Annotated in this window: 49 protein-coding genes and 2 tRNA genes (1 of these 51 running past the window's edge); 34 read left to right on the forward strand and 17 right to left on the reverse strand. The window is 36.7% G+C overall.

Annotated features, from left to right (window positions below):
* Nucleotides 1-60 precede the first annotated feature (60 nt).
* Complete coding sequence (locus ABDJ41_RS21605; RefSeq protein WP_349784718.1) at nucleotides 61-1,002, reverse strand: IS3 family transposase; 942 nt, start codon at nucleotides 1,000-1,002, stop codon at nucleotides 61-63.
* Nucleotides 999-1,358: a transposase gene (locus ABDJ41_RS21610; protein ID WP_349783609.1), complete on the reverse strand. Its 360-nt coding sequence runs from the start codon at nucleotides 1,356-1,358 to the stop codon at nucleotides 999-1,001. The genes ABDJ41_RS21605 and ABDJ41_RS21610 overlap by 4 nt, the downstream gene beginning before the upstream one ends.
* A gap of 160 nt (nucleotides 1,359-1,518) precedes the next feature.
* Between ABDJ41_RS21610 and ABDJ41_RS21615 the strand changes: the two genes are divergently transcribed.
* Nucleotides 1,519-2,751: an ATP-binding protein gene (locus ABDJ41_RS21615; RefSeq protein WP_349788228.1), complete on the forward strand. Its 1,233-nt coding sequence runs from the start codon at nucleotides 1,519-1,521 to the stop codon at nucleotides 2,749-2,751.
* A gap of 21 nt (nucleotides 2,752-2,772) precedes the next feature.
* On the opposite strand, the gene ABDJ41_RS21620 is transcribed toward ABDJ41_RS21615, so the two are convergent.
* Nucleotides 2,773-3,246 (reverse strand): Lrp/AsnC ligand binding domain-containing protein, encoded by a 474-nt coding sequence (locus ABDJ41_RS21620; RefSeq protein ID WP_349788229.1) that lies wholly within the window; start codon nucleotides 3,244-3,246, stop codon nucleotides 2,773-2,775.
* A 154-nt stretch (nucleotides 3,247-3,400) separates the two neighbouring features.
* Between ABDJ41_RS21620 and ABDJ41_RS21625 the strand changes: the two genes are divergently transcribed.
* Nucleotides 3,401-3,508: transfer RNA gene (locus tag ABDJ41_RS21625), tRNA-Asp, on the forward strand.
* 80 nt (nucleotides 3,509-3,588) lie between these two features.
* A tRNA-Asp gene (locus ABDJ41_RS21630) sits at nucleotides 3,589-3,733 on the forward strand.
* A 62-nt stretch (nucleotides 3,734-3,795) separates the two neighbouring features.
* Here the strand turns inward: ABDJ41_RS21630 and ABDJ41_RS21635 are convergent.
* The 3 genes from ABDJ41_RS21635 to ABDJ41_RS21645 form a co-directional block, all read right to left on the reverse strand.
* Nucleotides 3,796-4,023, reverse strand: coding sequence for a DUF779 domain-containing protein (locus ABDJ41_RS21635; protein WP_349788230.1), 228 nt, complete (start codon nucleotides 4,021-4,023; stop codon nucleotides 3,796-3,798).
* The gene (locus ABDJ41_RS21640) at nucleotides 4,020-4,163 is read right to left on the reverse strand and encodes a hypothetical protein (protein WP_349788231.1); all 144 of its coding nucleotides are present in this window, start codon (nucleotides 4,161-4,163) and stop codon (nucleotides 4,020-4,022) included. The genes ABDJ41_RS21635 and ABDJ41_RS21640 overlap by 4 nt, the downstream gene beginning before the upstream one ends.
* An 89-nt stretch (nucleotides 4,164-4,252) precedes the next feature.
* The gene (locus ABDJ41_RS21645) at nucleotides 4,253-5,758 is read right to left on the reverse strand and encodes an aldehyde dehydrogenase family protein (RefSeq protein ID WP_349788232.1); all 1,506 of its coding nucleotides are present in this window, start codon (nucleotides 5,756-5,758) and stop codon (nucleotides 4,253-4,255) included.
* A gap of 190 nt (nucleotides 5,759-5,948) precedes the next feature.
* Between ABDJ41_RS21645 and ABDJ41_RS21650 the strand changes: the two genes are divergently transcribed.
* On the forward strand, nucleotides 5,949-6,860 hold the full coding sequence (locus ABDJ41_RS21650) for an AraC family transcriptional regulator (protein WP_349788233.1): 912 nt from the start codon (nucleotides 5,949-5,951) through the stop codon (nucleotides 6,858-6,860).
* Here ABDJ41_RS21650 and ABDJ41_RS21655 read toward each other — a convergent pair.
* Complete coding sequence (locus ABDJ41_RS21655; RefSeq protein WP_349788234.1) at nucleotides 6,857-7,255, reverse strand: iron chaperone; 399 nt, start codon at nucleotides 7,253-7,255, stop codon at nucleotides 6,857-6,859. The two genes, ABDJ41_RS21650 and ABDJ41_RS21655, sit on opposite strands and share 4 nt — an antisense overlap.
* A gap of 152 nt (nucleotides 7,256-7,407) precedes the next feature.
* Here ABDJ41_RS21655 and ABDJ41_RS21660 point away from each other — a divergent pair, with 152 nt between their 5' ends.
* From ABDJ41_RS21660 to ABDJ41_RS21695, 8 genes are all read left to right on the forward strand, one after another.
* Nucleotides 7,408-7,857, forward strand: a complete 450-nt coding sequence (locus ABDJ41_RS21660; RefSeq protein WP_349788235.1) for a GNAT family N-acetyltransferase — start codon at nucleotides 7,408-7,410, stop codon at nucleotides 7,855-7,857.
* Between the two features lie 84 nt (nucleotides 7,858-7,941).
* The gene (locus ABDJ41_RS21665; protein ID WP_349788236.1) at nucleotides 7,942-8,385 is read left to right on the forward strand and encodes a cytochrome B; all 444 of its coding nucleotides are present in this window, start codon (nucleotides 7,942-7,944) and stop codon (nucleotides 8,383-8,385) included.
* A 272-nt stretch (nucleotides 8,386-8,657) separates the two neighbouring features.
* The gene (locus tag ABDJ41_RS21670) at nucleotides 8,658-10,064 is read left to right on the forward strand and encodes an anthranilate synthase component I family protein (RefSeq protein WP_349788237.1); all 1,407 of its coding nucleotides are present in this window, start codon (nucleotides 8,658-8,660) and stop codon (nucleotides 10,062-10,064) included.
* Between the two features lie 4 nt (nucleotides 10,065-10,068).
* A complete protein-coding gene (locus ABDJ41_RS21675) occupies nucleotides 10,069-10,653 on the forward strand; it encodes an anthranilate synthase component II (protein WP_349788238.1) in 585 nt (194 codons plus the stop codon).
* A 2-nt stretch (nucleotides 10,654-10,655) separates the two neighbouring features.
* A complete protein-coding gene (trpC, locus tag ABDJ41_RS21680) occupies nucleotides 10,656-11,447 on the forward strand; it encodes an indole-3-glycerol phosphate synthase TrpC (RefSeq protein WP_349788240.1) in 792 nt (263 codons plus the stop codon).
* A gap of 22 nt (nucleotides 11,448-11,469) precedes the next feature.
* On the forward strand, nucleotides 11,470-12,660 hold the full coding sequence (hflX, locus tag ABDJ41_RS21685; RefSeq protein ID WP_349788241.1) for a GTPase HflX: 1,191 nt from the start codon (nucleotides 11,470-11,472) through the stop codon (nucleotides 12,658-12,660).
* 19 nt (nucleotides 12,661-12,679) lie between these two features.
* Nucleotides 12,680-13,057: a 30S ribosome-binding factor RbfA gene (gene rbfA, locus ABDJ41_RS21690; protein WP_349788242.1), complete on the forward strand. Its 378-nt coding sequence runs from the start codon at nucleotides 12,680-12,682 to the stop codon at nucleotides 13,055-13,057.
* 41 nt (nucleotides 13,058-13,098) lie between these two features.
* On the forward strand, nucleotides 13,099-13,749 hold the full coding sequence (locus tag ABDJ41_RS21695) for a TonB family protein (protein ID WP_349788244.1): 651 nt from the start codon (nucleotides 13,099-13,101) through the stop codon (nucleotides 13,747-13,749).
* A gap of 3 nt (nucleotides 13,750-13,752) precedes the next feature.
* Here ABDJ41_RS21695 and ABDJ41_RS21700 read toward each other — a convergent pair whose 3' ends face one another.
* Entirely contained in the window at nucleotides 13,753-14,631 is an 879-nt protein-coding gene (locus ABDJ41_RS21700; RefSeq protein WP_349788245.1) for a diacylglycerol/lipid kinase family protein, read from the reverse strand.
* A 45-nt stretch (nucleotides 14,632-14,676) separates the two neighbouring features.
* On the opposite strand from ABDJ41_RS21700, the gene ABDJ41_RS21705 reads away from it, so the two are divergent.
* Both ABDJ41_RS21705 and aat read left to right on the forward strand, forming a co-directional pair.
* Nucleotides 14,677-15,651: an App1 family protein phosphatidate phosphatase gene (locus ABDJ41_RS21705; protein WP_349788246.1), complete on the forward strand. Its 975-nt coding sequence runs from the start codon at nucleotides 14,677-14,679 to the stop codon at nucleotides 15,649-15,651.
* A gap of 42 nt (nucleotides 15,652-15,693) precedes the next feature.
* A complete protein-coding gene (aat, locus tag ABDJ41_RS21710; RefSeq protein WP_349788247.1) occupies nucleotides 15,694-16,329 on the forward strand; it encodes a leucyl/phenylalanyl-tRNA--protein transferase in 636 nt (211 codons plus the stop codon).
* On the opposite strand, the gene ABDJ41_RS21715 is transcribed toward aat, so the two are convergent.
* Nucleotides 16,322-19,216: a DEAD/DEAH box helicase gene (locus tag ABDJ41_RS21715; protein WP_349788248.1), complete on the reverse strand. Its 2,895-nt coding sequence runs from the start codon at nucleotides 19,214-19,216 to the stop codon at nucleotides 16,322-16,324. The genes aat and ABDJ41_RS21715 overlap by 8 nt on opposite strands.
* 307 nt (nucleotides 19,217-19,523) lie before the next feature.
* Here ABDJ41_RS21715 and ABDJ41_RS21720 point away from each other — a divergent pair, with 307 nt between their 5' ends.
* From ABDJ41_RS21720 to ABDJ41_RS21760, 9 genes are all read left to right on the forward strand, one after another.
* On the forward strand, nucleotides 19,524-20,384 hold the full coding sequence (locus ABDJ41_RS21720; RefSeq protein ID WP_349788249.1) for an urea transporter: 861 nt from the start codon (nucleotides 19,524-19,526) through the stop codon (nucleotides 20,382-20,384).
* A 184-nt stretch (nucleotides 20,385-20,568) separates the two neighbouring features.
* Nucleotides 20,569-21,207, forward strand: coding sequence for a GIN domain-containing protein (locus tag ABDJ41_RS21725; protein WP_349788250.1), 639 nt, complete (start codon nucleotides 20,569-20,571; stop codon nucleotides 21,205-21,207).
* A gap of 258 nt (nucleotides 21,208-21,465) precedes the next feature.
* A complete protein-coding gene (locus ABDJ41_RS21730) occupies nucleotides 21,466-22,869 on the forward strand; it encodes a tetratricopeptide repeat protein (protein WP_349788251.1) in 1,404 nt (467 codons plus the stop codon).
* A gap of 66 nt (nucleotides 22,870-22,935) precedes the next feature.
* Nucleotides 22,936-23,703, forward strand: coding sequence for a phosphosulfolactate synthase (locus ABDJ41_RS21735; protein ID WP_349788252.1), 768 nt, complete (start codon nucleotides 22,936-22,938; stop codon nucleotides 23,701-23,703).
* A 17-nt stretch (nucleotides 23,704-23,720) separates the two neighbouring features.
* Nucleotides 23,721-24,464 carry a shikimate dehydrogenase family protein gene (locus tag ABDJ41_RS21740; protein ID WP_349788253.1) on the forward strand — a complete coding sequence of 248 codons (744 nt, stop codon included), beginning with the start codon at nucleotides 23,721-23,723 and terminating at the stop codon, nucleotides 24,462-24,464.
* Between the two features lies 1 nt (nucleotide 24,465).
* Nucleotides 24,466-25,050, forward strand: coding sequence for a gliding motility lipoprotein GldD (gene gldD / locus ABDJ41_RS21745; RefSeq protein ID WP_349788254.1), 585 nt, complete (start codon nucleotides 24,466-24,468; stop codon nucleotides 25,048-25,050).
* Nucleotides 25,051-25,072: 22 nt separating this feature from the next.
* The gene (locus ABDJ41_RS21750; protein ID WP_349788255.1) at nucleotides 25,073-25,711 is read left to right on the forward strand and encodes an MBL fold metallo-hydrolase; all 639 of its coding nucleotides are present in this window, start codon (nucleotides 25,073-25,075) and stop codon (nucleotides 25,709-25,711) included.
* A gap of 18 nt (nucleotides 25,712-25,729) precedes the next feature.
* Nucleotides 25,730-26,965: an ABC transporter permease gene (locus tag ABDJ41_RS21755; RefSeq protein WP_349788257.1), complete on the forward strand. Its 1,236-nt coding sequence runs from the start codon at nucleotides 25,730-25,732 to the stop codon at nucleotides 26,963-26,965.
* 4 nt (nucleotides 26,966-26,969) lie between these two features.
* The gene (locus tag ABDJ41_RS21760; protein ID WP_349788258.1) at nucleotides 26,970-27,347 is read left to right on the forward strand and encodes a hypothetical protein; all 378 of its coding nucleotides are present in this window, start codon (nucleotides 26,970-26,972) and stop codon (nucleotides 27,345-27,347) included.
* Here the strand turns inward: ABDJ41_RS21760 and ABDJ41_RS21765 are convergent.
* Together ABDJ41_RS21765 and mqnB are read right to left on the reverse strand one after the other, a co-directional pair.
* On the reverse strand, nucleotides 27,344-28,189 hold the full coding sequence (locus tag ABDJ41_RS21765; protein ID WP_349788259.1) for a menaquinone biosynthesis family protein: 846 nt from the start codon (nucleotides 28,187-28,189) through the stop codon (nucleotides 27,344-27,346). The two genes, ABDJ41_RS21760 and ABDJ41_RS21765, sit on opposite strands and share 4 nt — an antisense overlap.
* A 34-nt stretch (nucleotides 28,190-28,223) precedes the next feature.
* On the reverse strand, nucleotides 28,224-28,856 hold the full coding sequence (mqnB, locus tag ABDJ41_RS21770) for a futalosine hydrolase (protein WP_349788260.1): 633 nt from the start codon (nucleotides 28,854-28,856) through the stop codon (nucleotides 28,224-28,226).
* Nucleotides 28,857-28,945: 89 nt separating this feature from the next.
* Between mqnB and ABDJ41_RS21775 the strand changes: the two genes are divergently transcribed.
* From ABDJ41_RS21775 to ABDJ41_RS21790, 4 genes are read left to right on the forward strand one after another with little or no spacing between them, the layout of a single operon-like run.
* Complete coding sequence (locus ABDJ41_RS21775; RefSeq protein ID WP_349788262.1) at nucleotides 28,946-29,359, forward strand: 6-pyruvoyl trahydropterin synthase family protein; 414 nt, start codon at nucleotides 28,946-28,948, stop codon at nucleotides 29,357-29,359.
* A 9-nt stretch (nucleotides 29,360-29,368) separates the two neighbouring features.
* Nucleotides 29,369-30,001, forward strand: a complete 633-nt coding sequence (gene folE / locus ABDJ41_RS21780; protein ID WP_349788263.1) for a GTP cyclohydrolase I FolE — start codon at nucleotides 29,369-29,371, stop codon at nucleotides 29,999-30,001.
* A gap of 27 nt (nucleotides 30,002-30,028) precedes the next feature.
* The gene (gene fabD / locus ABDJ41_RS21785) at nucleotides 30,029-30,910 is read left to right on the forward strand and encodes an ACP S-malonyltransferase (protein ID WP_349788264.1); all 882 of its coding nucleotides are present in this window, start codon (nucleotides 30,029-30,031) and stop codon (nucleotides 30,908-30,910) included.
* 31 nt (nucleotides 30,911-30,941) lie between these two features.
* The gene (locus tag ABDJ41_RS21790) at nucleotides 30,942-34,664 is read left to right on the forward strand and encodes an ATP-binding protein (RefSeq protein WP_349788265.1); all 3,723 of its coding nucleotides are present in this window, start codon (nucleotides 30,942-30,944) and stop codon (nucleotides 34,662-34,664) included.
* Here ABDJ41_RS21790 and ABDJ41_RS21795 read toward each other — a convergent pair.
* The gene (locus tag ABDJ41_RS21795; protein ID WP_349788267.1) at nucleotides 34,656-35,564 is read right to left on the reverse strand and encodes a DUF8428 domain-containing protein; all 909 of its coding nucleotides are present in this window, start codon (nucleotides 35,562-35,564) and stop codon (nucleotides 34,656-34,658) included. The genes ABDJ41_RS21790 and ABDJ41_RS21795 overlap by 9 nt on opposite strands.
* Nucleotides 35,565-35,740: 176 nt before the next feature.
* On the opposite strand from ABDJ41_RS21795, the gene ABDJ41_RS21800 reads away from it, so the two are divergent.
* On the forward strand, nucleotides 35,741-37,342 hold the full coding sequence (locus ABDJ41_RS21800; RefSeq protein WP_349788268.1) for a glycoside hydrolase family 10-like protein: 1,602 nt from the start codon (nucleotides 35,741-35,743) through the stop codon (nucleotides 37,340-37,342).
* A gap of 62 nt (nucleotides 37,343-37,404) precedes the next feature.
* Here ABDJ41_RS21800 and ABDJ41_RS21805 read toward each other — a convergent pair whose 3' ends face one another.
* The 3 genes from ABDJ41_RS21805 to nagB form a co-directional block, all read right to left on the reverse strand.
* Nucleotides 37,405-40,269, reverse strand: coding sequence for a M16 family metallopeptidase (locus tag ABDJ41_RS21805; protein ID WP_349788269.1), 2,865 nt, complete (start codon nucleotides 40,267-40,269; stop codon nucleotides 37,405-37,407).
* A gap of 96 nt (nucleotides 40,270-40,365) precedes the next feature.
* Nucleotides 40,366-41,523, reverse strand: coding sequence for an acyltransferase family protein (locus ABDJ41_RS21810; RefSeq protein WP_349788270.1), 1,158 nt, complete (start codon nucleotides 41,521-41,523; stop codon nucleotides 40,366-40,368).
* Between the two features lie 72 nt (nucleotides 41,524-41,595).
* Nucleotides 41,596-43,518 (reverse strand): glucosamine-6-phosphate deaminase, encoded by a 1,923-nt coding sequence (nagB, locus tag ABDJ41_RS21815; RefSeq protein WP_349788271.1) that lies wholly within the window; start codon nucleotides 43,516-43,518, stop codon nucleotides 41,596-41,598.
* Between the two features lie 295 nt (nucleotides 43,519-43,813).
* Between nagB and ABDJ41_RS21820 the strand changes: the two genes are divergently transcribed.
* Entirely contained in the window at nucleotides 43,814-45,013 is a 1,200-nt protein-coding gene (locus tag ABDJ41_RS21820; protein ID WP_349788353.1) for an anhydro-N-acetylmuramic acid kinase, read from the forward strand.
* A 9-nt stretch (nucleotides 45,014-45,022) separates the two neighbouring features.
* Here ABDJ41_RS21820 and ABDJ41_RS21825 read toward each other — a convergent pair whose 3' ends face one another.
* Nucleotides 45,023-45,769 (reverse strand): DeoR/GlpR family DNA-binding transcription regulator, encoded by a 747-nt coding sequence (locus tag ABDJ41_RS21825; RefSeq protein WP_349788272.1) that lies wholly within the window; start codon nucleotides 45,767-45,769, stop codon nucleotides 45,023-45,025.
* A gap of 236 nt (nucleotides 45,770-46,005) precedes the next feature.
* Between ABDJ41_RS21825 and ABDJ41_RS21830 the strand changes: the two genes are divergently transcribed.
* Together ABDJ41_RS21830 and ABDJ41_RS21835 are read left to right on the forward strand one after the other, a co-directional pair.
* The gene (locus tag ABDJ41_RS21830) at nucleotides 46,006-49,425 is read left to right on the forward strand and encodes a SusC/RagA family TonB-linked outer membrane protein (RefSeq protein ID WP_349788273.1); all 3,420 of its coding nucleotides are present in this window, start codon (nucleotides 46,006-46,008) and stop codon (nucleotides 49,423-49,425) included.
* An 11-nt stretch (nucleotides 49,426-49,436) separates the two neighbouring features.
* Nucleotides 49,437-51,281: a RagB/SusD family nutrient uptake outer membrane protein gene (locus ABDJ41_RS21835; protein ID WP_349788274.1), complete on the forward strand. Its 1,845-nt coding sequence runs from the start codon at nucleotides 49,437-49,439 to the stop codon at nucleotides 51,279-51,281.
* Nucleotides 51,282-51,387: 106 nt separating this feature from the next.
* On the opposite strand, the gene ABDJ41_RS21840 is transcribed toward ABDJ41_RS21835, so the two are convergent.
* Entirely contained in the window at nucleotides 51,388-52,134 is a 747-nt protein-coding gene (locus ABDJ41_RS21840) for a DeoR/GlpR family DNA-binding transcription regulator (RefSeq protein WP_349788355.1), read from the reverse strand.
* 259 nt (nucleotides 52,135-52,393) lie between these two features.
* On the opposite strand from ABDJ41_RS21840, the gene ABDJ41_RS21845 reads away from it, so the two are divergent.
* The 3 genes in view from ABDJ41_RS21845 to ABDJ41_RS21855 are tightly spaced (at most 11 nt apart) and all read left to right on the forward strand, a layout consistent with a single transcriptional unit that may run on beyond the window.
* The gene (locus ABDJ41_RS21845) at nucleotides 52,394-55,414 is read left to right on the forward strand and encodes a SusC/RagA family TonB-linked outer membrane protein (protein ID WP_349788275.1); all 3,021 of its coding nucleotides are present in this window, start codon (nucleotides 52,394-52,396) and stop codon (nucleotides 55,412-55,414) included.
* An 11-nt stretch (nucleotides 55,415-55,425) separates the two neighbouring features.
* On the forward strand, nucleotides 55,426-56,967 hold the full coding sequence (locus ABDJ41_RS21850) for a SusD/RagB family nutrient-binding outer membrane lipoprotein (RefSeq protein WP_349788276.1): 1,542 nt from the start codon (nucleotides 55,426-55,428) through the stop codon (nucleotides 56,965-56,967).
* Nucleotides 56,967-57,671: the 5' portion of a hypothetical protein gene (locus ABDJ41_RS21855; RefSeq protein ID WP_349788277.1), read on the forward strand. It continues 69 nt past the right edge of the window; the window shows 705 of its 774 coding nt (coding positions 1-705); its start codon is at nucleotides 56,967-56,969; the stop codon falls past the right edge of the window. The genes ABDJ41_RS21850 and ABDJ41_RS21855 overlap by 1 nt, the downstream gene beginning before the upstream one ends.

Below are 57,671 nucleotides of genomic sequence, written 5' to 3' on the forward strand. Positions count from 1 at the left end.
TGTCTTATACTGATTTTACTTGTTGATTTAGGCTAACTCGAACTAGCTCCAAACTAGGAGTTACTGATTTTGTTTGTTTACTATAGATTTTATTCCTGAAATCGTTTGATGGTGGGAATTATTTTTCTGGTATTGATTGTTGTTCTGTTTTCTTTTGTTGTTGTTTTGGGCGTGCCTGTATTGGGGTGTTTTTAATTCACAACTAAAATGGGGTCTTTGGTAATTGTATAGGTAAATAGCCTTTTGTATGGCTTGTTGTGCTTGAGTGAAAGACCACTGGGTTTGCCTTAGCCCATATTCAGTTTTTAATATGCCATTGACCCTTTCTGCAATAGCATTATCATATGGACTTCCACTCTGGGTCATACTGATATTGATTTGATGATGGAGTAGAAGTTTGACATAAGCATCGCAACAGTATTGTATTCCTCTGTCAGAATGATGTATTAGAGGTCTTTTAGGATAGATTCTAGCATTATTTGCCATAATAAATGCCTTAATGCAACTATCAGCCTTGAGGTTTGGACTAAGATTATAGCCCACTATTTTACGGGAATAGGCATCGGTAACCAATGAGAGATAAGCAAATCCGTCTTTACAACGGATGTAGGTAATATCACTTACCCAAATCTCTTCAGGCATGATTGCCGGACGCCGATTCACTAAATCAGGCCAAATCTTAAAACGATGATTGGAATTAGTGGTACTTAGATATTGTCGCTTGGGTTTGACGAGCAATCCGTTTTCTCGTAATAAGCGGAAAAAACAATCTCTACCAATGCTTAAATGTTCTTTTTCAAGCTGATCTTGTAGCTTTACACGCAGTTTTATCGCTCCTATTTTAGGTTGATCATTTCTGATCAGTCTTACCTTTTCCAGAATGAAGGCTTCTTTCATTACGGCCTCATCCTGGTGATCTTTAAGGTGATACCAGGCCTGAGGAGTTCTTCCAAACAGTCTGCAGATCTCTTTTAAAGAGAATTTAGAATAAAAAGTTCTTATTTGGCAGGCCGTTTGGTACCAGACTTTTTTCTGATATCCACCCCCATTTCCCGCTCGGCATTACTGATTAAAAGCTCTAAAGCTGTGATTTTTAATTTGGCATAGGCTAATTCATTGGCTAGACTAATGCTGTCCTTAGAGGTGGTGTTTAAGGGAGGCTCAACTCCTAAAGCTAATTGATGATGCTTATACCATCGTAAAAAATGATAGACCGTCTTCTCTTCTAATCCGTGTTTCTGTGCCAGTTGAAGCACACTCAAACTGCCAATGTGATATTCACTGGCTACAGCAATTTTGAAACTTTCATCATAGATGGCAACTCGACCACCTTTTGATCCTTTTCTTGGCTTTTCCATGGTTAATTAAATTTAAGAATTAACCTAAATCTTATCAAGTGCTTTCAGGAACGGACATGACTTTAATATTATCCGATATTTTTAAATTGGTAATTTAATATTATCCGATATTTTTAAATTATTGATTTAATATTATCGGAAAATTGTGTAATTTGACATCATGAAAAGATTTGAAATGTTAAAAACTTTGCAGGGTCATCTGTCAAAACCGCAGCATAGTATTTTAATTGGGCCCAGACAAGTTGGAAAAACTACACTTGTAAAACAACTGGCGGATATTTTGAAGCAAGATGGAGAACAGTGCGCATTTTTAACTTTTGAAGACCCTCATATTCTGGAGGCAATAAATGAGCATCCAGAGAATGTTTTCAATTATACTATCCTTCCATCAGATTTACCAGTGGGTAAAAAGCTTTATTTGATCATTGATGAGGTACAGTATGCAAAGAATCCGAGTAATTTTTTAAAACTGCTTTATGATAAGTACAAAGAGCAGATTAAAGTAATTGCGACAGGAAGTAGTGCTTTTTATATCGATAAAAATTTTAAAGACAGTTTAGCAGGAAGGAAAAAGGTTTTTGAACTCTTTCCGCTTTCATTTGATGAATTTTTGTATTTCAAACAAGAAAATAATCTTGTTGAAGAATGGCATGAAATGCAAAGACGTGATAAATATGAAGGACCAGATCACACTAAGATCAATTTGTTGTTCGATGAATACCTCGTATATGGTGGTTATCCTGAGGTTGTACTTGCAGAAACAGCTGAAGAAAAGCATGTTCTTTTAAAAGAGCTAGTGAGTAGCTATATTAAAAAAGATGCTTTAGAGGCAGGAGTAAGAGAAGAGCAAAAGTTTTTTCATTTAGTAAGGTTGCTGGCTGGTCAGGTTGGGAGTTTAGTGAATAGCCATGAATTGGGAAATACTTTACAGATGACAGGCATAACTGTAGATAACTACATTTACATAATGCGAAAAAGTTTCATTGTCAATCTATTGAGTCCTTTTTATGGAAGTTTACGTAAGGAATTAACTAAAATGCCAAAAGTGTATTTTACTGATAATGGATTACGAAATGCGCTGATAAATAATTTTAGTAAGATTAATGAGCGTGCAGATAAAGGTGAGTTGCTGGAAAACTATGTTTACATCCGTCTTAGAGATCTTTATCATGATGATAATTTACATTACTGGCGTACTTCTGATGGGAATGAAGTGGACTTTATTGTTGAGCAGGGGATTAAGCAAGGTTTAGCTTATGAGGTAAAATACAATGATGCACAGTTTAAAATCAGTAAATACAAAAAATTTATAGAAGGTTATCCTCATTTTAGCTTACAGTGCATAGCAAAAGAAATCACCAGGGCCGTTGGTGCTGAAGTAATAAGGTTGTAAAAGAAGGGGCAGATTGAGCTACTACAGCTCAATCTGTCTTCTGATACTTTCTTCTAGTGATATAAGTGTTTCTGTACGCTGTATGCCTTCTACTGCCTGTATTTCCTCATTCAAAACATGTCTGAGGTGGCTTGTGTCTCTACAAATAATTTTGGCGAACATGCTATATGCTCCTGTAGTATAATGCAATTCTACAACTTCCTTAATTTTACTAAGCTGCGCTACAGCATCCTTATATTGAATTCCTTTTTCCAGGTATATACCTAAAAAGGCAGTTACATCGTATCCCGCTTTTTGTGGATCAATTATTAAATGAGAACCCTTAATAATGCCCATTTCCTGCAATTTTTTCATCCTTACATGGATCGTGCCACCAGAAACGATAAGATCTTTAGCGATTTCTGTATAAGGTTTCGTGGCATCATGCATCAATTGTTTCAGGATGTCGATATCCAGGTTATCAATTTCTAAATTTTGGCTTTCTTTTCTAAGCATGATTTTGATATTTGTTAACGATAATCAAATATAATTATAAAATTGATAAAAATAAAATTAAATGATTAAAATATTTGTAACGTATTGGGGTTGTTGTTACATTTGTATCAAGCAAAACAAAAAAAAGATAGTTCTTTAACATTTGCTTATACTCTGTAGGGTGGTGAAATTGGCAGACGCACCTCCTTGTCTCGGTGGTGGAGAATATGGAAAACCCGTAAGGGCTAACTACTCCTTGAAGGTTCGACTCCTTCCCCTACAGCAATTAAGTAGTAAGATCAGAAAAAAATCAACCTGAACCAAAAATCTTACTACTTAAACAAAGTTAGTACTTATATGTAATGTTGGGTGGTGAAATTGGCAGACACGCCTTCTTGTCTCGGTGGTGGGGATAAATGGATAAACGCAGTTTATGGGTTGACCACAAATTAATTTTTGAACTGTAGCTAACTACCCCTTGAAGGTTCGACTCCTTCCCCAACAGCCAGTTTTTTTATGAATAATAAGTTAGTTAAAAACGAGTAATCTTGGATGGGATTACTCTTTTTTTTATCCGGTGGTTACCGGTTCAAGGTCGTTAAGCTCTTCTTCGGTAAATAAGCGGGAATGAATTATAAAGCCCATATCTAGGGTAGATTCAAGTGAAAAGCTAGCGGCCCTGCCTGCCATAACATCTAAAGTAAGGTGGGTATGCTTCCAATATTCAAATTGATCAGCGGCGATGTAGAATTTACAGCCGGCAATTTCGCCAATACAAATGTCATTGCTTCCAATCAAAAAGCCACCTTTCTCAAAACAATGTGGATAGGAGCCTTCACAACAGCCCCACTTTGATGAAACATCAATTCGCCATATTCGTCCTTCAGCTGCTGAATAACTTTCATGGCATTTTCGGTAACGGATATTCTTTTGTTCATCTTATTTGTTTTTTAAATATATCAGGAATGGCAGCCCTGCAGATGCTGATCTGCAAGGCTGCCATTCCTGATTCAGGTTACTTTATATATTAAAAGAATCCTAATTTATTTTTATCATATGAGATCAGCATATTTTTAGTGCTGCGATAGTGATCAAGCATCATTTTATGATTTTCACGGCCAAAACCAGATTTTTTGTAACCTCCAAATGGAGCATGGGCAGGGTAAGCATGGTACTGGTTTACCCAAACACGCCCGGCTTGTATGGCACGTGGCACCTGATACAGTTCATGCGCATCACGTGTCCATACCCCGGCTCCTAAACCATAGAGTGTATCGTTGGCAATTTCAATCGCTTCTTCAACAGTTTTAAATGTAGTTACACAAACTACGGGACCAAATATTTCTTCCTGGAAAATACGCATCTTATTGTGGCCTTTTAAAATAGTAGGCTCAATGTAATATCCTCTTTCTAAATCGCCCTCCAACTTATTCGCTCGTCCTCCGGTTAAAATTTCTGCCCCTTCATCTTTACCAATTTTCAGGTAAGAAAGGATTTTTTCATATTGTTCATTAGAAGTTTGTGCGCCCATCATTCCGGTTTTATCTAATGGATGTGATATTTTTATGGCCTTAGTACGTTCAATTACCTTAGCAATAAATTTATCGTAAATGCTTTCCTGGATCAGCATTCGTGATGGACAGGTGCAGATCTCACCCTGATTTAAAGCGAACATTACTGCACCCTCTACAGCTTTATCAAAGAAAGCATCATCTTCGGCCACCACTGACTCAAAGAAAATATTTGGGGATTTACCACCAAGTTCCATAGTTGAGGGAATAATGTTCTCTGCAGCATACTGCATAATTAATCTACCCGAAGTAGTACTTCCTGTAAAGGCAACTTTCGAAATTCGGGTAGAAGTTGCTAATGGTTTTCCTACTTCGATACCATAACCATTAACAACATTTAATACCCCCGGAGGAAGTATATCGCCAATCAACTCCATTAATACCATAATGGAAACCGGAGTTTGTTCTGCTGGTTTTACTACCGTACAGCATCCTGCTGCAAGTGCAGGAGCAATTTTCCAGGTAGCCATTAACAATGGGAAGTTCCATGGGATGATTTGTGCAACCACACCGATAGGTTCATGCAGGGCAATGCTTACTGTATTTTCGTCATGCTCTGCAATCGAACCTTCATCTGCTCTGATTACACCAGCAAAATACCTGAAATGGTCAACGACCAAAGGTAAATCTGCTGCTAAAGTTTCTCTGACAGCCTTCCCGTTATCAACAGTTTCTACTGCTGCAAGGAACTCTAAATTATCTTCTATTTTCTGTGCTACTTTTAAAAGAATATTACTCCTATAAGTAGCTGAGCTTTTACTCCATGTTTTAAATGCTTCATGTGCAGCATCCAGAGCCAGTTCAACATCTTCTTTGCTGGACCGGGCTGCTTTCGTAAATACTTTTCCATCAATAGGAGAGATATTATCGAAATATACTCCCTTTACAGGTGGAACAAATTTACCGCCTATAAAGTTGTCGTATTGAGCTTTGAAAGCTGGTCTTTCTAATAGATTTTTCATATTGCCGTTCTTAATTTAATAAAACACTTAGTTTATCGTTTGGTCTGATACAAACCTAGTATTGAATGCTAAGGTTTAGGTAGTAGAATTGTTTCATCTAGTAGCATTATCGTTGCAGGCTTTGTAACGTGTCTATTGTAATTTATGCTTAACTTGTACGTTATATTTGTCTAATCAAGTCACGTTAATCATGCATTACATCCCAAATTCAGTAGGTCTTAGTAAAGCAGAAAGCTTACAGACATTGGTGGAGAACAGAACTTCATATACATTGGAGAGGTGTGAACTAAATGTTTTCGAGACCTATACCAGGTCATGTCTGGTGCCGCTTACTTTTAATGACTTTGTTATTACCAGTATGTTGCGTGGGAAAAAAGTAATGCACTTATATGATCAGGAAGGGTTTGATTATTTCCCGGGACAAACGGTTATTATTCCTCCTTCCGTAACAATGAAAATTGATTTTCCGGAAGCAGCTGATGATAATCCAACTCAATGTATTGCCTTAGCTATAGATCATGAGCAGATTAAAAAGACTATCAATTATCTGAATGAGTTTTTTCCTAAGGAAGGGAGAGAGAAATGGGCATTAGATTATGATAAATACCATTTTGATAACAACCAGGAGATCGCCTATTTAATTAATAAAGTGATTAGAATCTGTTCAGAGCAATCAACTGCCAAAGATGTTTTAGCTGATCTTACTTTGAAAGAACTGTTGGTGCGTATCATGCAAAGCCAGAATCTAAATGCTTTCATATCGGGTGATGGACAAAGCAATAATAATCCATTGGCTTTTGTGATTGATTATATCAAATCCAATCTTAGTGAGAAGATGAATATTAATGGCTTAAGTGATAAAGCCTGTATGAGTAAAGCTACTTTTTATAGATTGTTTAAGAGAGAATTGGGGGTAAGTCCGAATGATTTTATTTTATCGGAAAAGATTTCTAAAGCAAAACAATTATTAAGTAACCCATCTGCTAAAGTAGCTGCAATTAGTTATGAGCTGGGCTTTAGCGATGCGAATTACTTTATTCGTACTTTCAAAAAACTGGTAGGTGTTACACCCGGGAATTACCAGTTACAATTTAGGTCCTAGGCTGTAATTTTACCTTTCTTCTTCTCTTCTGCAGTTTCAAGATTTTCTTTTAATCTGAATCTAGTCATGTTTTCAATAAGTTTTACCGGTAATTTTTCATTCAATGGTAATTGAATAGCTGATTTGCTGACTTTGTAAGCGGATAATTCCTCTTTAAATACTTCGTATACTTTTGATGGGGGTATAGAAATGCTAATGTGATTTTTATATGCAGAATAAAAAATGAGCATGCCATGAAATTTGAATGCAGGAATGTTGTAGCTGATTACCTCTTCTGCTTCTGGTGCTGCTTCCTTTATTGTGTCTCTAATCACTTCCAGTAAGAACTGTACATGTTCTGGAAAGGTATTGATGTATTCATCAACAGTTGTAAACTTCTTTTTTTCTGCGGTCATATTCCTTTTTTCTAAAACCTTATAATTCAACCTTTGGATTTATAACAAATATCGTTGTAATGTGGCCCGGCAATGGGGTGTGTTGACGACAATTTTAGGGGAGGTTTACGGCAAATTTTTGTAACTTGGAATAACCAAATAAACCTTTTAATATGAAGATACTTAAGTATTCGCCTTTATTTAAGGAGAAATGTGTGAAGATTTTTGAAAGTAATATGCCTAAATTCTTTGCCGTTGATGAATTACAGCCTTTTATTGATTTTCTGGATCATGATATTGATGACAACTATTATGTCGTGGAAAATAATGATGAAATAGTTGCTTGTGGCGGTATTTTTTTAACTGATGATGGTAAAGAGGCTGGGTTGTCATGGGGAATGGTACATGCTGATCATCACAGGATGGGGATCGGTAAATTCTTTACAGAGTTCAGGATTGATCTTTTAAAAAAAACATATCCCAGTAAAGTTTATAAGGTAGATACATCTCAGCATACAGCCGGCTTTTACCTGAAAAGAGGTTTTGAGACGATTGAGGTTATTCCAAATGGTTTTGGAAAAGGAATTGATAAATATGTAATGAAAATGGGTTTGCAGAAGTAATTTATAATAATTCTAAAAAGCATTTTACCTGATCGCTTAATGTGATTCAGAAAGGAAATAGTTAAGTTTGAAAGAAAAACAGTTATGGATCAGATTTTAAAAAGTGCACATTCGGGGTGGCGTTACATAGTTTTAGTTTTGCTTATAGTTGCACTTATTCAGGCACTATCAGGATGGCTTGGTAAAAAACCTTATACAGAAGGGAATAGAAAAGTAAACCTTTTCACATTGATCTCTGCACACATTCAGCTTTTAATGGGATTAATCCTCTATTTTATGAATGGATGGTATAAGATTGACAGCTCAGTTGCTTTAGGACGCTACTGGAAAATGGAGCATATCGGTATGATGGTTCTGGCTGTTATTCTGATTACTGTAGGAAATGCGAGATCTAAGAAAGGAACAGATGCAGCGGTAAAACATCGTTCTGTTTCGCTTTATTTTGGCCTGGCATTGATTCTTATTATAGCTTCAATTTTTGCAATGGTGGGTGCTGATCCTTCTCGTTCATTTTTTGGTGTTTCATAAAAATTACAAATATAATTTTGCATTGTAAGATTTATTTATATTTTTGTGACCTATGATTAACAACATTCATACATGGCAATGGCGTAGCACTCCCCAAAAGAGTCTAGTCGTAGTCTTGTGTACCTTATAGTTTATCAACCTAAACCAAACCACATTAAAAACCCGACGTAGACCACACGTCGGGTTTTTTGTTGGTTTTTTTTCGGAACTGAGAGAATTTTAAAGAGGCAGTTGAAAAAAGAATTAAAAGATATTAAAGAAGCTAGTTAAATATGGAAACTAATTATGTAATTAAAACTACCTGCAAAAAGCGACTTGCAGATACCACAACTCCGGTGAGTATTTACCTAAGGCTTAGGGACGTATTTCCAAATACGATATTGCTGGAAAGTTCTGACTATCATAGTCGTTCAAATTCGGTAAGTTATGTTTGTGCGGAGCCTGTTGCAGGTATTGTGTTGCAGGATGGTGTATTGTCAACCTATTTCCCGGATGGACAAAAGGAGGAAAAAAGAGACTTTGTCCTGGCCGAGGAAATTGATGCTTTTAAAGCAAAATTTAAACCAGGTGTAGTAGAAGATACCAGATACATTTCCAGTGGTCTATTTGGATATTTTACCTGGAATGCAGTACAACATTTTGAAGACATTAAGTTTAGTTCTGTTACTCCAAAGGATCAGGAGATTCCAACGATGCAATATCATATTTACAGGTATATCATTGCGATTGATCACTTTAAGAATGAGATTACACTGTTTAAAAATGCTTTTAACGGAGATGACAATGATGAACTTGAAAAGATTGAGTATATCATTCAGAATAAGAATTTCCCTGAATATAGCTTTAAAATAAACGGGGAGGAAGAATCTAACATGAGTAATGAAGGGTTCATGGATATTGTCGAGAAAATGAAGAAGCACATTTTACGTGGTGACGTATTCCAAATCGTTCCTTCCAGAGCATATAATCAGGGTTTTTTAGGAGATGAATTTAATGTTTACCGTTGCCTGCGTTCAATAAATCCTTCTCCATATTTGTTTTATTTTGATTATGGTAGCTTTAAACTCTTTGGTTCTTCGCCAGAAGCCCAGATCACTATAAATGATAATATTGCTAATATTTTTCCGATTGCAGGAACCTTTAAGCGCACTGGTAACGATGAAGAAGATGCAGAGCTGGCTCGTAAATTAGAGCAGGATCCTAAAGAAAGTGCGGAACACGTGATGCTTGTTGATCTGGCGAGAAATGATCTGAGCAGACACTGTAGTGGTGTTGAAGTAAAATCATTTAAGGAAGTACAGTATTATTCTCACTTGATTCACCTGGTGTCTAAAGTAAGTGGTAATCTACAGCCAGATGTGTCAGCCTTTAAAGTTGTTGCAGATACTTATCCGGCAGGGACATTAAGTGGGGCTCCAAAATATAGAGCGATGCAGCTGATTGATGAATACGAAGGTTTAGGGCGTAACTTTTATGCCGGGGCAATAGGTTATATGGGTTTTAATGATCAGTTTAATCATGCGATCATGATCCGGACCTTTATGAGTAAAAATAATCAGTTGCATTACAGAGCGGGAGCAGGCATAGTGGCTGATTCAGTAGCTGTAAACGAACTGAATGAAGTAAATAATAAAATTGCTGCTTTACGCAAAGCAATAAAAATGGCTACAGATATTTAATAAAATGGATAAGAGCATTCAAAAGAAAGTATTGGTTATTGATAATTATGATTCCTTTACTTATAATTTAGTACATCTGGTAAATGAATTAGGTAGAGAAGTGGAGGTTTGGAGAAATGATAAGTTTGACTTGGCCGATGTTGATCAGTTTGATAAGATTATTTTATCGCCCGGTCCTGGTATACCTGAGGAAGCAGGATTGCTGCTTGAGGTAATTAAGACCTATGCTTCAACAAAAAGTATATTTGGAGTATGTTTGGGGCAACAAGCAATTGCGGAAGCTTTTGGCGGAACTTTATTAAATCTGGGGCGTCCGATGCATGGTATTGCAACACCTATTACTGTATTAGATAGATCAGAGTTGCTTTTTAAGGATTGTCCGGAAACTATAAACGTGGGAAGGTATCATTCCTGGGTTGTGTCCACAGAGGGGCTTCCTGATTGTCTTACTGTAACTGCAGCAGATGCTGATACTGAAATAATGGCCTTAAGGCATAAAGATTTTGACGTCAGGGGAGTACAGTTTCATCCGGAAAGTGTGCTTACTGAGTTTGGGAAACAAATGATGAAAAACTGGTTAGAGAATTAGATATGACTATTTTAGATAAAATTGTAATACGAAAAAAAGAAGAAGTAGCCCAGGCAAAGCGATTGGTGTCTGTTAAGGAGCTCGAAGCAGGCTTACACTTTAACCGTAACCCTTATGTTTTTAAGGATTTTTTAGTGGATGATAAAAGAACAGGCATAATTGCAGAGTTTAAGCGAAGATCCCCTTCAAAAGGGGTGATTAATGATCAGGTAACTGTAGAAGAAGTAACGCAGGCTTATGCAGCAGCGGGGGCTTCAGCGCTTTCTGTATTAACTGATATTGATTTCTTTGGCGGTCATACCAATGATCTGTTAGCAGCAAGAGCAACTAATGAAGTTCCGATTTTAAGAAAGGAATTTATCATTGATGAGTATCAGATTTTGGAAGCGAAAGCCCTGGGAGCTGACATTATTTTGCTTATTGCTGCAATTTTGACACCCGAAGAGATTAAAAATCTGTCGGCATTTGCAAAAAGCCTTGGGCTAAATGTATTGCTAGAGGTGCATAACCAGGAAGAATTGCAACGTAGTATTTGTAAAGATTTGGATGCTATAGGTGTTAATAATCGGAATCTGGCCGATTTTACGGTTAATATTCAAACTTCATTTGATTTAGTTAATCAAATTCCGGATGAGTTTCTAAAGATTTCAGAAAGTGCCATAAGTGCACCTCAGACTATTTTAGACCTTAAAGTTGCAGGCTTTAATGGGTTTCTAATTGGGGAGAATTTTATGAAAACAGTCAATCCGGGACAGGCAATGCGTGACTTTGTCGGAAAACTGATCTCGGTATAACTTTTGTATCTTTGTATTTTAGATGGGAAAACAGAAATATTTCGATACAGCAGTTAAGAAGGAGCGAGCGGTACTTGTTGGAGTGATCAGGCCGGGTGAAAAGCCTGAGGAAACCAGAGAATATCTTGATGAGCTTGCTTTTTTAGTGGATACTGCAGGAGGATTGGTAGAGCGTGAATTTACCCAGAAAATGCTTAAGCCCGATCGTGCAACTTTTGTTGGAACGGGAAAACTTGAAGAGATTCAGGCATATGTGAAGTCGGAAGAAATTGATATCGTAGTTTTCGACGATGAGCTTTCACCGTCACAGCTTAGAAATATTGAAAGAGAGTTGCAAGTAAAGGTTTTAGACCGGAGTAACCTGATTCTTGATATTTTTGCGGGCAGAGCCCAGACGGCTCAGGCAAAAACACAGGTTGAACTGGCACAGTTGCAATATTTATTGCCACGTTTAACGCGTTTATGGACCCACCTTGAACGTCAGAAGGGTGGTATTGGTATGCGTGGACCGGGTGAGACTCAGATTGAGAGCGATAGAAGGATGATTCTTGAAAAGATATCTCTTTTGAAAGACCGCTTGAAGCTGATCGATAGGCAGAATGAAACACAACGCAAAAACCGTGGACAACTGATTCGTGTAGCGTTGGTAGGATATACAAATGTTGGTAAATCTACCATCATGAATATGTTATCAAAGTCGGAAGTGTTTGCGGAAAACAAGCTATTTGCTACGCTTGATACAACCGTTCGTAAAGTAGTTATTGAAAACCTGCCGTTCTTATTGTCTGATACAGTTGGTTTTATTAGAAAGCTACCTCACCATTTGGTGGAGTGTTTTAAATCTACGTTGGACGAAGTTAGGGAAGCTGATATATTGATTCATGTGGTGGATGTTTCTCATCCCAATTTTGAGGATCAGATTAATGTCGTAAATGAAACATTAAAGGATCTGGGAGCAAGAGATAAGGAAACTATTATGGTATTCAATAAAATTGATGCCTATGTGAGCCCTGAGCCTGATCATGAGGAAGAGGAGCCATTAGTACTTACGCTTGAGGATTTTAAAAAGAGCTGGATGGGATCGGAAAATGCTCCTGCAATATTTATTTCAGCTCTGCACAAAGATAATTTAGAAGAATTTAGACAGTTATTGTACGATAAGGTTGTTGCTTTGCACACAGAGCGCTATCCTTATGATAAGTTGTTATATTAATTGAAGAAAAGGAACCATTATGGAAAGTAAACGTCAACAGAAATTTGCCGGGTTATTACAAGAAGAGTTAGCTGCGATTTTTCAGCGTGAAGGGGCGGCGTATTTGCCGAATACATTGGTTACCATTACAAAAGTTAGAGTATCTCCTGACCTTGCCGTTGCAAAGGTTTATTTAAGCTTTTTAAATACAAATAATACCAGCTTATCGGTAGCTGAAGTAAATTCACACGCCGGGGAGATCAGATATAAATTAGGCGCTAGAATCCGTCATCAAGCTCGTGTGATTCCAACGTTAACTTTCTTTGTCGATGATACAAATGAATATGTGGAGCGCATGGATAAATTGTTTGATAAGATCTCTAAAGATCGTGAAGAAAACGGGACAGAAGAGGCTTAAAGATAAATCTTTGATCTGTTAAAAATTGCGTAAATTAGTATATGATCAGGATTCTCTTTGCATTTCTCGTATGCTTCACTTTTACATTAAAGGCTCAGCCTGTAATAAAGGGTGGACTGGAGAGCTTCGCGACAAGCAATAGTGTCTATCCTCGATATTCACTAAATAATTGCATTCAGGGGACCGTAACGATCAGCTTTAAGCTAAACTCAGCAGGTGAGGTGTATTATTCAAAAATAAGTTCAGGAATGGGGACGGATCTGGATGATGAAGCTTTGCGGCTAATCAGGCTTAGCAGTGGAAAATGGGTTGTCCCTAAAAACCATGATACCGCAGTCTCACTAATTGCGCCTATAAAATTTAGTCTGGCTACTTATAGTTGTCGTGATAGAAATCCTCAGGATATTCAAAGAGCAATTGAAGCCTATAGATCCAATGAAGAGCTGGTGAATTCCATTCAGAATTTTTATAGAAACAAAGAAAAGGGGACGGCTGTAGAAGCAGAGGAACATAGATTTGTGGCACTTAAAAAAGAGTTGGGATACAATGATGAATATTATAGAGCACGCATTAAAGACGGGCTTAAAAAGCTGAAACAAAAAGATAAACAGGGAGCCTGTGAAGATTTTCTTTTTGTGAAGCATATGGGGTCCGATCTTGCTGATGAAATGCTGGAAAAATACTGTAAGTGATTATTAAACAATGATGTTAATCGCATTAGGAATAAGGTGTGCTTTTAGGGTATGTACTTTTCCTATGTATTCTCCGTCTACCTGAAAATGCGCTTTACGTTTGGTTTTAATATTCAAATTATTTGTTTGAAAGGACTGTATGTTTTTGGGGTTAAAGGGTAAATTGGTAAATCTGATTTTTAGAATTTCCATTACGGAATACTCTTTTACCAGGATAACTTCGAAAAGATCATCGTCAAGCTCACCTTCTGGATTAATTTTTACACCTGTACCATACATAGTTGCATTAGCAATAACTACCATTGCAGCCTGCGATCGGATAATGTTGTTTTTTATCTTAATTTCAACATCCATCTTGCTATGATTCCATAAGGCTTTCCATGCTGCTTTTGCATATCCAAGCATTCCACGTTCGGGAAGGTCATCGAATTTCTTAACAATGTAAGCGTTAAAGCCGATGTCGGCCAGGTGTATGCATAATTCTCCATTCACTAAAACGGCATGTATTTTTTTAGGAGTTCCATTTACAGCGACATTCAGTGCTTGTTGGGTGTCTATAGGTATGCCAAGTTCTTTTGCCATTCCATTTGCAGAGCCGGCTGGAATAATGCCAATAGGGACATCTGTTTCCAATAAACATTCGGCAACTAGCTTCAGTGTTCCGTCGCCACCTACAGCAATTACTCTGGATGCATTAGACTGTTTAATGGTTCTTTTAAGCTGATCAATTGTACAACCACTGGATAACTTATATATTTCAAAGCTATTTGGGTGCTGCTCAAAATAGGTGGATATAATTTCACTATAGTCTATTTCCCCGTTTCCGGATCCGGGATTTATAATAAATAGTAGTTTTAGTTCGGCAGTCACTTCTGTTTTCATGGGTAATAGCAAAACAACTATAGTGAAATTCTGTTTTAGTAAGTAATGAATAAATCTGTTAGTGTAAAAGTATATCATGGATATGGACATACACAAAATCTGGTAGTGTATGGACATGTATTTCGTTTCAGAGCTAAAACTAATCAGCATTACAGTAACAATTTGTTTGTTAACATGCTGCATGTTTTAAAGCTTTTTGTGCTAAAGCCATATCCTTATGTAAAGGTCAGATTACGCTTTTATGATCAGACAATATATGGACATACCGAGTATGATGGTTTTTTTAAATTGGAATGGAAGGCTGAGAAAAATGTTGCTGCTGGTTGGCACAAAGTTGTAGTTGAAGCTTTAGGGCAAAATGATATGGTTTTAGCAGCTAATAATGGTTTGGTTTATGTACCTCATATTACCCAATATGCTTTTATCTCTGATATTGATGATACTATTATGGTTTCTCATTCTGCCTCTTTTTTGCGCAGACTAAGAGAATTGTTAATTAAAAATCCAAGAACCCGTAAAACATTTTCTGAGGCCCAGCAACATTATAATTTACTGGCTTTATCTCATACAGAAGAAGAACAGCCTAATCCATTTTTCTATGTGTCTAGTAGTGAATGGAATTTGTATGATTATCTGGTGGAAACATTTAGGTTTAACAATCTTCCTGAAGGTGCTTTCTTGCTCAATCAGATTAAAAGATGGAAAGATCTGATTAAAACGGGTAAAACGGGGCATGAAGGTAAATTAATGAGAGTTATGCGGATTTTGGATGCGTTCCCTAATCAACGGTTTGTTTTTTTTGGTGATAATAGTCAACAAGACCCGGCAATTTATACCACTATTGCCAAAAAGTACCCTAAAAATATTGCTGCAATATATATCCGGAATGTTAGAAGGGAAAATGAAGCAGAAGCTCTGGTACTGCTAAATGAAGTTGAATCAGCTCAACAGGTAAAGACCTGTTTGTATGACAGCAGCGAAGCGGCTATAATCCATTCTAAAAAGATCGGATTAATCTAGGGTGATGTTATGTACGTAATGTTTTAGTATGTAATATTGTAAATGGTTTTTAAGTTAGACGATGATAGAATCGTTTTTCCGAATCCGGAATTAGCCGATCCGGATGGTTTGTTAGCGATAGGCGGTGATTTAAGAGCGGAAAGACTAATTTTAGCATACCAGAATGGTATTTTTCCCTGGTTTAGTGAAGGTGATCCAATCTGTTGGTATGCACCCATAGAACGCTGTGTAATCTTTCCTGAATGCTTAATGATTAGCAAAAGTATGGCTAAACTTATTAAAGGAAATGCTTTTAAAGTGACTTATGATTTAGTATTCAGTGAGGTAATCGAAAACTGTGCTAAAATTAGCAGAAAAGACCAGAATGGGACCTGGATAACGAGCGAAATGCAACGTGCTTATTTAAAATTACATGAACTTGGGTATGCTCATAGTGTAGAGGTTTGGCAAGATGATCAATTAGTAGGCGGCCTTTATGGCGTTCAAAATAATCAGGTATTTTGTGGAGAGAGTATGTTTAGTAAGGTTAGCAATGCTTCTAAATATGCGTTGATCTGGCTTTGTAAACACAAGAATTTTAAGATGATAGACTGCCAACTCCCCAATGATCATCTCATGAGTCTTGGAGCTGAGATGATCAGTAAGGATGAATACTTAGGACATTTAAGGGCTATTTAAGAAGCTCGCTGATATCTTCTTTACTTAAAGATTTAAAGAAGCTCTCCTCAGTTGTGATCAGCGAACTTGCCAGTTTCTTTTTGCGGTTTTGAAGAGCCAGAATTTTTTCCTCTACAGTGTCTTTAGCAATGAATTTATAAATAAATACCTTTTTATCCTGCCCTATTCTATGTGTACGGTCTATTGCTTGTTGCTCTACAGCAGGATTCCACCATGGATCTAGGATGAATACATAATCGGCCTGGGTTAAGTTTAAGCCAACTCCACCTGCTTTAATTGATATTAAAAATACCTTTAGTTCTGTATTTTGTTGAAATTCAGCAACTATTTCCCCGCGGTTTTTAGTTGTGCCGTCCAGATATGTAAAAGGGATTTTTTCCTCATTGAGATACTGTCTGAATATACTTAAGTGCTTTACAAACTGTGAAAAGATAAGAACCTTATGTCCGCCTTTTAGCACATTGTCTAAAGTATGAATAACGTTTTCGAACTTACCAGAGTCAGATTCATAGGCGTCATCAATCATTACAGGGTGATTGGCAAGTTGACGTAACGCCGTTAAGCCCTGTAAAAGCTGAACTTGCTTCTTAGCATATGTACCATCATCCATGCTGTTAAGGAGGTCATTCCGATAGGCTGATTTGGTTTTTTCATAGTAAGCGGCCTGATCTTCGCTCATATTGCAATAAAAGATTTGTTCAGTTTTAGCAGGTAATTCTGCCGCTACTTGTTCTTTTGTCCGACGCAGTACAAATGGTTTTATAATCGCTTGTAATTTTTTGGCTTTATCTTCATCTTTTCGCTTTTCAATAGCCTGTACATATTCTTCGTTAAAGAATGCCTGAGTACCCAATAAGCCTGGATTTAAGAAAGTAAGCTGAGTCCATAGATCTCCTACAGAATTTTCAACTGGTGTACCACTCAATACTAGTTTATGCCTTGATTTAAGTGCTTTAACTGCTTTGAATGATTTAGAGGATGGGTTTTTTATATTCTGACTCTCGTCCAGGATGATATAGCTGAAATAGAATTCTTTAAGCACATCTATATCAACTCTTGTTATACCATAAGTTGTAATTACGATATCATAATTTGAGAAGCGACCTACATCTTTATTTCGTGATGTTCCGGTATGGGCATGGATTTTAAGCTTTGGAGTGAATTTTTTTGCTTCATTTAACCAGTTATAGATTAATGATGTAGGCATGACTATCAGCGAAGTACTATGCGTGTTATTTTCCTGGTCTTCTTCCTTAAGCTTTTGTAACATAGCTAATGTCTGGATGGTTTTACCCAATCCCATGTCGTCGGCCAGGCATCCGCCAAAATTGTATTCTCTTAAAAAGCTAAACCAGTTGTACCCGGCTTTCTGATAACTACGAAGATCACCTTTGAAATGTACAGGCATTTTTGTGTCTGCTATATTTTCGAAGTCAGTTAGCTTTTGAAGTTTTCTACTTAAAGTGATGTTTGCAATACCATCTTCGGCAAGCTCATTAATAAGGCCTATATGATGTTTTTTGAGCTTAAGCACCTTGCCTCCATCAGAAAGGCTGAATAAACTGCCATATTGAGTAAACCATTTATCTGGTATAATTGCAATTGATCCATCGGGAAGTAAAAATTCCCTTTTTTTATGAAGAATGTGCTGTTTTAAGGAGATAAATGGAACTGGGTGACTGCCGAAATAAACAATGGCATTGATATCAAACCAATCATTATCTTCTTTAATTTCAAAATCTATTTTGTTAGTGGCAAATAGGAATTTCTTAGTGCCCCGGTGTTGTTCTATTTCAAAACCTTCTTCTTTGAGCTTTTCTAAATGTTCATTTACCCAGTTTATGACTGCATAGGATTGATCTTCTTCCTGATCTGCCGGGACTTCTAAATGATGATAAAGTGTGCTTGTTTTTTTTAAACCAAGTCCAATCAGGAAATTAAACTTTTCTTTCTCCCAAACCACATTGCGTTTAATTCGGGTAAAAATATAATTGTCCTCTTCTTTATGAACATGAACAGTTATTTTTTTCTCATTGCCCATTGCAAAGGCATGCTCGCTATAATTAAAATATAATTGGAGTTGCGATATACCAGCATCCACATAAATGACCTTAATAACGGGAGTGGGGTCGTGTTTTTCCGTTTTTATATCGAATCCTTCAGCATATACATGGTATTTTTCAATCAAGGGGGCTACAAATTTTCTAAAATATGCCTCTTCTGTAGCCTTTGGAATAGTTATGAATCTCTTGTTTAAAAAGGGCATTAATTTCTTTCCTTCAATATCTTGCTCAAAGAAGTAAAGCATCTCGTTAAGTAATAACCATGCAGGCTGATTGCTGATTATCTGTGCGTCTTTGAACATGAAGTCGATGCGTAAACCCTGATATTTTATAGTTGGAAAATATCTTGTTTCTGTTTCATTTCTTCTAAAATGAAACAAAACAGTAGAAGGTTCAGTGGCTATTTCTATCTTTCTTTCTGCTGGCCAGCCATCTTTGTCCATAAGGTATAGACGACCTTCTTCTTTTAATGATTCAAGAACTTCTGATATTTTTTTTTCAATTCTAGGACGTACATTTTCGTAAAATTTTTCATTGAAAAATTTGCTGAAGAATTCGACAGGCCTGATTGCCTTTTTATGATACTTCTTGATGATATAATCTTGTTCAGTTTCATCAAGTATTTTAATCAGCTTTAGATCTCTTTCTGTTAAGTGCTTTGCAAATTCTCCTGCTGTATGTGAAAACAAACGCTGATAGGTCAGAGAGAAATCTCCCTGTGGATTCAGTTGAACAATATGTGGTTCAATTAAATAGCCAAAATACGCGTGTTTACATATTGAGTATACAATTTTGCAGGGTTTGGAGCTATCTACGCGTAACATTGGCAAAAGGTTAAAACAATCAGAGGTTAAGCAATTAAAAATCTTTAAACATACGCCAAATTGAAGTGTGATCAAATAAATTAAGCTGTTTTTATTTTTTTAGCTTGTTTATTACAAATTGCTGATCATGAAATTAAAAGATCTATTTGTTATGATCGTTTTTACAGGTTGATGCTTTCTTGTTATTTCAATTTCTTTTTTATAATATTATAGTTTGTTAACCTCTAAAAGGCTCAATTTGCAAAGATGTTTACGCACCAGCCTTTACACAAATTTATACTCGATAAACGTTGAGTGATATAACATAATGATTTATTCTGCCCAAAATCCTTTTGGTATATTTTTGAAACAGGTTTTTAAAGGGCTTGGACAAATAATGCTTCAGGAAAATTCCGTTACCGGCTTCCTCTTTTTGTTAGGGATTTCTTACGGGTCTTTTAATATGGGGCTGGCAGCATTATTGGCATCAGCTTGTGGAACACTCACTGCGAGAAGCCTCAAATACAACAGTAGCGAAATAGACAAAGGACTATATGGTTTTAGTGCAGCACTTACGGGAGTCGCACTTGTTTTGTTTTTAAAACCCATACTTATGACTTGGATATTCATCATCATAGGTTCGATATCAGCTACGGTCATACAGCATTTTTTTATCAAAAGAAATCTCCCGTTATTTACCCTTCCTTTCGTTTTAGTAACCTGGTTACTGCTCTTTTTGTCTCACCATTTTTTACCACAGGTATTGCACCAACTCCCTGAATCTCTTGTTACGGATGATAATCTTTATTTTTTTGCAATAAAGGGATTTGGGCAGGTTATTTTTCAAGATAAATTATTGTGTGGAACCATTTTCTTAATTGCCGTATTTATCAATTCACCTGTTGCGGCATTTTACGGTCTTATGGGTGCTTTTTTAGGAGGGATTTTGGCATTTTGTTTTTCTATTCCGGTTCAGGATATTGGTGCGGGATTATTCAGTTTTAATGCCGTTTTGTGTGCTATTGTATTTGCAAATAAGCGAATTAAAGATGGTTTATGGGCTATAATTGCCGTTCTATTGTCTTTTATTGTCAGCCTGTTTATGTTTCACAACAACTTTATTCAGCTTACATTTCCTTTTGTGGCAGCGTCCTATATCGTTATAAGATTAAAAAACACGCTTGCATAAGAACAAGGGTGAAAATGCATTTGTTACAAATGATGACATTTTTCTGTTGCTGGTTCGTCGAAAAAATTGGGCAGTTGGTCGGGTATTACATTGATGTTGCCTAAAAGGAAAAAAAGAGCTGTAACGTTTTCTGGTTTTGGGCGACTTATATGTAAACAATATAAAAAACTTAAAACTAGAAAATATGAAAACTTCAGTAAAAACATTATTCGCCTCAGCACTTACAGCAATCGTTTTATCAACTTCAGCATTTACTTCAGTAGCTGCAGTTCAAAGTGATAGCTTCTCAGAGTTCTCTACTACAATTGACTTTAACAAAGTAGTAATTACAGGGAATGTAAATGTGGAACTTGTTCAATCAGAAAAACAAAGGGTTGTTATCTATGAAGCTTACAATAAGAATTTAACTACAGTAACACAAAAGGGAGATAAGTTATTTATTAACTCTAAAGAAGATGAGCCGATCCATATTACTGTTTATGTTAAAGATTTACAAAGAATCGATGCAAGTAACCGTGTGTCAGTTATAACAAGAGGTCGTTTTGCATCAAATGTATTGCAGGTATTTCTTCAGGATAAAGCAAAAGCTTATGTGAGTGGAGATATAGGAAGCTTGTATACATTGGTAAAAGATCGTTCGGAACTTAAATTAAAAGGAACGTCAAAAGATCACGTATCTGTTAAAAGTAAAGTAGCTAAATTAAATACGGTACAATTCGCTTCCTTAAAAACAACAGGTACAATTGACGGTGAGGAAAGCGTTCAAGAGTATGCCCTGACAGTTACAAAAGACTCAGTTATAGCAAAAAGCATAAACAGATAAAGTTTACATATTGCGATGAAAAAGCCGGAATACTTGTGTTCCGGCTTTTTCATGACTTGAATTTTACGTGATTTCAGATAATGTTGCATTTCTTTGTAAAATAATTCTGATCATGAACCCGGGGCATTCATAATATAATCAGTTACTTATCCAATAAGTTGTGTGAATGTTGAAAATTATTTAGCACATACCAAGCTTAATTTTGTAAACTTAGGATGTATTTAACAAACGGGGATCTGTTCATTAATTATTCGATACATGGAAGAGGAATTTTACTTTGATTTTAGTGATGATGCGCAACGATCTGTGGAGCGCTACGAAGAGATGATACGCAATCAAGATCAGTACTTTTTTGATGCCCAGGCTTTTGAAAATATTATTGATTATTATATCGAGAAGAGTGATCCTGTAAAGGCCCTTCAAGTTATAGAATACGCGGTTAATCAACACCCCTATGCTGCGGTGTTTTTGGTAAAACAAGCACAGTTGCTCTTTATAACTGATCAGACTGAACGTGCATTTTTAGCTTTACAGAAAGCAGAAATGCTGGAAGCCTCTGAAGCTGAAATATATATCTTAAGGGGGAACATCTATAATAGCCTGGAAAGGTATTCAGAGGCACTGGATAATTTTCAGAAGGCGCTCGAGTTTGCAGAGACTACTGACGAGATTTTGCTGCAGATAGCGTATGTGTACCAGAATATGCTGGATTATGAAAATGCTATCATATATATTAAGCAAAGTCTTGAGCAGAATATGGAAAACAAAGATGGCTTGTATGAGCTTGCATTTTGTTACGATATTTTAGATAAACAGGAAGAAAGCATTAAGTTTTACCAGGAGTATATAGACAATGATCCTTATTCTTATGCAGCCTGGTATAATCTGGCTAATTCTTATCATAAACTGGATCTGTTTGAAAAAGCTATTGATGCTTATGATTATGCTATCCTGATAAAAGATAATTTTGCTTCAGCTTATTATAACAAAGGCAATGCTTTGGTGCAATTGGATCGTTATATGGAGGCAATAGAAGTCTATAAACAAACTTTTGAGTATGAACCGCCAAATGCGGATACTTATTGTGCAATAGGCGAATGTTACGAAAAGCTGGAAAAGATGGACGAAGCTCGTTCTTACTATAAAAAGTCGGTAAAGATGGACTCAAAAATGGCTGATGCCTGGTTTGGAATCGGTGTTACTTTAAATTTTGAAGAACGTTACTTTGAATCTTTACATTTTTATAGAAAAGCTTTGGAGCTGGATGGAGAAAATCCAGACTTTTGGTTTGCTATGGCAGATGCTTATTATAAACTAGGGCAGATCGATGAATCTGTAGAGGCTTACCATAAAGTGCTGGAGTATAATCCTGTTGATGTGGAAGCTTGGCTTGACTTTTCAACAGTATTATATGAACAGGGAAAATTAATTGAAGCGTCAGAAACAATTGCTGAAGCAATTAAGAATAACCCAGATGCTGCTGAACTTTATTACCGTATGGTAGCTTATTTGTTTGCGCTTGGCAAGAAAAATGAAGCTCTTTTATATCTTGAAACTGCATTGGTGACTGATCCGGAAAAGCATTATATTTTGTTTGAGTATTTACCTCAATTGCAAGAGAACAGTTCAATTATTGAGGTTATTAGTAGGTATATTAAATAGTATTGTGCCTTTTTATTAGATAGTATTGATGAAAACTGTCTATTTTTTTTCACCTTTGTGACCTATATGAATTACCCATTGAATAATATACCGGAACGTCCAGTGAAACCACGTAATAAAGGAATTACTATGGTTATGGATAAAGGATTAAGTTTAAGACAAACAGAAGACTTTATAGAAGTTGCCGGAATACATACTGATATTGTAAAATTAGGCTGGTCTACATCTTTTGTGACACCAAACCTAAAACAGAAACTGCAGATCTATAGAGATGCAGGAATTCCAACTTATTTCGGAGGGACTCTTTTTGAAGCTTTTGTAATTCGTAACCAGTTCGACGATTATTGCAGGGTACTTGATGAGTATGGAATGGAGTATGCAGAAGTATCTGATGGATCTATTACCATTGAACATGAGTTGAAATGTGAATATATTCAAAAGTTGGCTAAGCAGGTGACTGTTATTTCAGAAGTGGGATCTAAAGATGCAACGAAAATATTTGCACCTTATAAATGGATTAAACTGATGAATGCTGAAATTGAAGCAGGTTCATGGAAAGTGATTGCTGAGGCTCGTGAGGGAGGTAATGTGGGGATTTACAGAGGTTCTGGAGAAGTCCGTGAAGGACTGGTAGATGAGATCTTAACTCAAATTCCAGAAGAAACAATTATCTGGGAGGCTCCTCAAAAAGAACAGCAGGTGTGGTTTATAAAGCTTTTAGGGGCCAATGTAAATATAGGTAATATTGCTCCAGCGGAAGTAATTCCTTTAGAAACTATACGTCTGGGATTAAGAGGTGATACTTTTGATCATTTTTTGAATCTGGAGAAATAATCGCATTCTTAATAATAATGAGAAAATTCGGCTTAATCGGTTATCCCTTATCACATTCTTTTTCAAAGAAATTCTTTACTGAAAAATTCAGAGATGAACAGATCGATGGATGTGAATATGAACTTTATCCAATTGAAAATATAGATCTTTTTGCAAGTCTTGTAGCTAATGATCAGGAGCTAAAAGGGATTAATATAACGATACCTTATAAAGTTCAGGTGTTACCCTTTTTAGATGAAATGGATGAAGCAGCTAAAGAAATAGGTGCAGTAAACTGTATTTCCATTCAAAAAAATGGTACAGAGCGGAAGCTTATAGGATATAATACTGACGCTTATGGATTTGAGGAGTCCCTTAAACCATTATTAGAAATGCACCATCGTAAAGCCTTGATTTTTGGTGATGGCGGTGCCGCAAAAGCAATTAAGTACGTATTAAATAAGTTGGGGATATCTTTTTTAGTGGTAACCAGAAAACCAAGTCCGGGTAGTATTTTGTATGATGCTGTTGATGAGGCGTTGCTTCTGGAATATACAGTGCTGGTGAATACTACTCCATTGGGTATGTCACCACATATAGATACTTACCCGGATATACCTTATCAATATTTAACTGAAAAACATGTTGGATATGATTTAGTGTACAATCCTGACAGAACTTACTTCTTGAAACAAATAGAAGCTAGGGGCGGAAAAGTAAAAAATGGACTGGAGATGTTGCATTTACAAGCTATACGTTCCTGGGAAATTTGGAATAGATAAAATGAAAAAGTATTTCTTTCTTTTTTTATTCGCGCACTTATTGGTGTTGTCAGCCTGTACTAACAGCAATTATACGCCTAAGCCAAGAGGATATTTTAAGATCGATTTTCCTGCTAAATCTTATCAGACTTTTAACCAGGGGTGTCAATTTTCATTTGAATATCCAAAATATGCAAATCTGGTTGCCGACAATAGTGCAGATACACAGCCCTGTTGGTATAATCTTGCATTCCCGCAGTTTAACGGACGTCTTCATTTAACCTACTACGATATATCTTCTAAAAAGGAATATGAAAATTTGATTGAAGACGCCAGGACATTTGCTTTTAAGCATACGGTGAAAGCAAATGCTATTGATCAAAAGCTGATCAATTACCCGGAAAAGAAAGTGTATGGCGTTTATTATGCAATAGAAGGAAATACCGCGTCATCAGTTCAATTCTTTTTAACAGATAGTACGAAGCATTATTTTAGAGCTGCATTATATTTTAATGAAAAGCCTCAGTATGATTCGATTCAACCAGTGGTAAACTTTATTAAGAAGGACCTTGATCGGATGATCAGTACCTTTAAATGGAAAAACTAATTTTTAAATACAAATACATTTTATGATAAGTATTAAACAGTTCACTTTTAATCCGGTAAGGGAAAACACTTATATCTTGTTTGATGAAACCGCTGAATGTGTAATTATTGATCCGGGAATGTATGATGCTGAAGAGCAGAATGCTGTTGTCAGTTTTATAAAAGAGAAAGGCTTAAAGCCTGTTCTCTTACTGAATACACATTGTCATTATGATCATGTGTTTGGAAATAAGTTTGTGTATGATCAATGGGGATTAAAACCGCAGTTTCATAAAGGAGAGTTGTATGTGTTGCAAGCAATACCGGGATATGTTCCTCAGATGGGGCTTCATTACGAGCTCTCTCCTGAGCCAGAAGTTTTTTTAGCTGAGACTGGTAAGGTTCGTTTTGGCAATAGCGAACTCGAGTTGATTTTTGCACCAGGACATTCTCCTGCGCATTTGTGCTTCTATGCTGCGGCAGATAATTTTTTAATCGGCGGTGATGTTTTATTTTACGGAAGTATAGGGCGCACAGATCTTCCTGGAGGTAGCTATTCACAATTAATCAATAGTATCAAAAATAACTTGTTTATATTGCCTGATGATTGCAAGGTTTATCCCGGTCATGGTCAGTTCACCACTATAGGGTTTGAAAAAGAGCACAATCCTTATTTGCAATAAATTATAAATCACAACGTATTGAATACACCATTTTATATAGCACGCAGGTATCTTTTTGCAAAGAAATCTACCAATGCCATAAATATCATCTCTGCAATTTCTGCAATAGGTGTATTTGTTGGTAGCGCTGCTTTAATTATAATTTTGTCGGTTTTCAATGGTTTTGAGGAAGTAGTTTTAAAAATGTTTAATACCATTACTCCAGAAATTGCTATATCTCCAATACAAGGGAAAACATTTGATCCCAATACAGCTTACTTTAATGAATTGAGAAAGAATAAGGAGGTTCATTCTTTTACGGAAGTTCTCTCCGAAAATGCCTTGCTAAGGTATAATGATAAGCAGTCTGTTGGGTTAGTTAAAGGAGTGAGCACGGATTATTTAAAGAATAAAAGACTGGATAGTATTACTATTGATGGGGAATTTAAACTCGAGAATCGAAGTCAGAACTATGTGGTGATTGGATCTGCTATTCAAACCTTTTTAATGGTGAATACTACTGATCCTTATAATCCTCTGCAGTTTTTCTCTCCCAAAAAGAAGAGTAACAGAGGTGGTTCTATTAATCCGGCTGATGATTTTACTGTTCTTTCTATACCTGTATCGGGTGTTTTTGAAGTTCAGCAAGATTTTGATAACGTCGCTGTAGTTCCTCTAAGATTTGCTCGTAAGCTTTTAGAAGAGCCGGTAAAGGTTTCTTCTATCGAGATCAATCTGAATAAAGGTGTTAATGCGGATAAATTTAAAGCTGCCATTGAAGAGCAGATAGGGAATGAATTTGAAATTAAAGACAGGATTCAGCAAAATAAAGTGCTCTATAATATTTTGGGGAGTGAGAAGTGGGCTGTGTATATCATTCTGACCTTTATTCTCATTATTGCCATTTTTAATATCATAGGGTCTCTTACAATGCTAGTAATAGATAAGCTTAAGGATATTGCTATATTAAGCAGTTTGGGCGCCGGAAAAACGCTTATTAAACGTATTTTCCTTTTCGAAGGAATGATGATTACTATGGCCGGATGTATCTCTGGCTTAACCGTAGGGCTTATCTTTTGTTTGTTACAGCAAAAGTTTGGATGGGTAAAGATGTCACAAGATAACCTTGTTATTACCAATGCTTATCCCGTTGCATTAAAATGGAAAGATTTTCTACTCGTATTTTTAACTGTAAGTATTTTCTCTTTTATGGCATCAGCTTTGTCATCTAATTTGAGCGTAAAGAAGATAAATCATTTAAATCAAGATCTCTAAAATCATGAATATATTTAAAAGTCAATTATTTCTAATAATAGCAATTCTTATTGTTGTATCTGCTTGTAATCGTAAGCCCGCGGAGGTGAAAGATGGGGGGACCAGGATAATGAAAGGGTTATATAGTTATGGGCCCGAACTTAAGTCTTTTACAGAATGCGAAGAAGGTAATGAGTATTGGGTTGCAGACAGTGCCAAGACACTTGAGCTAGCTTATAATAACCTCAATTTTGAGAAACCTTATGAACCAGTTTATATTGAAGTGGAATGTCATGCATTGAAATCTGATAGCTTGAGTATGTCAGCTGATTTTGATTCTACCCTGGTTGTGACTAAGTTGTTAAAAATTACAAAAGAGATTCCAGATGGGCCTTGTAATTAAGCAATAAGATAAATCTTTTGTTTAAGAGGGGAGATTATTCCCTTTTCCTGTGCCATTTTGAACATTACATCTATAGCTTTTCTACCTTCAATGCCTAGTTCAATGCTGTATTGATTGACATATAGGTCGATGTGTTTATACATTACTTCCTCACTCATCTCCTGAGCATGTTGTCTGATGAACTCAAGAGCTGATTTTGGATTAGCGAAAGCGTATTCTACAGACTTTTTAATGAGACGGTTTACCTTTTCTTTAGTTGCCTGGTCAAGACTTCTGTTGATAACAATACCACCTAGAGGGATTGCACATCCAGTTTCCTGCTCCCAGTAATTGCCCAGGTCTATGATTTTATGCAGACCTTTATCCGCATAAGTAAACCTGTTTTCATGGATAATTAATCCAAGATCTATCTTGTCCTCCAGTAAAGCACTTTCTATTTCCGAGAAAATCATTTCCTGCTTATTAGTCAAATGGGGGAATGCTATTCCCATCAGGAAGTTGGCTGTTGTATAACGTCCAGGTATGCCAACTTTTAAAGTCGCATCTAAACTTCCCTTACTTTTAACTAAATTTTCATTGTGGCAAATTAATAATGGACCAACACCAAAGCCTAATGCGCTTCCCGAATCTAATAGTGCATATTGGTCGCAGACATAAGCAAAAGCATGAAAGCTGAGCTTGGTAATGTCTAGTGCCCCTCTCATCGCTTTTTGATTAAGTGTTTCCACATCATCAAAGAAAACTTCGAATTCCAGACCTTCAGTATCAATTTTATGATGTATTAATGCATCAAAGATAAAAGTATCATTAGGGCAGGGAGAAAAGCCAAGACTAAGTTTCATGTTGTAAAGTTACGGACTAAGCAAAGATGCTTGGTTATGTATTTGTCAAAAATCTAATGGCCCATTCATTAAGACTTTTTATTGCGGGACCTATTTGCCAGTGCTCTTTATTTCGTGGTTCTACATAATTTGAGATGCTTCGAACCTGCAGGCAGGGCAATGATTCTTTTTCACAACAATAAAGAACAGCGGCTCCTTCCATGCTTTCAACGACCGGATTGCATTGTTCAATCACCTTAGAAATACTGATTTTTTCTCCATGTACACGATTCACAGTTATTCCATGTACTTTAGGTAGTTTATCTATTTCGTTATTTAGCAGGTTGTTTCTTGCATCAAATCTGGCTTTTCCGAAACCTAGCTGATCAATACTTAGAAAGGTATCTCCATTTTCTGCACCTAGTTCCGAAAACTCGTCAGATGTTACATTTACAACAGTTGTTAAGGGAATTTTTGTATCAAAAGAACCTGCAATGCCCAAATTTAGGATAAGCTTGTAGGCTGCAGATAAATGTTTGCCTAAGGCATACGCTGTAGCTGCCATTCCGACTCCTGTAATTAACAGGTCGAACTCTTTTGTCTTTACAAAGTCTTGTTCGGGTAACTGGAAATGTGTGGCCAGTAAAGCTATTTCTGACCTTGTGGCAGCGACTAAAAGAATTTTCATTGGCATACAAATTTCATGATAGCTAAGTTAGATAATTAACCTTTCTACTTTAACCTTTCTGCGTATATTTGTCAATAATATAAGAGACAATGATTTATATAACCAGAAAAGCATCATTTAACGCAGCACATAAATTGTCCAGGCCAGACTGGACTGAAGATAAGAACGCTGAGGTTTTTGGCAAATGTGCCAATCCAAACTGGCATGGTCACAATTACCAGCTTTATGTGACAGTTAAAGGTGAAATTAACCCTGAGACAGGTTTTTTAGTAGATTTAAAATGGCTTAAAGATATCACAAATACTTATGTAGTTGATAAAATTGATCATAGAAACCTGAATCTTGATGTTGATTTTATGCAGGGCAAGTTGGCCTCAACAGAAAACCTGGCTATTGCCATTTGGGAGCAATTGGTGGATTTGATTGCAGCTGCGGGAGCACAATTGCATAGCATAAAAATTTACGAGACCGAAAATAATTTTGTTGAATATTTCGGTCAATAACTGTTCATAATGAATTATACAAATCATTTAGATGAGGAAGAAGATAACGGATACATTAAGATAGACCGTTATAATGAGGGTAAAATAGCTGCTGTAGCAGATCATTATAAAGATATTTTAGGGCAATTAGGAGAAGACCCAAGTCGTGAAGGTTTGATAAAAACTCCAGAACGTGTCGCTAAAGCTTTACAATATCTTACACATGGCTATGACCTTAATCCGTCTGAGATATTGCGTTCAGCGATGTTTAAAGAAGATTATAGCCAAATGGTAGTGGTTAAGGATATAGAGGTTTTCTCTATGTGTGAACATCATATGCTTCCTTTTTTTGGAAAGGCACACGTTGCCTATATTCCAAATGGCCATATCGTTGGATTAAGTAAAATACCTCGTATTGTTGATGCTTTTGCTCGCAGATTACAAGTTCAGGAGCGTTTAACTAATGAGATTAGGGATTGTATCCAGGATACTTTATTGCCCGCTGGTGTAGCAGTAGTTATTGAATGTAAGCACTTGTGCATGGCAATGAGGGGTATACAAAAACAAAATTCGGTAACTACTACCTCAGCTTTTACGGGTGAGTTTGCAAAAGATAAAACCAGAGCGGAGTTTTTAAGATTAATAACAGCAAACCTGCATTAATAAGAATCAGGGTAAAATTATAAATAAATGAAAGCATATATATTTCCAGGACAAGGTGCGCAATTCTCAGGGATGGGAAAAGAGCTTTATGAAAATGAAGAAGCAAAACGGCTATTTGAGCAGGCTAATGAAATTATCGGTTTTCGCATCAGCGATATTATGTTCGCGGGTACTGATGAAGAATTGAAAGAAACAAAAGTTACACAGCCTGCTATATTTTTACACTCAGTAATTTTGGCTAAAACATTAGGAGCAAATTTTAAACCTGATATGGTTGCCGGTCACTCTTTAGGCGAATTTTCTGCATTAGTTGCTGCTTCGGCATTATCCTTTGAAGATGGATTGAGATTAGTAATAACCCGTGCTAATGCGATGCAACGTGCATGTGAACTTCAGCCATCAACAATGGCGGCAATTCTTGGACTTGCTGATGATGTGGTAGAAAATATTTGTGCTGGCATTGATGAAGTTGTTGTGGCTGCCAATTATAATTGTCCTGGACAAATTGTAATTTCTGGTACCATTGAAGGTGTTGATATTGCCTGTCAGAAACTAACAGAAGCAGGAGCAAGACGCGCATTGAAACTAAATGTAGGCGGAGCCTTCCATTCACCATTAATGGAGCCAGCAAGATTAGAATTACAAGAAGCAATAGAAAAAGTTGTAGTGTTGCCTCCAGTATGTCCAATTTATCAGAATGTAGATCCTGTACCAAATACAGATCCTGAAAAAATTAAAGCAAATCTAATTACCCAATTAACAGGTGCAGTGAAGTGGACACAGACTATAGAGCAAATGATTGCTGATGGTGCTGATGACTTTGTTGAAGTTGGCCCGGGAAATGTATTACAAGGATTAGTGAAGAAGGTTAACAGAGCTATTCAGACTAGTTCTGCAACAATTGTATAAATTGTAATAAATATTTAATGATAGAACAAGCGTGAGTATAAGAGGTAAAATAAGATTTCTTTTATTAGTACTGGGCGCTTGTTGTATCATTACAGCATTATCGTTAAAGCACTCTATAACAAAAAAGGAGCTGCTTCGTTATGATGCAATTAAGCTACAGAAAAACCTTAATGTCAAGGAGAAAGCTGTATATGATTTTCTCGCAGATAGTTTACAGGTAGAGCGAGCTAAAAATTTTGCTCAGAATGAGCAGGGAAGTGCAGATTTCATAAAAAAATATTCCAGTCAAGGCATAAATATTCTGGTTTATAAGGACGACGAGCTTAGATTCTGGAGTTCATTTAACACATTTCCTACTGATCTTGAATCGGTCGCTGAGGGAGCTTCTTTTATTGAACTCCGTAATGGATATTATGAACTCATTAAGAAAGCTTCTGGTAATCATACGTTTGTCTTTCTGATTGAAGTGAAAAGAAGGTTTGATATTCAGAATCACTATCTCGAAAATAACTTTTCCCCATTTCTTTCTACTTCAAATTCTCTTTTGCTAGCAACCTATTCAGATCTTGAAGTATATGGTATTAAAAGTATTAAGGGAGAACCTCTTTTTGAAGTTAAATTAAAGCAAGGCTATACAAAGAATATTTACAGCACAATAGAAGTCTGGCTTTGGGTCGTCGGACTTTTTAGTTTCTGTTTATTTGTTAACTCCTTTTGTGCTTGGTTGGTAAGAAGAGGGTATTTAATAGCAGGAACTTTTCTGTTGATGATCTTCTTTTTGGCTGTTAGGATTAGTGACCTGGAATATGGTTGGTTTAACAACCAGTTTAATCTTCAGATATTTAGCCCAACGATTTTTGGAGAAAGCTTTTTTCTTCCTTCCTTAGGAGATTTTTTACTCAATGTGATTTGCTTAACCTGGGTGGTATTATTTGTTTATTCTTATAAGGATAAATATCAGGTGCCAATATGGCTGACAAAAAGTAAAATTTATGGATTGGCTTTTCATCTTTTATTGCTGATTACTTTTTCGGCATTGGCTTTTTTATTTGACCAGGTGTTTTTGGGGTTGATTATCAATTCAAAAATTAATTTTAATATCACCAACATCATCAATTTAAGTTTAATTAGTTGGGTCTGCATCGTAATCTTATGCCTGGTATGGTTTAATGTTTATTTGGTGGGAAATATTATGATGGAGCAAACGCTTCAGACTAAGGTAACCAACAAAGAACGCTTAGTATTATTTCTTGCCGTTTTTTTTGTGTATTTAATATACCGTCTGGCAACTGGATTCAGTATTTTCTTTATTGCATACGCCCTGTTTATATTCATAATGGGCTGGAATATTTATATCAGAAATAACAAGTTTTCAATAGGCATATTTGCTGCTCTGTTTTTCTGTCTGGCTTTTATAACGTCTATTAAATACCTCAGATTTACTGAAGTTAAGGAAAAGAGTAAAAGACATACAATTGCCCAAAAGTTGAGTTCTGCAGATGACCCAAAAATTATCAATTCTATTCAGAACCTGGAAAAGGCAGTGTCAACAGATGCTTTTATTGCTGAATACTTTAAAAGGCCGGTGTTAAATGGAACCTTTGATTTAGAAAAACATGTTAATAGAATTCTACTTGACAGCTACTTGACTCAATATGAATATAATCTTTATGAGTACAATGGACAGGACTCTGCTATATCTAATAAAGGGGCAATTCCATTAAGCTATTACAAGAGTTTGGTAAGGTCCGGTTCTGTAAAGGTCCCTGAATCTAAATCGTTTTATAGGCTCAATTATACGTTTGGTTATCAGAATTATTTTGGAATGATTCCCATTTTTGTTGATAACCGTATACTTGGTACATTAGTTATAGATCTTAAATCCCCACAATACAATTACAATAGCCAGCTGCCGGAAATTCTGGTTGATGGGAAAGTAAAAGTTGAAGAAGATTATAGTAACTATTCCTTTGCTTTTTATAATTCAGGTAAGTTGATTAATCAATCTGGAAAGTATACTTATAAACTTTCAAATACTGAGTTTAAGGGACAGGTTGGAAAGAGTGTTATTGTTAATGATACGTTGAATTACACACACTTGGTATATATGCCAGCTAGTTCAAAAGTTATTGTAATTAGTAAAGAGAAGGTTTCCTATGTGGTAAGACTGGCTACGTTATCTTTCTTCTTCCTGGTTTTTATTATTTTTTCAGTATTGCTGTATGCTCTAATATGGCTTGTTAAGAATATAGATCAGAGTTGGGGAGGTTGGTTTAATATCAACCGTTCGCTAATGATCAATGCAAATAAAATCCTTTACAAGACAAGGATTCAATTCTCTATTGTGCTTTCTGTGGTTGCAACCTTACTCATTGTGGGGTGGACAACTTATTTTTATATAAGGGATGAGTATAGAAGACAGCAGGAAAGCTTTATTAAGGAAAAGATACGGAAAGTGCAGCTTTCTTATGAAAAGCAAGTCTTTAGTACGGGAGGAATCCCCGAAGTAACAGTTCAGAGTAATGCAGATTTTAATCAGTTTGCTAATATAAATGCCACCTTTTTAAATCTGTTTGACACAAATGGGAATTTACGATTTACATCACTTCCTAAGATATATGATTTTAATATCATTGGTAGAAAAATGGAGGCCAGTGCATATATATATCTTAAATTGCGGCAGGTATCGGAGTTTATTAATCCAAATGAACAGATCGGAGATTTTAAATACGCATCTGCTTACGCACCAATAAGAGATGCCCAAAATAAGACAATTGCTTATATTGGGTTACCATATTATGGCAATGAGGCTGATTATAATGCTAAAATTGGCTTGTTTATTAATACCCTTATCAATATCTATGCATTGGTATTTGTAGCCATAGGAATATTAGCCGTTTTCCTGGCAAATCAGATTACAAGTCCGCTTACATTTATACAAGACAGTATCCGTAAGACTAAGCTTGGGCAAATAAATAAACCTATTCAATGGTCTCGACATGATGAAATTGGCTCCCTAATTAAGGAGTACAACAAAATGATTGCTGCACTTGAAGAAAGTGCGGTTAAGCTTGCTCGTTCTGAAAGAGAGAGTGCATGGCGAGAGATGGCTAAACAGGTAGCTCATGAAATTAAAAATCCTTTAACACCGCTAAAGCTTGGGGTTCAATTGTTGGAAAAATCCTGGAAAGAGAAGGATGTTAATTTTGAAAAGAAGTTTGAAAGATTTAATAAGTCTTTTATTGAACAGATTGATAGTCTGTCAACAATAGCATCCGAGTTTTCGAACTTTGCAAAGATGCCAGATACAAAGCTTGAAAAGCTTAGGCTTTTACCTATTATAGAACAGGCCAGAAATATCTTTACAAATACGGAGGATGCTGAAATTACTATTTTTAACAATACAAATGTAGATGTATTTGTTCTGGGGGATAAAGATCAATTACTTAGAACCTTTAACAATCTACTTAAAAATGGAATTGAGGCAGGTGCTGTCAATGGCAAGTGTGTTATAAAAATCCAGATTTTTAATGATGAATCGTATGTTTTTATTGAGGTGAAAGACAATGGTAATGGTATAGATCCTCATCTGCAGGATAAGATATTTGTTCCTAATTTTACAACTAAGTCATCTGGAACGGGACTGGGGCTTGCCTTTGTTAAACAAGCTGTTGAAAATGCTGGAGGTAGTGTTGACTTTAGATCTGTATCTGCTAAAGGAACTACTTTTTACCTTAGTTTCCCTTTATCTTAAAGTTGTTGACGCTTTACCCATTGTAAAGCCATCTGCATAAAGGATGATTGAGTAGTCTCCACTTATAAAGGGATTAGGGTTTACCCAATCCATGGTATAGGTCAAGTTGTCCTCATTGTATAAAATTGTGGTCGAGGAGGTATACTGCATTTCCTGGCCGTCAGCCTCAAACATATTATCCTCATCTGCAATTAGATTGCCTGCAGGATCAAAAATGCGTAGATATATTTTATGATAGCTTTTTTCTGCGAGAGGATTTGGAACGATATTGAATTTAACACTTAACTTCTTTGCGGTGCTCGCACGTGTTACTTCAATGTTTTTTCCACTGCTTTTAACTCTATAGGCAAAGATCTGAACGTTCCCTGCTTTTAAGGACGCGCTTGTTTTAACTTTAGCAGTAAGTTCAGCATTTTTCATAGCTAGTTTGTTAGCTTTGATACTTTCTGAGTTGGCAAATTCCTGTAGATTGTCGCGTTGGGTCTTGAGTGATATGTTTTCCTTTTTTAAATGAGAAATCTGTTCATTATGCATTTTAACAAATTGCCTCAGTTCTCGAATCTCCCTTTGCGCATTATCTAAAATCCTTTTATTAATTGCCCCTTTTTCCAAAGCGAGTTTGAGCTCTGCGATTTTTCTTCTTGCAGAGGATTGTTCATTTTGAAGTTTTTCTGTCAATACCATATTCAGGTTGTTTGACTTGTCTAATTCAAATTCAATTTTTTCTACTTCAAGTTTTAGCCTGTCTTTTTCTGTATTTATAGATACAAAGCGCTCACTTTGGCGTTCATCTTTTATATACAAATAAGCATTGATGCCTAGTAAAGCTGCTATTACAAAAATCAAAAAATAGATTTTGTTACGGTCGCCTTTATTTACAATATCATTTTGGTCTGACATTCTTTAGTTTTAATACTTAGTAAAAAAGGAATAGCTTATATGCAGAGTTAGGTAAAAAAACACTCAATTTGTATGACAGATAAAAAAAAATCGTTTAATTGCTTAGATCAGTTATCTAACTGTATACTGAACACAACAAAAAGAAACCTATTTTATATCACATCTAATCATTAAAAATGTTTAAAATAATAATCTATGCACTATTATCAATAACAATAACCCCTATTTCCCTAATAGCACAGACACTATCAAAAATTGCTCCAAAAAGAGAATTTAGAGGAGTTTGGGTTGCAACGGTTGCAAATATTGACTGGCCGTCAAAGCCAGGGCTTAGTATTGATCAACAAAAACAGGAATTAATAGGTTTGATGGAGATGCATAAGGCTAATGGTATGAATGCTATTGTACTTCAGGTAAGACCTGCTGCAGATGCATTTTATTCAAAATCAAGAGAGCCTTGGAGTCAATGGCTAATGGGTAAACAAGGTTTGGCTCCATCGCCAGGTTATGACCCCCTTTCATTTGCTATTAAAGAAGCTCATTCCAGAGGTATGGAGCTTCATGCATGGTTTAATCCTTATAGAGCGACGATGAGTGCAAATACAGTCGTAAGTGCAGACCACATGACCAAGAAAAGACCCGACTTGTTTTTTGTGTATGGAGGTAAGAAGCAATTTGATCCGGGAATTCCAGAAGTTAGGGAATACATTGTACAAGTAATTCTTGATGTGGTAAAGGGGTATGATATTGATGGTATTCATTTTGATGATTATTTTTATCCATATAAAATAGCCGGACAAACCATTAATGATGCAGCAACATTTCGAAAGTATTCAAATGGTTTTACTGATATATCTGATTGGAGAAGAAATAATGTTGATCTCCTAATTAAACAATTAGATGATAGTATTCATCATTATAAGAAGTATGTAAAGTTTGGAATAAGCCCTTTTGGTATCTGGAAGAATATTTCTGAAGACAGTTTGGGTTCTGCAACAAATGGTTTATCAAATTACTCAGAACTATATGCAGATTCCCGGAAATGGGTAGAGGAAGGCTGGATTGATTATATCAATCCGCAGATTTATTTCAGTTTTACGCGCAAAGCTGCACCATTTGGAACCTTAGTTGATTGGTGGAGTAATAATAGCTTTAACAGGCATGTTTATGTTGGACACGGTGCTTACCTGATGCATAATGGGACTACCAGAAAAGAAGCTGCATGGGCATTTCCTCATCAGATCCCAAATCAGATTAAGTATATCAGGAATAGTAACCGAATACAGGGAAGTGTATTCTTTAGCTCTAAGTCTTTCACGAATGTTGCAAGAGGGTTGAGTGACTCTTTAAGAAATAATTTATATAAATATCCTGCTTTGCCACCTCAAATGCCTTGGTTGGATGATATTGTGCCTAATCAGCCTCAGAACCTTTCTGCTGAAGCTAAAAAGGATGGGGTTCATTTAAAATGGGAAAAACCATTAAAAGCCTCTGATGGAGAGACTGCTTCAGGTTATGTGATCTACCGTTTTATTGAAGGAGAGAGGATAGAGGTTTTAGATGCAAGAAATATTATTAAAATAAGCTTTGAGGATTTTCACCAGTTTATTGATACAAATGTCGAGAAAGGAAAACGTTATAATTATCTGGTTACCGCATTAGATAGACTTAAAAATGAAAGTGAGCCATCAGGCCCTGTAGGAATTGAAGCGCAGGATTTAGCAAGCACAGAAGGCGTTGGGATGGTTTTAGATCAGGGAATAGAGAATAAAGAGTAAGGAGAGGGCAACCGATAAAAAGGAGGACAGATTTTTAATCTGCGCTCCTTTTTTTAATCCACTTATTTCTGGGGCATTAATACTAATCTGATGTAATTATTATCACTTAAGAATTTCTGTGCTACAATCTTGGAGGTTTCAACAGTAACTTTGTTTAGCCTCTCTATAGTGCCTAAAATTTGTTCTAAATCATCTCCATACTTTTCACGATTAATAAGGTAATTTAGCCAGAAGCTATTGTTACGTAAGCTAAGTTCTTGCTGACGTTGTTCCTCAGATTTAAATTTCATAATGTCATCGCTGGTAGCACCATTGTCTTTAATATGCTGAACCTCATCGAGAGTCGCTGTTATTAACTTTTCAACGTTTGCAGTTGCACAACTGAAAGAAATCGTAAAGTAATAATGGGCTGTTGGATACTTGCTAACGCTTAATTCGACATTCGGGCTATAAACTCCACTTTCCTTTTCACGTAATCGTTCCAGAATTTTATTCTCCAGGGCAGCTTTTAGTGCGTCTAGTTGAATATTGGTATCAACACTGTAGTCATAATCGCCGTGAATATATAGTTGCACAGAGGCCTTGTCTTCAAGTCCTTTGTAAACTGTTTTACTAACTTTCCCTTTTGGAGGGTATATGCCATTGTCAACAAAGTTTTGTTTTTTGTTCAATGCAGGTAGACTTGCAATATATGTTTCTATAAGCGGCTTAATAGTTTCAATATTGAAAGAACCAACAATTACAAATGTTTGCTCGCTATTGTCTGCAAAGCGATCTTTATAAAAACTATAAGCTTCATCTAATGATATTTTACCCAGATCTGCAATTGTAGTAGGCATAGCGCGTTTATGATAAGAAGAAAGTACAGCCTCTACAGTATCACCAAAAACACTTTCTGGATTAGCACTTTTGTTTTCAAGCGTTACTCTAAAATCGCTAATGTTCTTGTTGAAGATTTCTACATCTTTCCGCGGATTTGTTGCATAGGCATAAACCATTTGAAAGGCTGTTTCAATATCTTTAGGTGCGGCACTTCCGTTGTAGCCTTGGTAAAGGCTATTTACATAAGCTCCAGCTCTTCCGGTATTTCCTGCAAGAAGTTTATTCAATTGAGTAGGATTGAAATCACCAACACCACTGGCAGGAATTAGGCTCACTGCGTTTGCTGATTGTAAATTGGCATCGGTAGCAAGAGAGGTTCCGCCTTTAGAGAATGAGTTGAAAATAATCTGGTCATTTTTGAAATCAGTTGGTTTAAGTAACACCTTAATGCCATTGCTTAGAGTAAGGGTCGTAACACCTACTTTCTCATTCTTTTGTTCTGAAATAATCTTTCCGGCAACTGGTTTTTTATCTAACAATGGTTTGTTAATCGAATTGTCAACATAAGCCGTTACATTGTTCGATGCATTTTTTAATGCAGCTAACAATTGAGCTTCAGTCGGAAGATTTGCTTTTTCCTTTTCAGGTGCCTGAATAAGAATGATCTGATTGTCTTTCGTAATCAGTGTTTTCGCTATTGCATTCACCTCTGCAAGCGTGATTTCAGACAATAATTTGTTTGTTAATTCATAAGAATACTCAGTCGATGGGATGCTGGTTCCTGAAAGGAAGTGATTTAGATATCTTTTAACAAGGGAAGCCGAAGCTGTTTTGTCCTTTTCTTTTAACCTGATTTCGTTTCCTGCAGCAATGTTTTTCTTAGTGACATCTAATTCAGACTGAGTAAAGCCATATTTATTCATACGTTCATTTTCTGCAAGAACAGCTGTAAAAGCTTTTTCTAAAGTAGCACCTGAAGAAGAGACAGCAACAGATTGAAATGCATTAAGGTTAGGTACCAGGCCTCCCTGGTATGCACCAAATGCGCTTTGCGCTTGTATAAAAGGTGCATTGCCTTTTTGCATGATTTCTTGAATTCTAGCACCTAGCATACTGTTAATCATACCATGAATCATGCTCCTTTTATAATCGGCAGTTGTTTTTAAAACATTTCCACGTTGTTTATACATGATTTGGGCCACATTGTATTGCTGCTCAGGATCTGTAATGATTTTTACAAGTGGCTTAACGTTATCTGGTAAATCATAGCTTAAACGCTGACGTGGATTTGGAGGGTTAGTCAGGGCAGAGAAGTTTTCTTTAATTAACTGTTCAACTTCATTTACATCGAAATCACCAACAGCAATTACTGCCTGTAAGTTTGGTCTGTACCAGTCTTTGTAAAAGTTTCTGATTTTATCATATGTAAAACTATTCAGAATATCAACTTTTCCGATAGGCAGACGATCAGCATAATGCGAGCCCTTCAATAATACAGGTAGCAACTGTTTACTCATACGGTCCTGAGCATTTTTTCCGCGCTGACGGTCTTCCTCAACAATTACTCCACGCTCTTTATCAATTTCACTACCTTCCATAATAATTTTACCTGCCCAATTGGCCAGAATTTTAAATCCGGTTTTAAAAACAGCAGTACTATCTGTTGGGATAGGTAATTGATAAACGGTCTGATCAAAACTGGTATAGGCATTTAAGTCTGCACCAAAACGTACACCCGCTTTTTGCAGGTAATTAATCATTTCATTTTTTGGAAAATCTTTTGTTCCATTAAAAGCCATATGCTCAGTGAAATGGGCTAATCCTTGCTGATTGTCATCTTCCATTAACGAACCAATACGTGTTGCCAGGTATAATTCAGCTCTGTTTTTGGGCTCAGAATTTTTTCGGATATAATAAGTAAGTCCATTTGATAGTTTACCTATCTTAACATTTGGATCATTTGGGATGAGGGGTGATGGAGTTTTTTTTGCACTACTTACAGCTTGTTTTTTAACTGTTATAGTCTTTTTTTGAGCATATGCAGGCACATTTGCCACAAAAAGTACTGAGAGTCCAATGCTAAGGACGCTAAGATATTTTTTCATGAATTTAAGTTTAGGATCAAACCTACGAAGGACGAAAAATAGTTGGGTAAAATTTAACATAATTTAACAGTAGTATGCAAATCATGGTTGTTAACTTTAAACCTTTATAAAGATTTTTTTATTGTACATTATCCATAAGATAAGCAACCAGAAAACAATCACTGAAACGGCCCATGCGAGAGAAGCATTTATGGGTGAAAAGTTTGCAGTTAATCCTGAATATAGCCAGGCCTGGAGATTCTGTTCAGTACCATTGGCCGATTTTACAGAAAACATTTGAAGTGTTCTGGGAATCATGCCAGATAAAAAGAATACGGTAATTGCATTGACGCCATAAACGACGAAGGGTTTGGTAAAACGATTATAGTTTTGAACGTCAATAATCCAGTAACAGAATGCTAAAATCAAAGTGGCAAGGCCGCCAGTGTAAAGTACAAATGAACTTGTCCACAATGCTTTGTTAATGGGAAATTGTAAATCCCAGATTAAGCCAAGTGCTACGGCAGCTGTTCCTGTACAAAATAACCAGACTATTTTTGTTGCAGCATCGATATCTTTGCGTTTCAGATAAACTCCAACCAAAATACCGAATAGTCCCGTTGCTATTGCTGGCATGGTGCTTAATATGCCTTCTGGGTCCCAGGTTTTAGAGGCTTTCCATAAATGCGCTTCACTAAGTATGCTGCGGTCTAACCAAGCACCAAGGTTTGTTTCTTTTTCAAGATTTGCATAACCAACACCTGGTACGGGTACAAAAGTCATTAGTGCCCAATAAATGGCCAGAAGACTAATGAGGATTTTGAATATATTTTTCTCACTGTTTTTTAGAAATATAATCGTAGAGATAAAGAAAACTACTGCAATACGTTGTAATACTCCAGGTATCCTTACATTTTGAATGGCCTCAATTGGGTTGGTGAAAACTTTAGGATAAAGAGAGAGGAATAAACCGAGTCCAAATAAGATTAGGGTTCTTTTTAGTGCTTTCTTAATGGTTTTATGATGTGTGGTTGGGTCTGATTTCTTGCTGCCCATCGCATAAGCAATAGAAACACCTACGATGAATAGAAAAAAGGGGAAGATGAGGTCTGTAGGTGTACAACCGTTCCAACTTGCATGTTTTAACGGGGCGTAAATATTACCCCAGTCGCCTGGATTATTAACAAGGATCATAGCAGCAACAGTTGCGCCCCTGAAGAAATCTAGTGATAATAATCTTGCAGGTGCTTCCTGCATAAGCTGAGGTTGAGCCATGGTCGGTTTTAAAATAAAAATCCCGCTATCGCAATAAGCAATAGCGGGATTAAATATAATAAAAAAAATATACTAAAATTTATAACGAACAAAGGCTTCCATGGCTTCATACTCGGCCAGACCCAGGCTGTCATAGGCCTGCGCTGTTTCTCTATTTCTGTCTTCAGCACGTTGCCAGAATTCTCTTGGGTCATCACCAGGGAATACAGCGGTGTCTTTTTGCGACTGATGTTTGAAGATTGCCATTTTCTTACGCTCAACTTCTTGTGGACTAAGTGGAACAGCCATTTCAATTTCATGAGTTTCAAATTCTTGCCATGCACCACGGTACATCCATAACCAGCAATCCTTAACCCAATCTTCAGTTTTGCTTAAGCGTTTTAAGGCTTCTAATATGATATTGAAACAAACGATATGTGTACCATGCGGATCTTCAAAGTCGCCTGCCGCAAATACCTGATGAGGTTTTACTTTCTGCAACAATTCCATAGTTAAAACAACATCAGCTTCAGTTACAGGGTTTTTCTTAACCTTGCCACTTTCGTAGAAAGGTAATGCCATAAAGTGGATATGGTCATCGTCTAATCCGCAATACCTAGCTCCGGCAATTGCCTCTCCTTTTCTGATCAGACCTTTAACGGTTTGAATCTCAGGTGTGTCAATCTGATTAGGTTGCTTAGTCGCCATGAAAGAACGCATATTTTGATACAACGTTTTCAATTCTGAAGTATCAAGCCCCATTTTTTCAGAAAAATCTATGTTGAACTCAACAAAACGCAAAGCGTCATCATCCCAAACTGCTGTATTTCCTGAAGTTTGGTAGGCTACGTGGACATCTTGTTTTTGATCAGCAAGGCGAATAAAGGTACCGCCCATAGAGATTACATCATCATCTGGATGTGGAGAGAAGATGATAGAGCGTTTTTTAGCAGGCTCAGCTCTTTCTGGCCTTTGTGAATCATCAGCATTAGGTTTACCACCTGGCCAACCTGTAATTGTATGCTGTAATTTATTGAATATATCAATGTTAATGTTATATACCGGGCCTTTTTCGACAGCTAACTGCGCCATACCGTGATTGTTATAATCATCTTCAGTAAGTTTCAGTATTGGCTTTTTAAGCGTATTAGCTAACCAGATTACAGCTTTTTTAGTTAACGCTTTATCATCCCAAGAGCAATCTTTAACCAACCAAGGTGTGTCAAAGCGTGTAAGCATTGAGGCTGCATCCTGATCTAAAATAAACTCAACATTATCTGATAGCTGAAGGTAAGTAGCAGGAGTTTCGCTTGAAAGCTCACCTTCTACAGTTTTCTTGATAATAGATGCTTTTTTTCTATTCCATGCCATTAGAATAATTTCTCTGGCTTTGAAAATAGTGCCAACACCCATTGTGATTGCTTTTGTAGGAACAAAAGACTTTCCACCGAAGTCTCTGGCTGCATCTCTTCTTGTCAGATCATCAAGGGTAACCAAGCGTGTTCCAGAGTTTGGCGCAGAACCTGGCTCATTGAATCCGATGTGACCTGTACGTCCGATACCGAGGATTTGAATATCTAATCCTCCCAGGTCTCCAATCTTTTTCTCATAATTCAGGCAAAATGCAGGGATTTCCTCTAAACTCAAGGTTCCATCAGGAATGTTTACGTTATTTCTGTCGATATCGATATGGTCAAACAGATTTTCATTCATGAAAGTAACATAACTCTGTGCTGCGTTAGGCTGCATAGGGTAATATTCATCCAGGTTAAAGGTAATCACATTTTTAAAACTTAAACCTTCCTCTTTATGCATTCTAACAAGTTCAGCATAAACGGCAATTGGAGTAGCTCCTGTTGCTAAACCTAATACAGCCGGAGCATTGTTTTTTTGTTTTTCCCTAATGAGATTCCCGATACGATGAGCAACACTAAGTGAAGCTGCTTGGGGGTTTTCAAAGACAGAAACAGGCAGTTTTTCAAAGCGAGTTTCTTCTAGAAGATTTAATCTAGCCATTTAATTTTTGTTCTTAAATTTTGTACGGAGCAGTAAATATAGGTACTCTTAGGACTTTATCAAATTTTTTAAGAAGTATATCTGACTTAATTTCCCAATGTCTTAACAAGAAAAGAGAATTAGGCGTTTGTGCAAACGGTTGATCACTATGAATAAGGGCAGGTTGAGGAAAAAGTATTTAATTAAAAAGATTTTAATCCAGTATATTTAAATTTGAGTGATTTGAAACATAGATTCCTATAACAGGATTAAAAGTATCATGGATAGTAAGTTAGAGTTAAGTTGTACAGAAGGTTTGAATTCAAATTGGAGGAAAATCTTCAATATTATTCAAAAGCCGGAACGGATTATTATAGGATTAATGTCTGGGACATCAATGGACGGACTGGATATTGCTTTATGCGGGGTGTCTGGAAGTGGAACTGATACTAAAGTTAGAGTAATTGAGTTTAAGACGGTTGAGTATACAGAGACGTTTAAAGCAGAAATAAAGTCTATATTCTCCAGGCGTGATGCAGATCTGCAAATGGTATGTATGATGAATGAAAAGATTGCATTGGTGCATTCAGAAATGATTTTAGAAGCAATTGATTCTTGGGGTTACAAATCTGATGAAATAGATGTGATAGCGAGTCACGGACAAACGATCTTTCATGCTCCTAAATCCTTACATGGTCTGGATGGTTATCCGGATGGGACTTTGCAAATAGGAGATGGAGATCATATAGCGGTTAAAACAGGAATTGTAACAATAGCCGATTTCAGACAAAAGCATATTGCTGCTGGTGGTGAGGGAGCTCCCTTAGCTGTTTATGGAGATTATCTGCTTTTTTCTAAAAAGGGTGAGGATCGGATTATGCTCAATATTGGGGGAATTGCCAATTTTACCTATCTCCCGGCAGATAATGATGCTGCTAAGGTTTTCTCAACAGATGTTGGGCCAGGAAATACTTTAATGGATCAGTATGTTCAAAAAAACTATTCAGGACTTTATTTTGATAAGGATGCTACTATTGCAAGTTCTGGAACAATTAGTGAGGCACTTTTAAGTGAGTTAATGCTATCTGGTTTTCTGGATGCAGACTTTCCTAAAACAACAGGTCCTGAGCTATTTAATCTGGGGTATCTTGAGCAGGCCCAGAAGGCATCAGGAACCATGACTATCAGGAATGAAGATGTACTGGCTACATTGTGTTGTTTTTCTGCCCGGGTAATTATTAATGCCATTGAAAAATGTTTTGGAAAAGCTGCGGGGCCTGCTGTTTATATCAGTGGAGGTGGAATCCATAATCCGATGCTTTTAGATCAGCTTAAAAAAGGACTTTATAACGCTTCATTCCATACAACGGATGATTTGGAGATTAATCCTGATGCTAAAGAGGGTGTATTATTTGCTATTTTAGCTAACGAAACTCTAGTGGGTGGAAATACAAATTTTGGAAATAGGCAGGGTGTTCCATCAGTTACAATGGGAAAGATATGTTTACCTTACTGATTAAATTCGTTAGAGAATTTGAAGTGTATTTACTTTATATGCACTAAGTTCAGGAGATTGAGGGTCAAGCTCTGTAATTAAATAATCAATGTTTTCTAAAGCTGCTACCTTTAATCTTAATGAAATTCCCAATTTCTCTGAAATGCAGAGAATACCAGTTTTTTTACAAGAATTTAGCATGGCTTTTTTAAGCTGGTTGATTTCCCAATCTGTATCTGTTAGTCCATCATGGGGGTGAATTGCACTTGTTCCTAATAAGCACAGGTCTGCATTGATTTCAGAAAGCTGATTAATGACATGTCCGCCATAAGTTACTTGTGAATTTTTAGAAAAAATACCGCCAATAAGTATAACTTCTATTTTAGGATATTTTGCAAGTTCTATTGCTACAAAAGGACTGATTGTAAAAAATGTAGCATTTAAGTTTTCAGGTAGTTGTTTTACAAGTTCAATAATTGAAGTTCCCCCTCCAGTTAAAACAACCATTCCATCCTTAATTAAAGAAATCGTTTTTTTGCCAACAATGATTTTTGCTTCCTTGGCATATACCTCGCTATCATCAAAAGATGACTGATAAGATTTTGAAAGGGCACCACCATGTACTTTTGATAATTGTCCTTTTTCTGATAATTCCTGTAGGTCGCGGCGAATAGTATCTTCTGATACATTAAGTAAGTCTATAAGATCGGAACTAAGTACACGGTTATGCAGGTTAATCTGACGCATTATAAAGCCGTGTCTTTCTTTTTTGAGCATAAATGAAATTTTTAGCGAATGTAAAAAAAATTATATCAATTGAGCGCGTGCAGTATTTTGCGTGTTTTTGCTGGGTTTGCTTTGGTTTGATAGAAAATTAGTAAAAATTTATTGTTTTATATGAAAATTCTTTTTTATATTTATAAGAGCGTTGAATTTTATGCGGGTTAGCGCGTTTTTTTCAATTCTCGATTAATACCAAGTATAGTTCTAAACCTTTATTAAAATCGGCGTTTATGAAAAAAAAACTACTCCTAACTTTAGGTTGCTTTTTGTTCTTCGCACATGTTTTTGCGCAGCAAAAAACAATCATTGGTAAAGTTACTTCGTCAGATGGCAGCCCGCTCCCCGGGGTTACTGTTAAATCTAAAAACACACCTGCTACTATCGAAACCAGTGCAAATGGTAATTATTCCATTCGTGTTAGTGTGGGTGACGTAATTACATTCTCTTACATAGGTTACCAAACACAAGAATTAAAAATAACGGCGGCGACAACAACTTATAATGTATCACTTAAAGAAAGTGATCAGGGGTTGAGTGAGGTTGTAGTTGTTGGTTATGGTACGCAGAGAAAATCTAATCTGACTGGTGCGGTTAGTTCAATTGATGTAAATAAGACTCTACTTGGTAGGCCTGTTGCTGATGTTGGAAGGTCACTACAGGGCGCTGCACCAGGTTTAAGTGTGGTGATTCCGAGTGGAGAAGTTGGGTCTGATCCGATTATTAAAATCAGAGGACAGATTGGTTCATTCAGAGGAACTGCACAACCTTTAATTTTATTAGATAACGTTGAAATACCTAGCATTCAGCTCGTTAATCCAGCAGACATTGCAAATGTTACAGTATTGAAAGATGCTGCTGCTTCATCTATTTATGGAGCAAAGGCCGCATTTGGTGTAGTGTTAATAACCACAAAAACAGGTTCAGGATCTGATAAGCCAACAATCAGTTACACTAATAACTTTTCTTTTCAGAATCCATGGAAAAAATTGAGAATGGGAGAAGTTAGTGCTTTGAAGTATACAGTTGATGCTGCTGAGCGTATAGGAACATTTACACCTGTTGGTGCATTTTATTATGTAGATCGGGCTAGTTATGAGAAAGCTGTTGAATGGCAGAATACTTACGGAGGTACAGTTGGTCCAAATGATCCTACAGTTTTTGGAAGAGATTGGTATGTGCAGGGTGCTACTAACCAGAAGATGGGGGTTAGGACTTATAATGCATATGATTTAATGGTTGAAGAGTGGGCACCAACTCAGCAGCACAACTTATCAATTGGCGGTACAACGGGTAAAACAAGTTATAATATAGGATTAGCGGCATTAAATCAAAGTGGTATGATGAAGCCTGCTAAATCGGATGAGTTTACCAGGTATAATGGTTCATTAAAAGTGTCAAGTGAGCTTAATAAATATCTTACAGTTCGGGCAGGCGCAATGTATGTTCAAAGAAATAAAGAGTATGCGTATATCACTAACTCGACCACTGCTGACCCTTGGTTGTATCTTTATCGTTGGGGCCCATTGTATCCATTTGGCAATGATGAAAATGGTGATCCTATACGAAGCCCAGCTAGTGAGGCTGCGGCGGCAAATACAGCAAAAATTCTACAAAATTATTTTAATGTCAATGCTGGTGCTACAGTTAATATTAAAGACAACTGGAAAGTGGACTTTGATTATACATTCTCTAATCAGGATACAATTTGGAATAGGCCTGGAACAAGATATACTGCCAGAAATTCCTGGGTTGCTCCAAGAGCGAGATTGGACGGGAGCGGGGCTCCTGTCTATGTAAATTCTGCCGGTCAGGTAGTTTCGAGTGGTACGCCCGGCTCATTTGCAGCATTCGATCTTTTGAAAGAAACATATACAGCAAATGGTGCTAATCCAGATCATATGTACAGATTTGCAGGCAACTGGTATACACATACAATTAATGCCTTTACTACTTATAATCTGAAATTAAAGGAAGATCATGATTTTAAATTTATTTTGGGTATTAATCGTGTAGCACTTAGCAGAGAGTCACAATTCACACAGATCACTAACCTCAGTGATATTACTAATCCACAGTTTGCGTTTGCTGCCGGTACAACGACGGGAGGTGGTAATAAATACAGGGAGGCACAGTTGGGGTATTTTGGGCGTGTCAATTATGCCTTTAAAAATAAATATCTATTGGAGGCTAATTTACGTTATGATGGTACTTCGAAATTCCCTCGCGATTTGTGGTGGAGATGGTTTCCGTCTTTCTCAGCAGGATGGGTTGCTAGTGAAGAGCAATTTATGGATTGGGCTAAGCCATCATTATCATTGCTGAAAATAAGAGGTTCATGGGGCTCTATTGGCGATCAGACCGTGTCATCTGGCTTATATATATCACAAATGCTAAGTGGGATGTCTAGCTGGATTAATAGTGGGGTAAGAGCTCCGTATGTTGGAACACCTACGGCAGTAGTATCTTCTATCGGATGGCAAAATATTGTGAATAAAAATCTTGGTGTGGACTTGGGATTTTTGAATAACAACTTGAATGTGACTTTTGATATTTATCAGCGCGATTCTAAGGATGCCATTGTACCAATGGAGGGTGTTCCTTTAACTTTTGGGGCAGCAGCTCCTGTTAGTAATTTTGGTGAATTAAGTACCAGAGGTTGGGATCTTGCTGTAGATTATAATCATAGGTTTGAAAATGGTTTAGGTGTTAACCTTAGAGCTACTCTTTCAGATGCGAAATCAATTATTACGAAATATGGTACACTTACAGGGGTAAATGAAAATTATGTTGGAAAAACAATTGGAGAGATTTGGGGGTACCGTACAGATCGCTTGTATCAACTTAGTGATTTTGAATTAGATGGTGCTGGAAAACCTCAGTTGATTACTTTAACTACTGCAGAAAGTGCCTTGCATGGTAATAAAAAAGCATATAAGTTAAAAGCAGGTGCTGATGGTAAAAAGCCAGTGTATCAACCATTTCTTCAAAATTCTGCAGATTTTAATTTTGGACCTGGAGATGTTAAGTTTATCGACGTAAATGGCGATGGCGAGATTAGTAATGGAAAAGGATTATTGAATGATCATGGCGATTTGGAGAAAATAGGTAACTCAACACCAAGGTATGAATATAGTTTCAGATTAGGTTTTGATTTTAAAGGGTTTGATGTTAGTGCTTTCTTCCAGGGGGTAGGGAGTCGTAAGATTTGGGGTGATGGATTTCTTGCCATTCCCGGTTATAACTCTGCTGATGGAGCAATGCCTGCTGCCTTTTCTGAAAATTACTGGACACCGCAAAATACTGGAGCATTTTATCCTGCAGCGTATAATAATGCAGGGAGTAATGTAAATAACAATTTACAGGTACAGGATCGCTATTTATTAAATATGGCTTATATCAGACTTAAGAATCTAACTTTAGGTTATTCTCTGCCTTCGGATTTATTGAGAAAGGTAAGTGTTAGTTCACTTAGGGTATATGCTTCTATAGAAAATTTTATCACCTGGGATAAATTAGGTGATTTGCCAATAGATCCAGAAGCAATCAGTGGATATTCTATGTGGAATCAGGATAATTACAATTTGGGTCGTATAGGCACTGGAATACCTGCTTTTAAAAGTATTTCATTTGGCGTTCAATTAAACTTTTAAAACTTAGAGATATGAGATATTTTAAATATATATATAGCCTGATTGCAGTAATTGTTCTATTTGTTTCTTGTAATAAAGATGTATTAGATAGGCCGCCTCAGGATACTTACAGAAATGATAACTTCTGGAGAAATGAAGATGATCTTCGTCTGTACGGAACGGGGTTCTATACCAATTATTTTAATGGGTATAATTCCAGTTTTACAGCAGATTATACACCGATCAGAGGGTACACCTTTTCGGATGATTTAACAGGTAAAAATGTTCAGACTGCTTTTGAAAGTAGTATCCCTAGCTCAAGGGGCTCTGTTTCTGAAGTAGCTGCCTGGATGTCAACATATGCGGGGCCAACCTGGGATTTTGCATGGGTACGTAAAGCAAATCTATTTCTTAACCGCATAGACAATGTCACTAAGCCGAATCTTACGGATGATGCTTATAAGCACTGGACGGCTGTGGCTAGATTTTTTAGGGCGTATGAGTATTGTAGATTGGTAAGTGTATTTGGTGATGTTCCATATTTTGATAAGGAATTGAAAGAAGATGATTTTGCGGCCTCTTATATAGATAGAGATGATCGGGGTAAGGTGATGGATAAGGTTTATGATGACTTCAAATATGTAATGGCAAATATGCGTTTAAGCGATGTAAATTCTCAATACTTGAATAGGTATGTTGCTGCTGCTTTTATTTCTCGGTTTATGCTGTTTGAGGGAACTTTTCAGCATTATCATAATCTGGATCAAGCTCGTTCAAAAAAGTATCTGGAGTTTGCTGTAGAGGCTGGATCTTTTGTAATGGATGCAAACAAATGGTTTTTTACTAGTGACTATAAAGCTTTATTTTCTTCTGATAATTTGGCAGGGAATCCGGAAGTTCTTTTTTACAGATCATACGATGCAGGCTTAGGGATTCTTCATTCAATTGGTTCTTATAGTAATGGGACGGAAGTTCCGGGGGTGGATGCAAACCTGGTATTTATTAAATCTTTTATTGCGAATGATGGCAAGGTATGGCAAACTTCAGCAGTTCCTAATGCGAGTTCCTTTGCTATAGCTGATCTTGTAAAAACCAGAGATCCCAGATTTGAGGCTTCGTTTATCGATAGGCCATTGGCTTCATCCGCAACTTTGTTATATAGTTATAAGTTTGCTTCACGAGAAGCGATTACCTTTATTGGTAAAAGTTATCCTCCAGCTTGGGGTAGTAATACTAATACGAGTGATGCTCCGGTAATGCGTTTGGGTGAGGTAGTGTTGAATTGGATAGAGGCAAAAGCAGAATTAGCCCAATATCATGGAGGTGTAGCTGTAAGTCAAATGGATTTAAATAGATCGATTAATGCAATTCGTAATCGCCCATTAGATGGAACTGCGATAGCAAAAGGTATACAGAAAACGGCGCCATTAAATTTGGGTGCTTATCCAAATGATCCGGTCCGTGATGGAGATGTACCAGAGTTGATTTGGGAAATTCGAAGGGAAAGAAGGATGGAGCTCTCATTTGAACACTCTCGTTTACTCGATTTGAAGCGATGGAAAAAACTGAATTATATGAACTTTAGCACTAATCCTGATTATTTATTGGGACCATGGGTAAATGTTCAGACAGAGATTCCTGCTTTTTTAACTCCGGCAAATGCTGCGGCACTTACTGTAAAAGTGAAAAAACTGGATGGAACTATTGTGACTTATAATGGTACCAATGCAGCTGCGATGGTGGGTTTCTGGATGGTGACAGGTGCAAGGGACAGGAACGCTTTTACTGATCGGTCATATCTAGCTCCTGTAGGACAAGCGCAGATTGTTCAATATGAAGAAAAGGGATTCAAGTTGACTCAGACAAAGCTTTGGTAGTTATTATTTCAAATTAAGTTTACCTATAAAATTAAGAGCGGCACATTTCATGATGTGTCGCTTTTTATTTAATAAATGGTGTCGAGTCTGAACTCAATTGGGAGCATTAAAGTATTTTAAGGTTATTTCCTTTATATGCAATTAGTTCCGGAGCTTGTGGATCAAGTTCAGTGATTAGATAATCAATATTTTCTAAAGAGGCGACTCTTAACCTTAGTGAAGTATCTAGTTTTTCTGATATACAGAGGATACCTGTTTTCTTGCATGAATTTAGCATGGCTTTTTTGAGTTGGTTAATCTCCCAGTCTGTATCTGTGAGTCCATCTTGTGGATGGATTGCGCTGGTTCCTATTAAACATAGATCGGCATTGATTTCGGCAAGCTGATTAATTACATGTCCACCGTAAGTTGCCAGAGAGTTCTTAGAGAAAATACCTCCAATAAGTATAACCTCTACATTAGGATATTTAGCAAGTTCTATGGCTACAAAGGGGCTGATCGTAAAAAAAGTAGCATTTAAACTTTCAGGTAGGCGTTTTACAAGTTCAATGATTGATGTGCCTCCTCCTGTTAAAACAACCATCCCGTCCTTAATTAAAGGAATCGTTTTTTTGCCGATGATGATTTTTGCTTCCTTGGCATATACCTCGCTGTCGTTAAAGGAAGATTGATAAGATTTTGAAAGTGCGCCGCCATGTACTTTTGATAATTGCCCTTTTTCTGATAACTCCTGCAGATCACGCCGAATGGTATCTTCTGATACATTAAGTAGATCAATAAGATCAGAGCTAAGTACACGATTGTGCAAGTTTATCTGGCGCATAATGAAATCGTGTCGTTCTTTTTTTAGCATATTAAAAAACTTAACTCCAGGTAAATGGAGTGCGAATGTAGTCAAAAATGTGAAAGCAATTTATGGTTTATTTATGCAGGTTTGTGCAACATTAATTTTACAAAACATGAAACTAAGATTGTGTTTTGCGGGAAAAAGCTGGAAAATATTATTGATATTTACTAATGTTTAGTTTCTGTGCGGGTATTTGCGTGATTCTGTCCTTTGACCAGGGATGCTAAACAAAACAGAATTTGAACTATTAACCAAATAAGCTTTTATGAAAAAAAAATTACTCATGCTGTTTTTGAGTACGTTTTTGCTGACTGTTTATGCAATGGCGCAGCAAATTACAGTGACAGGAAAGGTGTCATCTGCCGAAGACAAGCTAGGGGTTCCTGGAGCCTCTGTCAGAGTCAAAGGCACATCTACAGCAGTCCAATCGAACATGGGTGGAGTGTACTCCATCAAAACCAAAGCCGGTGATGTATTACAATTCTCTTACATTGGCTTTGAAACTCAGGAAAGAACTGTTGGTGCTGCCACAACAATTGATGTTGTTTTAAAACCAGATGCCAAATCATTAAGTGAAGTAGTGGTAACCGCCCTTGGTATTGAAAGGGACAAAAGAACGCTTACTTATTCTGTGCAAAGTGTAACAGGAGATGATTTAAGGCAATCCAACCAGTCAAATATTATTAATGCTTTACAGGGGCAAATTGCAGGTGCTCAAATTAGTTCGTCAGGTGGATCGCCTGGTCTGCCTTCTGAGATCATTTTAAGGGGGTCGACCACTTTATCCGGGGATAATCAACCGTTAATGATTGTAGATGGGATTCGGGTAAGTAACTCCTCATCAAATGGAACAGTAAATAGGTTGGCAGATTTTAATCCAGAGGACATTGAAAACATATCTATCCTTAAAGGGGCCGCTGCAGCAGCTCTTTATGGTATTGACGCTGCTTCTGGAGCAATTATCATTACGACAAAGGCAGGTAAAGCAGGCACGCTTCAGGTTAATGGATCTTATAAAACTTTTGTAGAGACCATGGGACGTACGCCAAGGCAGCAAGGTATTTATACAGTAGGAACTGGTGGAGTGTTTGATGAGTCGACAAGGAGTTCATGGGGAAGAAAATTCCGTTATGATGAAAAAATATATGATAATATAGATCGTTTTTTTGAAACTGCAATTACACATGATGTGAACATGAATATAAATGGAGGTTCAGATAAACTGAGTTATTATGTTTCCGGAGGCTATCGAAATGCAGGTTCAATGGTGCCTAATACAAATCAGGAGAAAATAAACCTCCTGGTAAAAGGGACTGCTAAACTTAGTTCTAAGATCACAGTAACAACATCAGCTAACTATATCAAAAATGACATTCAAGAAGGACTAGGAGGAGCCTCAGCAGGAGGTTGGATTAATAGCATCCTAACTTATCCAAGAATGTATGATATTTTGAGCTATCAAAAGCCTAATGGAGAGCCACTGTACTCTTATATTGAAGCAGGGGATGTAACTCAGGCAAGAATATCACCTATGTGGGGAGTAATGAGAAACCCCAGAAATAATAATGTTGATCGTTTTTTGGTAAACAATAATATCGCTTATAAACCTGTTGATTGGGTTACATTGAGCTATAGATTGGGACAGGATTATACCAATTCAAAGTATAGAACAATCACTACTCCAGGCACCCCTGGTAGTAATTTTGATGGTGCAGTCTCGGAGAATAATGGGGTGACAAAATTTATTACTTCGAACTTCACATCGACATTTGACAGGAAGTTTTTAAAAGATTTTAGAGCAACTTTAATATTAGGAGGTAGCAGTGAATATTACGACAATAGATCTATTGCCTATTCAGGGAATACATTTTTAGTAAGTGATATTTTTTCTCCGAATGTTATAAACAAAGAGAATCTTACACTAACGGAAGGTTTGTCGCGCAGGCAACGTTATGCTGTTTTTGGTGACATGAAACTAGAATACAAGGGGATCCTTGCGGTAGGTATCACAGGGCGTAATGACTGGACTTCTACTCTGCCGGAAAATGCACGAACTTTCTACTCTCCTTCTTATTCTGGTAGTTTTACTTATTCTGAACTATTTGAAAATAAAGATAAATGGTATGGTAAACTAAGGATTAGTTATGCAAAAGTGGGTAAGGATGCACCTATTTATCGTACAAATACCAATCTGGTACAGGTAAATACTGTAGGTGGTGGATTTGTGACGAGTGCTACAGGTGGAAACCCAGATTTAGGACCTGAAAGAACACAGGAATTTGAGTTGGGAACAGAATTGAGTTTCTTTAAAAGAAGATTGAATGTTGATCTGACTTATTATGAGCGTAAAAGTTTAGATATGATCATGACCCCAAGGGTACCGTTGCCTTCTGGATATGTAATCATGACTTTTAATGCTGGATCTTTGCGTAATAGAGGAGTAGAGATGTCATTTAGTGGTACACCTGTGAAAACTAATAGTTTTAGCTGGACTGCTACTTTGAACGCATGGAAAAATACCTCAAAAATGTTGGAGTTTGCCGGTGATATTGTAACTTTTAAATATACTAATGCACAGCTTAACGCAGGGGTTGCTGCGACTTCACTAAATGAGCCGGTTCTTGGCATTATTGGATCCGATTACAAAAGGAATGAAGAGGGGTATGTGGTGGTAGATAAAAATGGCTACCCTGTAATAGACAATAGTAATAAGGAGAATTATATAGGAAATAGAGAGCCAGAATTTAATATTGGTTTTATTAATACCTTAAAATACAAACAGTTTAACCTGTCTTTTCTATGGGACTTTAGATTTGGTGGGGATATCTTGAATGCAAGTCGTCAAGGTATGATGTCCAATGGTATTGCTTATGATATTGGCCAATGGAGAGATAAAGAATTCGTTTTTAATGGTGTTGTGCAGCAAGATGATGGTACTTATATAAAGAATACTAAACAGGTAGTTTTGGATTATAGTTATTTTGCCAACAACTATTATCAGGTAGGAACCAACTTCGTTGAAAAAGTAAACTGGGCAAGAGTAAGGTACATTACCTTAGGTTATCAGTTGCCTAAATCATTTGCTACCAAATTAGGACTTAAAAATGTTGGATTAGAGGCCTCTGCTCAGAATCCATTTATTATCAGCAACTATTCTGGAGGTGACCCTGAGGTAAATAGTGCTGGCCCTAATGCTGGAGGATCGGGAGCGAGTACAATGGGTGTAGATAATGGAGCTATTCCATTGCCACGTACATTCTCTTTTGGTATTAATGTGACGCTTTAAGATTTATGATTATGAAAACGATATTAAGAAATATAACATTGGTTGCTGCTATCATCAGCATAAGCTCATGTAATAAATTGGATCTAAATGTTAACCCTGTGCAGCCAGTTACTGTGCCGGCTAAGCAGCGTTTACCAGGAATTGAAGCCAATCTGGCTTATTCTTTTTACTCTCAGGCCCGGTTCTCGGCATATCATAGCTATTATTTTACTACCCGAGCTGGAAATAGTAATTCTATTACTGACACCTGGAATTACAATTCAATTACCAGAATGGGTGCCTGGAGATGGCATTACTTTGATGTAGGGTCAAATGTTAATGGAATGATTATTCGCGCAGTTGAAGATAAGTCTAATAATTACGTAGGCGTGGGTAAAATCATTCTAGCGGCAAGCTACCTTTCTGCCACGGACGTTTTTGGTGATATGCCGCTAAAGCAAGCTTACTCAGGTAGTTTTAATCCATTATATGATACACAAGAAGAAGTATTTGCAGGAATTGATAAGTTATTGAATGAAGGAGTTGCCGAGCTGGATAATGTGAATGAACTAGCACAAAGCATGGATGGAACAGCTGATCTGATTTATAACGGAAATCTAGAGAGTTGGAAAGCATTTGCAAAAGCAATTAGAGCAAGAATGAAATTGCGTACTGCAAATTTTCAAAATGGAAATCAGGAGTTATTGACCATTGTTAATGATGCGCTTGTTCAGTTTCAGGATGCTTTGTTTAGATATCCTAAGCCGACTACTACCGGCTGGACAAGCAATTTATGGGGCCCAACACTTCCACCTCCGGCTGGTGAGGCATTCCAGTTTGCAGATATCAAAAATGACATGGTGAATACTTTGCCTACAGACGTACTGATGAAAGCGTTAACGGTTGATGCAACGACTAACCCTGTAATTTACGATCCACGACTGTTTAAATTAACCACGCCAGGGATTAACAAAAAATATCTCGGTGCAAAGATGTCGGAAGGATTAAGAGACGCAAGTTTACCTACAAACACTACTTATCAGGACTTTGCCATTGTGTCAAATGGATATTGGACATCTGATGGCTCACCATTTCCTATTATGATTAAAGAGGAGCTGTATTTTATTAAAGCTGAAACCTTGTTTTATCTAAATCAGCTAGATGAGGCGCTCACAGCTTATCATGCTGGAATTGAGCTCAATTTACGACGTTTGGGTGTAGAAGAAGGCCAGATCATCAGTTATATGGGATCCACAAAGGTTGCTCAGAATACTGGAAGTCTTAAGATATCAAATATTATGATGCAGAAGTACTTAGCGTTATACCTTCAGCCTGAAACATGGTCTGATATGAGAAGATATGGTTATAATGTAAAAGCTTATCCTGATGTTAAATACCCAAGGTATGCATTGGCCGAATGGGGTGGGAAATACATTCAGCGCTTTCCTTATGATCCTCAAACGGAATATGTGTTTAATCCAAAGGAGATAGAGAGGTTAGGAGCTAAAGTGAGGAATTGGGTCTTTACTCCAGTATGGTGGGCGGATAATTCGAAATTAAAATTTGATGAATAATGAGAACAAACGTAAATAAATACATAGGATTTTTGTTGATGTGTCTATTCATCATATCCTGTAAGAAAAATGATCCGATTACTGATTTAGGTGAAACCAATAATCAGTTTGCTACTCAGTTGAGGGTAACTTATAATAAAACAAGAGTTGCTTTTGGTGATACATTGATTGTTTCCGCTTCTACCTGGCAAAGAGATGATAAATTTCAGAAAGTAGACCTTTATGAAACTGTAGTTGAAACTTTTGGACTAAACATGTCTTTGAAAAACGGGACCACATTGGTGACAAAGGGAGAGGATGAATCTACTCTTACTGTTGTTGATTCTATTCTTAAGAAGAGCATAATGTTTGAGGTGCAAGCCGTAGATCTGGATAAATATTGGGTTACGGCATCTAATAATTATGTGATCAGACACGAGTATATGGTTAAACCTAAAATAGGCAAGTATCCAAATGATGTAAATATGATTGAGGGGTTGTCTGATGATGATTTTAATGTTCTGAAAGGGGTGTTGGCTTATGTAATCACTAAGAATGATTATCTGGCGTTTTTTCCGGGAGCTCCGGCTACTCATTTTGCGACTTCCGGAACTTCTGCATTATCTGCTATTGGTTTAGCAAATCTCAAAGCAAATCTGACGAGGGCGCAACTGGTTGCGAATGTGTTAACTATAAAAAAGGTCGGTAATTATAATATTGTAGTT

The sequence above is a fragment of the Pedobacter sp. ASV1-7 genome (genome assembly GCF_040203335.1).
Taxonomy (GTDB): domain Bacteria; phylum Bacteroidota; class Bacteroidia; order Sphingobacteriales; family Sphingobacteriaceae; genus Pedobacter.

Coding starts and splice junctions, on each gene's coding strand:
- ABDJ41_RS21645 (WP_349788232.1), bottom strand. CDS start 5,758: ATGAAAAATCTATTAGAAAGACCAGCTTTCAAAGCTCAATACGACAAC.
- ABDJ41_RS21810 (WP_349788270.1), bottom strand. CDS start 41,523: ATGGCTCAACCTCAGCTTATGCAGGAAGCACCTGCAAGATTATTATCA.
- ABDJ41_RS21765 (WP_349788259.1), bottom strand. CDS start 28,189: ATGAAACTTAGTCTTGGCTTTTCTCCCTGCCCTAATGATACTTTTATC.
- ABDJ41_RS21805 (WP_349788269.1), bottom strand. CDS start 40,269: ATGAAAAAATATCTTAGCGTCCTTAGCATTGGACTCTCAGTACTTTTT.
- ABDJ41_RS21615 (WP_349788228.1), top strand. CDS start 1,519: ATGAAAAGATTTGAAATGTTAAAAACTTTGCAGGGTCATCTGTCAAAA.
- ABDJ41_RS21735 (WP_349788252.1), top strand. CDS start 22,936: ATGAATTACCCATTGAATAATATACCGGAACGTCCAGTGAAACCACGT.
- aat (WP_349788247.1), top strand. CDS start 15,694: ATGGTTTTTAAGTTAGACGATGATAGAATCGTTTTTCCGAATCCGGAA.
- ABDJ41_RS21840 (WP_349788355.1), bottom strand. CDS start 52,134: ATGCTAAAAAAAGAACGACACGATTTCATTATGCGCCAGATAAACTTG.
- ABDJ41_RS21640 (WP_349788231.1), bottom strand. CDS start 4,163: ATGAACAAAAGAATATCCGTTACCGAAAATGCCATGAAAGTTATTCAG.
- ABDJ41_RS21700 (WP_349788245.1), bottom strand. CDS start 14,631: ATGAAAACAGAAGTGACTGCCGAACTAAAACTACTATTTATTATAAAT.
- ABDJ41_RS21720 (WP_349788249.1), top strand. CDS start 19,524: ATGATTTATTCTGCCCAAAATCCTTTTGGTATATTTTTGAAACAGGTT.
- ABDJ41_RS21620 (WP_349788229.1), bottom strand. CDS start 3,246: ATGCTTAGAAAAGAAAGCCAAAATTTAGAAATTGATAACCTGGATATC.
- ABDJ41_RS21850 (WP_349788276.1), top strand. CDS start 55,426: ATGAAAACGATATTAAGAAATATAACATTGGTTGCTGCTATCATCAGC.
- ABDJ41_RS21705 (WP_349788246.1), top strand. CDS start 14,677: ATGAATAAATCTGTTAGTGTAAAAGTATATCATGGATATGGACATACA.
- ABDJ41_RS21670 (WP_349788237.1), top strand. CDS start 8,658: ATGGAAACTAATTATGTAATTAAAACTACCTGCAAAAAGCGACTTGCA.
- ABDJ41_RS21825 (WP_349788272.1), bottom strand. CDS start 45,769: ATGCTCAAAAAAGAAAGACACGGCTTTATAATGCGTCAGATTAACCTG.
- ABDJ41_RS21715 (WP_349788248.1), bottom strand. CDS start 19,216: ATGTTACGCGTAGATAGCTCCAAACCCTGCAAAATTGTATACTCAATA.
- ABDJ41_RS21730 (WP_349788251.1), top strand. CDS start 21,466: ATGGAAGAGGAATTTTACTTTGATTTTAGTGATGATGCGCAACGATCT.
- ABDJ41_RS21750 (WP_349788255.1), top strand. CDS start 25,073: ATGATAAGTATTAAACAGTTCACTTTTAATCCGGTAAGGGAAAACACT.
- ABDJ41_RS21695 (WP_349788244.1), top strand. CDS start 13,099: ATGATCAGGATTCTCTTTGCATTTCTCGTATGCTTCACTTTTACATTA.
- ABDJ41_RS21795 (WP_349788267.1), bottom strand. CDS start 35,564: ATGTCAGACCAAAATGATATTGTAAATAAAGGCGACCGTAACAAAATC.
- ABDJ41_RS21830 (WP_349788273.1), top strand. CDS start 46,006: ATGAAAAAAAAACTACTCCTAACTTTAGGTTGCTTTTTGTTCTTCGCA.
- ABDJ41_RS21845 (WP_349788275.1), top strand. CDS start 52,394: ATGAAAAAAAAATTACTCATGCTGTTTTTGAGTACGTTTTTGCTGACT.
- gldD (WP_349788254.1), top strand. CDS start 24,466: ATGAAAAAGTATTTCTTTCTTTTTTTATTCGCGCACTTATTGGTGTTG.
- mqnB (WP_349788260.1), bottom strand. CDS start 28,856: ATGAAAATTCTTTTAGTCGCTGCCACAAGGTCAGAAATAGCTTTACTG.
- hflX (WP_349788241.1), top strand. CDS start 11,470: ATGGGAAAACAGAAATATTTCGATACAGCAGTTAAGAAGGAGCGAGCG.
- trpC (WP_349788240.1), top strand. CDS start 10,656: ATGACTATTTTAGATAAAATTGTAATACGAAAAAAAGAAGAAGTAGCC.
- ABDJ41_RS21650 (WP_349788233.1), top strand. CDS start 5,949: ATGCATTACATCCCAAATTCAGTAGGTCTTAGTAAAGCAGAAAGCTTA.
- fabD (WP_349788264.1), top strand. CDS start 30,029: ATGAAAGCATATATATTTCCAGGACAAGGTGCGCAATTCTCAGGGATG.
- ABDJ41_RS21725 (WP_349788250.1), top strand. CDS start 20,569: ATGAAAACTTCAGTAAAAACATTATTCGCCTCAGCACTTACAGCAATC.
- rbfA (WP_349788242.1), top strand. CDS start 12,680: ATGGAAAGTAAACGTCAACAGAAATTTGCCGGGTTATTACAAGAAGAG.
- ABDJ41_RS21835 (WP_349788274.1), top strand. CDS start 49,437: ATGAGATATTTTAAATATATATATAGCCTGATTGCAGTAATTGTTCTA.
- ABDJ41_RS21665 (WP_349788236.1), top strand. CDS start 7,942: ATGGATCAGATTTTAAAAAGTGCACATTCGGGGTGGCGTTACATAGTT.
- ABDJ41_RS21800 (WP_349788268.1), top strand. CDS start 35,741: ATGTTTAAAATAATAATCTATGCACTATTATCAATAACAATAACCCCT.
- nagB (WP_349788271.1), bottom strand. CDS start 43,518: ATGGCTAGATTAAATCTTCTAGAAGAAACTCGCTTTGAAAAACTGCCT.
- ABDJ41_RS21775 (WP_349788262.1), top strand. CDS start 28,946: ATGATTTATATAACCAGAAAAGCATCATTTAACGCAGCACATAAATTG.
- ABDJ41_RS21655 (WP_349788234.1), bottom strand. CDS start 7,255: ATGACCGCAGAAAAAAAGAAGTTTACAACTGTTGATGAATACATCAAT.
- ABDJ41_RS21760 (WP_349788258.1), top strand. CDS start 26,970: ATGAATATATTTAAAAGTCAATTATTTCTAATAATAGCAATTCTTATT.
- ABDJ41_RS21610 (WP_349783609.1), bottom strand. CDS start 1,358: ATGGAAAAGCCAAGAAAAGGATCAAAAGGTGGTCGAGTTGCCATCTAT.
- folE (WP_349788263.1), top strand. CDS start 29,369: ATGAATTATACAAATCATTTAGATGAGGAAGAAGATAACGGATACATT.
- ABDJ41_RS21740 (WP_349788253.1), top strand. CDS start 23,721: ATGAGAAAATTCGGCTTAATCGGTTATCCCTTATCACATTCTTTTTCA.
- ABDJ41_RS21660 (WP_349788235.1), top strand. CDS start 7,408: ATGAAGATACTTAAGTATTCGCCTTTATTTAAGGAGAAATGTGTGAAG.
- ABDJ41_RS21675 (WP_349788238.1), top strand. CDS start 10,069: ATGGATAAGAGCATTCAAAAGAAAGTATTGGTTATTGATAATTATGAT.